General features: G+C 50.7%; 55 protein-coding genes and 1 tRNA gene (2 of these 56 cut by a window edge). 25 read left to right on the plus strand and 31 right to left on the minus strand.

The annotated features are described in order from the left end of the window. From nrfB to envY, 4 genes are all read left to right on the plus strand, one after another. On the plus strand, positions 1-306 hold the end of the coding sequence (gene nrfB, locus ACK8NJ_RS17030) for a cyclic di-3',5'-guanylate-activated glycosyltransferase NrfB (RefSeq protein ID WP_000383927.1). Its footprint begins 1932 nt before the window's first position; the window shows 306 of its 2238 coding nt (coding positions 1933-2238); the start codon falls outside the window, past its left edge; the stop codon is at positions 304-306. Further along, a complete protein-coding gene (gene nfrA / locus ACK8NJ_RS17035) occupies positions 293-3265 on the plus strand; it encodes a bacteriophage adsorption protein NfrA (protein WP_411961816.1) in 2973 nt (990 codons plus the stop codon). Before nrfB ends, nfrA begins: the two co-directional genes overlap by 14 nt. Continuing rightward, complete coding sequence (locus ACK8NJ_RS17040) at positions 3266-4156, plus strand: DUF4434 family protein (protein WP_001224574.1); 891 nt, start codon at positions 3266-3268, stop codon at positions 4154-4156. 182 nt (positions 4157-4338) lie between these two features. Then, entirely contained in the window at positions 4339-5100 is a 762-nt protein-coding gene (gene envY, locus ACK8NJ_RS17045) for a DNA-binding transcriptional regulator EnvY (RefSeq protein WP_411961817.1), read from the plus strand. A 45-nt stretch (positions 5101-5145) separates the two neighbouring features. Here envY and ACK8NJ_RS17050 read toward each other — a convergent pair. Beyond that, positions 5146-5222: transfer RNA gene (locus ACK8NJ_RS17050), tRNA-Arg, on the minus strand. A 242-nt stretch (positions 5223-5464) separates the two neighbouring features. On the opposite strand from ACK8NJ_RS17050, the gene fimZ reads away from it, so the two are divergent. Next, complete coding sequence (fimZ, locus tag ACK8NJ_RS17055) at positions 5465-6097, plus strand: fimbria biosynthesis transcriptional regulator FimZ (protein ID WP_000805422.1); 633 nt, start codon at positions 5465-5467, stop codon at positions 6095-6097. A 2-nt stretch (positions 6098-6099) separates the two neighbouring features. On the opposite strand, the gene sfmF is transcribed toward fimZ, so the two are convergent. From sfmF to fimA, 5 genes are all read right to left on the minus strand, one after another. Further along, a complete protein-coding gene (gene sfmF / locus ACK8NJ_RS17060) occupies positions 6100-6615 on the minus strand; it encodes a fimbria assembly protein (RefSeq protein ID WP_220418203.1) in 516 nt (171 codons plus the stop codon). A 10-nt stretch (positions 6616-6625) separates the two neighbouring features. Further along, the gene (gene fimH, locus ACK8NJ_RS17065) at positions 6626-7633 is read right to left on the minus strand and encodes a type 1 fimbria D-mannose specific adhesin FimH (protein ID WP_000691065.1); all 1008 of its coding nucleotides are present in this window, start codon (positions 7631-7633) and stop codon (positions 6626-6628) included. A gap of 12 nt (positions 7634-7645) precedes the next feature. Then, complete coding sequence (locus ACK8NJ_RS17070; RefSeq protein ID WP_411961818.1) at positions 7646-10255, minus strand: fimbrial biogenesis usher protein; 2610 nt, start codon at positions 10253-10255, stop codon at positions 7646-7648. 30 nt (positions 10256-10285) lie between these two features. Next, positions 10286-10978, minus strand: coding sequence for a type 1 fimbria chaperone FimC (gene fimC / locus ACK8NJ_RS17075; RefSeq protein WP_000988364.1), 693 nt, complete (start codon positions 10976-10978; stop codon positions 10286-10288). Between the two features lie 219 nt (positions 10979-11197). After that, entirely contained in the window at positions 11198-11740 is a 543-nt protein-coding gene (gene fimA / locus ACK8NJ_RS17080; protein WP_000776555.1) for a type 1 fimbrial major subunit FimA, read from the minus strand. Positions 11741-12219: 479 nt separating this feature from the next. Between fimA and folD the strand changes: the two genes are divergently transcribed. From folD to ACK8NJ_RS17095, 3 genes are all read left to right on the plus strand, one after another. Next, positions 12220-13086, plus strand: a complete 867-nt coding sequence (folD, locus tag ACK8NJ_RS17085; protein WP_000729155.1) for a bifunctional methylenetetrahydrofolate dehydrogenase/methenyltetrahydrofolate cyclohydrolase FolD — start codon at positions 12220-12222, stop codon at positions 13084-13086. A gap of 1 nt (position 13087) precedes the next feature. Further along, on the plus strand, positions 13088-13300 hold the full coding sequence (gene ybcJ / locus ACK8NJ_RS17090; protein ID WP_000190288.1) for a ribosome-associated protein YbcJ: 213 nt from the start codon (positions 13088-13090) through the stop codon (positions 13298-13300). A gap of 107 nt (positions 13301-13407) precedes the next feature. Further along, positions 13408-13929: a metal-dependent hydrolase gene (locus ACK8NJ_RS17095; RefSeq protein ID WP_001143546.1), complete on the plus strand. Its 522-nt coding sequence runs from the start codon at positions 13408-13410 to the stop codon at positions 13927-13929. Positions 13930-13964: 35 nt separating this feature from the next. Here the strand turns inward: ACK8NJ_RS17095 and cysS are convergent, their stop codons facing one another. Further along, the gene (gene cysS / locus ACK8NJ_RS17100) at positions 13965-15350 is read right to left on the minus strand and encodes a cysteine--tRNA ligase (protein ID WP_187796842.1); all 1386 of its coding nucleotides are present in this window, start codon (positions 15348-15350) and stop codon (positions 13965-13967) included. A 173-nt stretch (positions 15351-15523) separates the two neighbouring features. Between cysS and ppiB the strand changes: the two genes are divergently transcribed. The 4 genes from ppiB to purK all read left to right on the plus strand — a co-directional run bounded on the left by ppiB (position 15524) and on the right by purK (position 18434). Then, positions 15524-16018 (plus strand): peptidylprolyl isomerase B, encoded by a 495-nt coding sequence (ppiB, locus tag ACK8NJ_RS17105; RefSeq protein ID WP_000256006.1) that lies wholly within the window; start codon positions 15524-15526, stop codon positions 16016-16018. Between the two features lie 2 nt (positions 16019-16020). Next, a complete protein-coding gene (gene lpxH, locus ACK8NJ_RS17110; protein WP_000212236.1) occupies positions 16021-16743 on the plus strand; it encodes a UDP-2,3-diacylglucosamine diphosphatase in 723 nt (240 codons plus the stop codon). 117 nt (positions 16744-16860) lie between these two features. Continuing rightward, positions 16861-17370: a 5-(carboxyamino)imidazole ribonucleotide mutase gene (gene purE / locus ACK8NJ_RS17115; protein WP_001295318.1), complete on the plus strand. Its 510-nt coding sequence runs from the start codon at positions 16861-16863 to the stop codon at positions 17368-17370. Beyond that, positions 17367-18434: a 5-(carboxyamino)imidazole ribonucleotide synthase gene (purK, locus tag ACK8NJ_RS17120; RefSeq protein ID WP_024216231.1), complete on the plus strand. Its 1068-nt coding sequence runs from the start codon at positions 17367-17369 to the stop codon at positions 18432-18434. Before purE ends, purK begins: the two co-directional genes overlap by 4 nt. 136 nt (positions 18435-18570) lie before the next feature. Here the strand turns inward: purK and ACK8NJ_RS17125 are convergent, their stop codons facing one another. The 4 genes from ACK8NJ_RS17125 to ACK8NJ_RS17140 are packed head-to-tail and all read right to left on the minus strand — an operon-like array spanning position 18571 to position 23223. Further along, positions 18571-19464, minus strand: coding sequence for a carbamate kinase (locus ACK8NJ_RS17125; protein WP_411961819.1), 894 nt, complete (start codon positions 19462-19464; stop codon positions 18571-18573). After that, entirely contained in the window at positions 19461-20276 is an 816-nt protein-coding gene (locus tag ACK8NJ_RS17130; RefSeq protein ID WP_411961820.1) for a DUF2877 domain-containing protein, read from the minus strand. Before ACK8NJ_RS17130 ends, ACK8NJ_RS17125 begins: the two co-directional genes overlap by 4 nt. 10 nt (positions 20277-20286) lie before the next feature. Further along, entirely contained in the window at positions 20287-21546 is a 1260-nt protein-coding gene (locus ACK8NJ_RS17135; protein WP_411961821.1) for a DUF1116 domain-containing protein, read from the minus strand. 9 nt (positions 21547-21555) lie between these two features. Beyond that, positions 21556-23223 carry an acyl-CoA synthetase FdrA gene (locus tag ACK8NJ_RS17140; protein ID WP_411961822.1) on the minus strand — a complete coding sequence of 556 codons (1668 nt, stop codon included), beginning with the start codon at positions 23221-23223 and terminating at the stop codon, positions 21556-21558. Between the two features lie 316 nt (positions 23224-23539). On the opposite strand from ACK8NJ_RS17140, the gene allD reads away from it, so the two are divergent. The 3 genes from allD to allE are packed head-to-tail and all read left to right on the plus strand — an operon-like array spanning position 23540 to position 26642. Then, the gene (gene allD / locus ACK8NJ_RS17145) at positions 23540-24589 is read left to right on the plus strand and encodes an ureidoglycolate dehydrogenase (protein WP_000703918.1); all 1050 of its coding nucleotides are present in this window, start codon (positions 23540-23542) and stop codon (positions 24587-24589) included. A gap of 21 nt (positions 24590-24610) precedes the next feature. Further along, a complete protein-coding gene (allC, locus tag ACK8NJ_RS17150; protein ID WP_089560048.1) occupies positions 24611-25846 on the plus strand; it encodes an allantoate deiminase in 1236 nt (411 codons plus the stop codon). A 10-nt stretch (positions 25847-25856) separates the two neighbouring features. Next, entirely contained in the window at positions 25857-26642 is a 786-nt protein-coding gene (gene allE, locus ACK8NJ_RS17155; protein ID WP_411961823.1) for a (S)-ureidoglycine aminohydrolase, read from the plus strand. Positions 26643-26771: 129 nt separating this feature from the next. Here allE and glxK read toward each other — a convergent pair whose 3' ends face one another. The 9 genes from glxK to allA form a co-directional block, all read right to left on the minus strand. After that, complete coding sequence (gene glxK, locus ACK8NJ_RS17160; protein ID WP_411961824.1) at positions 26772-27917, minus strand: glycerate 3-kinase; 1146 nt, start codon at positions 27915-27917, stop codon at positions 26772-26774. 21 nt (positions 27918-27938) lie between these two features. Beyond that, on the minus strand, positions 27939-29240 hold the full coding sequence (locus ACK8NJ_RS17165; RefSeq protein WP_001302767.1) for a uracil/xanthine transporter: 1302 nt from the start codon (positions 29238-29240) through the stop codon (positions 27939-27941). Between the two features lie 56 nt (positions 29241-29296). Further along, positions 29297-30658 carry an allantoinase AllB gene (gene allB, locus ACK8NJ_RS17170; protein WP_000006897.1) on the minus strand — a complete coding sequence of 454 codons (1362 nt, stop codon included), beginning with the start codon at positions 30656-30658 and terminating at the stop codon, positions 29297-29299. 59 nt (positions 30659-30717) lie between these two features. Beyond that, the gene (locus ACK8NJ_RS17175) at positions 30718-32172 is read right to left on the minus strand and encodes an allantoin transporter (protein WP_001599505.1); all 1455 of its coding nucleotides are present in this window, start codon (positions 32170-32172) and stop codon (positions 30718-30720) included. Positions 32173-32341: 169 nt separating this feature from the next. Continuing rightward, entirely contained in the window at positions 32342-33220 is an 879-nt protein-coding gene (gene glxR, locus ACK8NJ_RS17180) for a 2-hydroxy-3-oxopropionate reductase (RefSeq protein ID WP_000765832.1), read from the minus strand. Between the two features lie 99 nt (positions 33221-33319). After that, on the minus strand, positions 33320-34096 hold the full coding sequence (gene hyi, locus ACK8NJ_RS17185) for a hydroxypyruvate isomerase (RefSeq protein ID WP_001599503.1): 777 nt from the start codon (positions 34094-34096) through the stop codon (positions 33320-33322). Positions 34097-34108: 12 nt separating this feature from the next. Then, a complete protein-coding gene (gene gcl, locus ACK8NJ_RS17190) occupies positions 34109-35890 on the minus strand; it encodes a glyoxylate carboligase (RefSeq protein WP_001305518.1) in 1782 nt (593 codons plus the stop codon). An 89-nt stretch (positions 35891-35979) separates the two neighbouring features. Continuing rightward, positions 35980-36795, minus strand: coding sequence for an HTH-type transcriptional repressor AllR (gene allR, locus ACK8NJ_RS17195; protein WP_000141275.1), 816 nt, complete (start codon positions 36793-36795; stop codon positions 35980-35982). Between the two features lie 77 nt (positions 36796-36872). Beyond that, positions 36873-37355 (minus strand): ureidoglycolate lyase, encoded by a 483-nt coding sequence (allA, locus tag ACK8NJ_RS17200; protein WP_000776388.1) that lies wholly within the window; start codon positions 37353-37355, stop codon positions 36873-36875. A gap of 229 nt (positions 37356-37584) precedes the next feature. Between allA and allS the strand changes: the two genes are divergently transcribed. Both allS and mnmH read left to right on the plus strand, forming a co-directional pair. Continuing rightward, positions 37585-38511, plus strand: a complete 927-nt coding sequence (gene allS / locus ACK8NJ_RS17205; RefSeq protein WP_000460135.1) for an HTH-type transcriptional activator AllS — start codon at positions 37585-37587, stop codon at positions 38509-38511. Between the two features lie 68 nt (positions 38512-38579). Then, positions 38580-39686: a tRNA 2-selenouridine(34) synthase MnmH gene (gene mnmH, locus ACK8NJ_RS17210; protein ID WP_220418201.1), complete on the plus strand. Its 1107-nt coding sequence runs from the start codon at positions 38580-38582 to the stop codon at positions 39684-39686. A 51-nt stretch (positions 39687-39737) separates the two neighbouring features. Here mnmH and ACK8NJ_RS17215 read toward each other — a convergent pair whose 3' ends face one another. The 5 genes from ACK8NJ_RS17215 to ybbA all read right to left on the minus strand — a co-directional run bounded on the left by ACK8NJ_RS17215 (position 39738) and on the right by ybbA (position 46331). After that, complete coding sequence (locus tag ACK8NJ_RS17215; protein ID WP_256270454.1) at positions 39738-40406, minus strand: DUF2931 family protein; 669 nt, start codon at positions 40404-40406, stop codon at positions 39738-39740. 6 nt (positions 40407-40412) lie between these two features. Continuing rightward, positions 40413-41075 carry a DUF2931 family protein gene (locus ACK8NJ_RS17220; protein WP_097439693.1) on the minus strand — a complete coding sequence of 221 codons (663 nt, stop codon included), beginning with the start codon at positions 41073-41075 and terminating at the stop codon, positions 40413-40415. Then, positions 41065-43065, minus strand: coding sequence for a type VI secretion system tube protein TssD (gene tssD, locus ACK8NJ_RS17225; protein WP_411961825.1), 2001 nt, complete (start codon positions 43063-43065; stop codon positions 41065-41067). The genes ACK8NJ_RS17220 and tssD overlap by 11 nt, the downstream gene beginning before the upstream one ends. Positions 43066-43233: 168 nt before the next feature. After that, the gene (gene ybbP / locus ACK8NJ_RS17230) at positions 43234-45648 is read right to left on the minus strand and encodes a putative ABC transporter permease subunit YbbP (RefSeq protein ID WP_411961826.1); all 2415 of its coding nucleotides are present in this window, start codon (positions 45646-45648) and stop codon (positions 43234-43236) included. Further along, positions 45645-46331: a putative ABC transporter ATP-binding protein YbbA gene (gene ybbA / locus ACK8NJ_RS17235; RefSeq protein ID WP_001110573.1), complete on the minus strand. Its 687-nt coding sequence runs from the start codon at positions 46329-46331 to the stop codon at positions 45645-45647. The genes ybbP and ybbA overlap by 4 nt, the downstream gene beginning before the upstream one ends. On the opposite strand from ybbA, the gene tesA reads away from it, so the two are divergent. Genes tesA through cnoX form a run of 3 tightly spaced genes read left to right on the plus strand, consistent with a single transcriptional unit; the run spans position 46302 to position 48639 of the window. Next, positions 46302-46925, plus strand: coding sequence for a multifunctional acyl-CoA thioesterase I/protease I/lysophospholipase L1 (tesA, locus tag ACK8NJ_RS17240; RefSeq protein WP_001295836.1), 624 nt, complete (start codon positions 46302-46304; stop codon positions 46923-46925). The genes ybbA and tesA overlap by 30 nt on opposite strands. Next, positions 46915-47724, plus strand: a complete 810-nt coding sequence (ybbO, locus tag ACK8NJ_RS17245; protein ID WP_000148932.1) for an NADP(+)-dependent aldehyde reductase — start codon at positions 46915-46917, stop codon at positions 47722-47724. Before tesA ends, ybbO begins: the two co-directional genes overlap by 11 nt. A gap of 60 nt (positions 47725-47784) precedes the next feature. Further along, the gene (gene cnoX, locus ACK8NJ_RS17250) at positions 47785-48639 is read left to right on the plus strand and encodes a chaperedoxin (RefSeq protein ID WP_021575931.1); all 855 of its coding nucleotides are present in this window, start codon (positions 47785-47787) and stop codon (positions 48637-48639) included. A gap of 62 nt (positions 48640-48701) precedes the next feature. On the opposite strand, the gene fetB is transcribed toward cnoX, so the two are convergent. Both fetB and fetA read right to left on the minus strand, forming a co-directional pair. After that, entirely contained in the window at positions 48702-49481 is a 780-nt protein-coding gene (gene fetB / locus ACK8NJ_RS17255; RefSeq protein ID WP_001295323.1) for an iron efflux ABC transporter permease subunit FetB, read from the minus strand. Then, on the minus strand, positions 49468-50145 hold the full coding sequence (fetA, locus tag ACK8NJ_RS17260) for an iron efflux ABC transporter ATP-binding subunit FetA (RefSeq protein ID WP_001157535.1): 678 nt from the start codon (positions 50143-50145) through the stop codon (positions 49468-49470). Before fetA ends, fetB begins: the two co-directional genes overlap by 14 nt. Positions 50146-50290: 145 nt before the next feature. Between fetA and ACK8NJ_RS17265 the strand changes: the two genes are divergently transcribed. Together ACK8NJ_RS17265 and ACK8NJ_RS17270 are read left to right on the plus strand one after the other, a co-directional pair. Then, positions 50291-51208, plus strand: coding sequence for an SPFH domain-containing protein (locus ACK8NJ_RS17265; RefSeq protein WP_000904502.1), 918 nt, complete (start codon positions 50291-50293; stop codon positions 51206-51208). Next, positions 51205-51663: an NfeD family protein gene (locus ACK8NJ_RS17270; RefSeq protein ID WP_000970327.1), complete on the plus strand. Its 459-nt coding sequence runs from the start codon at positions 51205-51207 to the stop codon at positions 51661-51663. Before ACK8NJ_RS17265 ends, ACK8NJ_RS17270 begins: the two co-directional genes overlap by 4 nt. A gap of 184 nt (positions 51664-51847) precedes the next feature. Here the strand turns inward: ACK8NJ_RS17270 and ACK8NJ_RS17275 are convergent, their stop codons facing one another. After that, positions 51848-52210: a hypothetical protein gene (locus tag ACK8NJ_RS17275; protein WP_001001643.1), complete on the minus strand. Its 363-nt coding sequence runs from the start codon at positions 52208-52210 to the stop codon at positions 51848-51850. A 1500-nt stretch (positions 52211-53710) separates the two neighbouring features. On the opposite strand from ACK8NJ_RS17275, the gene ACK8NJ_RS17280 reads away from it, so the two are divergent. The 3 genes from ACK8NJ_RS17280 (at position 53711) to ACK8NJ_RS17290 (ending at position 55438) form a co-directional block, all read left to right on the plus strand. Next, positions 53711-54730 (plus strand): YadA-like family protein, encoded by a 1020-nt coding sequence (locus ACK8NJ_RS17280; RefSeq protein WP_409024057.1) that lies wholly within the window; start codon positions 53711-53713, stop codon positions 54728-54730. 85 nt (positions 54731-54815) lie between these two features. Then, positions 54816-55238: a hypothetical protein gene (locus ACK8NJ_RS17285; protein WP_001305512.1), complete on the plus strand. Its 423-nt coding sequence runs from the start codon at positions 54816-54818 to the stop codon at positions 55236-55238. Then, on the plus strand, positions 55235-55438 hold the full coding sequence (locus ACK8NJ_RS17290) for a hypothetical protein (RefSeq protein WP_000664216.1): 204 nt from the start codon (positions 55235-55237) through the stop codon (positions 55436-55438). The genes ACK8NJ_RS17285 and ACK8NJ_RS17290 overlap by 4 nt, the downstream gene beginning before the upstream one ends. A gap of 3 nt (positions 55439-55441) precedes the next feature. Here the strand turns inward: ACK8NJ_RS17290 and cueR are convergent, their stop codons facing one another. The 3 genes in view from cueR to ACK8NJ_RS17305 are tightly spaced (each overlapping or abutting the next) and all read right to left on the minus strand, a layout consistent with a single transcriptional unit that may run on beyond the window. Beyond that, complete coding sequence (gene cueR / locus ACK8NJ_RS17295) at positions 55442-55849, minus strand: Cu(I)-responsive transcriptional regulator (protein ID WP_001026747.1); 408 nt, start codon at positions 55847-55849, stop codon at positions 55442-55444. Then, positions 55846-57021 carry an HlyD family type I secretion periplasmic adaptor subunit gene (locus ACK8NJ_RS17300; RefSeq protein WP_001014327.1) on the minus strand — a complete coding sequence of 392 codons (1176 nt, stop codon included), beginning with the start codon at positions 57019-57021 and terminating at the stop codon, positions 55846-55848. Before ACK8NJ_RS17300 ends, cueR begins: the two co-directional genes overlap by 4 nt. After that, positions 57018-57671, minus strand: partial view of a type I secretion system permease/ATPase gene (locus ACK8NJ_RS17305; protein WP_411961827.1) — the end only. Its footprint extends 1509 nt past the window's final position; only the last 654 of its 2163 coding nucleotides appear in the window; its start codon lies off the right edge, out of view; the stop codon is at positions 57018-57020. Before ACK8NJ_RS17305 ends, ACK8NJ_RS17300 begins: the two co-directional genes overlap by 4 nt.

Below are 57671 nucleotides of genomic sequence, written 5' to 3' on the forward strand. Positions count from 1 at the left end.
ACGGAACAGCAGGCCGGTGAAATCTGGCGGCAATATGTGCCGCATCAGTTCCTGTTCGCCGAAATACTGACCACGCTCGGTCATATTAATCGTTCAGCAATTAACGTGTTGTTATTGCGCCATGAACGCAGTTCTCTGCCGCTCGGCAAGTTTTTGGTCACCGAAGGCGTTATCAGCCAGGAAACGTTGGATCGCGTCCTGACAATTCAACGCGAATTACAAGTTTCGATGCAATCACTATTACTCAAAGCAGGTTTAAACACAGAACAGGTTGCGCAACTGGAGTCCGAAAATGAAGGAGAATAACCTTAATCGCGTCATCGGATGGTCTGGTTTACTGCTGACGTCTTTATTGAGTACCAGCGCACTCGCAGACAATATCGGCACCAGCGCAGAAGAGCTGGGGCTGAGCGATTATCGCCATTTTGTTATTTATCCCCGTCTCGATAAGGCGCTGAAGGCACAGAAAAATAACGACGAAGCAACCGCCATCCGCGAATTTGAATATATACACCAGCAGGTGCCGGATAATATTCCGCTGACTTTATACCTTGCGGAAGCCTATCGCCATTTTGGTCATGATGCCCGGGCGCGGCTGTTGCTTGAGGATCAACTGAAACGTCATCCAGGAGATGCCCGACTTGAGCGCAGTCTGGCGGCTATTCCAGTTGAAGTGAAAAGCGTTACGACTGTTGAAGAACTGCTTGCCCAGCAAAAATCGTGCGACGCTGCGCCGACCCTGCGTTGTCGCAGTGAAGTCGGGCAGAATGCCCTGCGGCTGGCACAATTACCTGTCGCCAGAGCGCAACTGAACGATGCGACCTTTGCTGCATCGCCGGAAGGAAAAACGCTGCGAACCGATCTGCTGCAACGGGCAATCTACCTGAAACAATGGTCCCAGGCAGATACGCTATACAATGAAGCACGCCAGCAGAACACATTAAGCGCGGCAGAACGCCGTCAGTGGTTTGACGTGCTTCTTGCCGGGCAGCTGGACGATCGGATCCTGGCGCTGCAATCACAGGGGATCTTCACCGATCCTCAGTCATATATTACTTACGCGACCGCGCTGGCTTATCGTGGCGAAAAAGCACGCCTCCAGCATTATCTCATTGAAAATACGCCGCTATTTACCACGGACGCACAAGAGAAAAGTTGGCTCTATCTGTTATCTAAATACAGCGGCAACCCCGTTCAGGCGTTGACGAATTATACGGTACAGTTTGCCGACAACTGCCAGTATGTTGTTGGCGCGACGCTACCGGTGCTGTTAAAAGAAGGTCAGTACGACGCAGCGCAAAAACTGCTCGCCACCCTCCCCGCCAATGAAATGCTTGAGGAGCGTTATACCGTTAGCGTGGCGACCCGTAACAAGGCTGAAGCTCTGCGTCTGGCACGATTGCTGTATCAGCAAGAACCGGCAAATCTTACCCGCCTGGATCAACTGACCTGGCAACTGATGCAGAACGAGCAGTCACGCGAAGCTGCCGATTTATTGCTGCAACGCTATCCTTTCCAGGGCGATGCGCGTGTCAGCCAGACTTTAATGGCGCGACTGGCGTCTCTGCTGGAAAGTCATCCTTACCTGGCAACTCCGGCGAAGGTGGCGATTTTATCGAAACCCTTACCGCTGGCGGAGCAACGTCAGTGGCAAAGTCAGTTGCCGGGTATTGCAGATAATTGCCCGGCAATAGTTCGCTTGCTGGGCGATATGTCGCCTTCCTACGATGCTGCCGCCTGGAACCGTCTGGCAAAGTGTTATCGGGACACGCTACCAGGTGTGGCGTTGTATGCATGGCTTCAGGCCGAACAACGACAACCGAACGCCTGGCAACATCGTGCGGTAGCCTATCAGGCGTATCAGGTTGAGGACTACGCCACCGCACTGGCGGCCTGGCAGAAAATCAGTCTTCACGACATGAGCAATGAGGATCTGCTTGCTGCTGCCAATACCGCCCAGGCGGCAGGAAATGGTGCGGCTCGCGATCGCTGGCTTCAGCAGGCAGAACAACGTGGGCTGGGAAACAATGCCCTCTACTGGTGGCTGCATGCGCAACGTTACATTCCTGGTCAGCCGGAACTCGCACTGAACGATCTCACGCGCTCAATCAATATTGCGCCTTCTGCCAACGCTTACGTTGCGCGGGCGACAATTTATCGCCAACGTCATAATGTCCCGGCGGCGGTGAGTGATTTGCGCGCCGCTCTGGAACTGGAACCGAATAATAGCAACACCCAGGCAGCGCTCGGTTACGCCTTGTGGGATAGCGGTGATATCGCACAGTCGCGGGAAATGCTCGAACAGGCGCATAAAGGGCTACCGGACGATCCGGCACTTATCCGACAACTGGCCTACGTGAACCAGCGTCTGGATGACATGCCTGCGACGCAGCACTACGCCCGGCTGGTGATTGATGACATTGATAATCAGGCGCTGATAACCCCACTGACCCCAGAGCAAAATCAGCAACGCTTCAATTTCCGCCGTCTGCATGAGGAGGTCGGTCGCCGCTGGACGTTCAGTTTCGATTCTTCCATCGGCTTGCGTTCCGGCGCGATGAGTACCGCTAACAATAATGTCGGCGGCGCAGCGCCAGGGAAAAGCTATCGTAGCTACGGGCAACTGGAAGCCGAGTACCGCATCGGACGCAATATGCTGCTGGAAGGCGACCTGCTCTCAGTTTATAGCCGCGTCTTTGCCGATACCGGAGAAAACGGGGTGATGATGCCGGTGAAAAATCCGATGTCCGGCACCGGTCTGCGCTGGAAGCCGCTGCGCGATCAGATCGTTTTCCTCGCCGTCGAACAGCAGTTGCCGCTGAACGGGCAAAATGGCGCATCCGATACCATGCTGCGCGCCAGCGCCTCATTCTTTAATGGCGGCAAATACAGCGACGAATGGCACCCGAACGGTTCAGGCTGGTTTGCCCAAAACCTGTACCTCGATGCGGCGCAATATGTCCGCCAGGATATTCAGGCGTGGACGGCAGATTATCGCGTAAGCTGGCATCAGAAGGTGGCGAACGGACAGACTATTGAGCCTTACGCTCACGTTCAGGACAACGGTTATCGTGATAAAGGCACTCAGGGCGCGCAGCTTGGCGGTGTCGGGGTCCGCTGGAATATCTGGACCGGCGAGACGCACTACGACGCCTGGCCGCACAAAGTCAGTCTCGGCGTCGAATATCAACATACCTTTAAGGCGATTAATCAACGTAACGGAGAGCGCAACAACGCGTTTCTCACCATTGGAGTGCACTGGTAAATGCGTAAGTTCATTTTCGTATTGCTGACACTGCTTTTGGTCAGCCCTTTTTCCTTTGCGATGAAAGGTATTATCTGGCAACCACAAAACCGTGATAGTCAGGTTACCGATACCCAGTGGCAGGGGCTGATGAGTCAGTTACGTTTGCAAGGCTTCGATACCCTGGTTTTGCAATGGACCCGTTACGGCGATGCATTCACCCAGCCAGAACAGCGCGCGTTATTGTTTAAGCGTGCCGCAGCTGCGCAACAGGCTGGCCTGAAGCTGATTGTCGGGCTGAATGCCGATCCGGAATTTTTTATGCACCAGAAACAGTCATCCGCGGCGCTGGAAAGCTATCTTAATCGCCTGCTGGCTGCCGATCTCCAGCAAGCCAGATTATGGAGCGCCGCGCCTGGCGTAACGCCGGATGGCTGGTACATCAGCGCGGAAATTGACGACCTGAACTGGCGCAGCGAAGCCGCCCGTCAACCTTTGCTGACATGGTTAAACAACGCGCAGCGGTTGATTAGCGATGTTTCAGCAAAACCGGTTTATATCAGTAGTTTTTTCGCCGGAAACATGTCGCCCGATGGCTATCGCCAACTGCTGGAACAAGTTAAAACAACCGGCGTTAATGTCTGGGTACAGGATGGCAGCGGCGTGAATAAACTTACCGCTGAACAGCGTGAACGTTATCTACAGGCCAGCGCCGATTGCCAAAGTTCCGCCCCTGCCAGCGGCATTGTTTATGAACTGTTTGTCGCCGGCAAAGGCAAAACCTTTACAGCGAAACCGAAACCGGATGCAGAGATCGCCTCGCTGTTAGCGAAACGTTCCTCTTGCGGTAAAGACACGCTCTATTTCTCTCTGCGCTATTTGCCCGTCGCGCACGGCATTCTCGAGTATTAAATCCCCTCCAGGTAAGTCGGGTACGACCTGACTTACTACTTTCGCTCTCGTCAGAATTCCATCAAGATTAATTGCTAAAAAGCGTGCTAAAGAAAGAAGATCGTTATCGGCGAACGGGCCGATCACTCATGCAGGAAGCATAGATCCTTTGAGCGGAGTTTCTGATATCTGAGGAGTGCGAAATGCAATTGAGCAGCAGTGAACCTTGCGTGGTGATCCTGACCGAAAAAGAGGTAGAGGTAAGCGTCAATAACCATACTACGTTTACCCTTCCGAAAAACTACCTGGCCGCCTTCGCGTGCAACAATAACGTCATTGAACTCTCAACGTTAAATCACGTATTAATCACCCACATCAACCGCAACATCATCAACGATTATCTGTTGTTTTTAAATAAGAACTTAACCTGCGTAAAGCCCTGGTCGCGGCTGGCAACCCCGGTTATCGCTTGTCATAGCCGTACACCGGAAGTGTTCCGGCTAGCCGCCAACCACAGCAAGCAGCAACCCAGCAAACCCTGCGAAGCGGAGTTGACGCGCGCATTGCTTTTTACCGTATTGTCTAACTTTCTTGAGCAATCGCGGTTTATTGCCCTACTGATGTATATCTTACGCAGTAGCGTCCGCGACAGCGTCTGCCGCATTATTCAAAGCGATATTCAGCATTACTGGAATCTGCGAATTGTCGCCAGTTCGCTATGTTTAAGCCCCAGCCTGCTCAAAAAGAAATTAAAAAACGAAAATACCAGCTATAGCCAGATTGTCACAGAGTGTCGTATGCGTTACGCCGTACAGATGTTATTGATGGATAACAAAAATATCACTCAGGTAGCGCAATTATGTGGCTATAGCAGCACGTCGTACTTTATCTCTGTTTTTAAGGCGTTTTACGGCCTGACACCGTTGAATTATCTCGCCAAACAGCGACAAAAAGTGATGTGGTGAAGGGCAAAGCGGAAACAGATAAGACGGGGATAAATGAAGAAGAAATGGCGCGCCCTGCAGGATTCGAACCTGCGGCCCACGACTTAGAAGGTCGTTGCTCTATCCAACTGAGCTAAGGGCGCGTTGATACCGCAATGCGGTGTAATCGCGTGAATTATACGGTCAACCCTTGCTGAGTCAATGGCTTTTGATCTGGTTGCTGAACAAGTGAACGACCGCGTCTGATTTTCTGATTTATTTCGCTATAGCGGCAAACAAACGTACACCGCTGCGCGTCTGAATCAAGAAAACCCGTATTTTCATGTATCAAAGTACAATTTCCCGCCCTAACGGAAAATTGTCCGATCCTATGAGACTGGTAACTATGAAACCAACGTCGGTGATCATTATGGATACTCATCCTATCATCAGAATGTCTATTGAAGTTCTGTTGCAAAAAAACAGTGAATTGCAAATTGTCCTGAAAACGGATGATTATCGCATAACCATCGATTATCTCCGAACCCGTCCTGTTGATTTAATCATTATGGATATAGACTTGCCCGGAACAGACGGTTTTACCTTCCTGAAAAGGATCAAACAAATCCAGAGCACAGTGAAAGTATTATTTTTATCATCGAAATCAGAATGCTTTTATGCTGGCAGAGCGATACAAGCTGGTGCTAACGGTTTTGTCAGTAAATGCAATGATCAGAATGATATTTTTCATGCCGTTCAGATGATCCTCTCCGGATACACTTTTTTTCCCAGCGAAACGCTCAACTATATAAAAAGCAATAAATGTAGCACGAATAGTTCAACGATCACTGTGCTATCTAATCGTGAAGTGACGATATTACGTTATCTGGTCAGCGGATTATCTAATAAAGAAATTGCCGATAAGTTATTACTTAGCAATAAAACAGTTAGTGCGCATAAATCTAATATTTATGGCAAGCTAGGATTGCATTCAATTGTAGAGCTTATCGACTACGCCAAATTATATGAATTAATATAATATTAATTATAATTGATCATAAATATCGCATCCGCTTTCGCCACACCTGGCTGAACACCGCTGGCTAACGCTCGATAATTGGCAAAAAAGTTTAGTGTGACATTGCCATTTGCATCTACTTCCTCAGTCGGGCTCGCCTCCCCCAGTGCGAGCCGGGAGCGATCGCTATTACGTAATTCGATGGCGACGGTTTGTGCCATTGCGGGATCATCCAGAGCCAGCAGGTTGGCATCAGATGCCGGCGTTCCCGTAAATAAAATCGCAACTGAACCCGGAGGACATCCCTCCAGCCGCAGGCTAAAAGGGACGAGTGCCGTGGTATCGCCAGCGCTCAGTAATTGTGTCGTAGGCCATCTGCCTAAATCTACCGTCTTATCAATATCCGCTGTGTTTACGGTACAGGAGAAATCAACAACGTTACCGTGCAAATTGATATTAATCGTTCCTAAAGGGTCAACTGCCCATCCACTGGAACTCCACAGTAGCCCGCAGAAACAGCTAAAGAGTACTCTTCTCATTCTCCGTACCTCATTGATAATCGACGCGTAAATACCCCAGCGCGCTAAACGGCCCTTCGGTCGGTTTTTGACCGGTAATACTGATAGGCCAGGCGCGAAGTGTGACATTGGCTGCCGCAGCTGCATCCAGACGGAAAGGAATAACGCTATTGAGATCGTTAGGCGTGATCGGCGTATCGTTCTGATCGGCCACAATAAAACCTAAATCCTGATTGTCCGACACCATCGCCTGACCAGAAACGGCACTGGCTTCCAGACGCATTGTTAAATAAGCCTGCGCAGCAACATTCGTACATTTGATCGCAATGCTCTTGGTTTGCGGCATGACACCAGCTGGTCGATTCCCCGGCCCTGCCGCACTAAATAACGATGCGCCGATATCACCAAAATCAAATTCAACAATTTGCCCGGCATTTAATTCGCAGTTTTGCGGTACTTCAACCCGGCCACCAAAACTAATGGTATAAACAGGTGTAACCAACGGATCGTTAGGCGTTGATGTCACATACACGGTAAACATCACCTGTCTGGGGATCTCCACCATGTTAATAAAGGGACGAATAACCTTTAAACGAAATATCAAACGAGAATCCATCACCCCGAACGGAAGGTTTTGCGAAACGTTAGGATCTGTTCCCATACGGATATAATTTTGCGGGGGAAACTGAATATCCATCACGCTATCAACCAGACTCATCGCACCTAATAGATAATCATTTAATTGCATATATTTATAATTATCGATAGTTTCCTGAACAATAAAGTTGGTGACATAACTACGGTATGTATAATTCACCAGCGTGCCGGGTGGGCAAATTGCTGACACACCTACCCAGCCGGATTTTTCCGGTAAAACAACAATCTGGCCTGGCTGGTTATTGGTGCTATTAAAGACATTTGAGAGATCATAGTGTTCATCTTCTGCTACGCCAGTACTATTTGCACAAACAGTAGCCCAGGATATGTTTGCTAGACACAAACATGCCATTGCCAATAATAATCTGCAGATTATCTTCATTGATAATTTCCTTTATGAGCCAGAATGTGTGCAAACTGCCGAAATAACAGTGACGGCTTGCTGTAAGCTTTGCTTCGGCAATACATAGTGCGCAATGCAGCGTGAGTTCGCGCCGTCTCCCCACTGAACCAGTAATTCACCAGACAATGGCGCACCACTTAAATAAACTTGCCCGTCATCACCCACCATACTGGTTATTCCGGTACTGTTTTCCCGTACCAGTGATCCAAACGGCACCGGTTTTCCGCCCTGGGTAACGGTAATGAGCGCCCGCACGCCTATGCGGGTATCAAAATTGGCACGAACCAACGCGCCTTGCGTCGGCACAACGCTGCTAATATTTTTTTCAACATCGATGGAATTCCCCATCGTATTGGTATCAAGCGCGATACGGTTATACCGATAAACCGTGGCATACGGCATCACCGCATAGCCGCGCCAGTCGGTTAAAATTCCAGTTTGATTTTCAATGCGTACACCGCCTGCGCCTGGCGCTTTAATCAAAACATTGGTATCCCCTAAAGGCTGGCTCAGCGTTATACCATTTTCATGCCCGACCACACCGCCAGACAGCTGCCAGTTAACGTCATGTTGATCGCGGTCGTAGTTATACCCGACCCCCAGCGTACCGTAAGCGGCCTGCCAGTTTGCCGTGGCGCTGCCCGTATACCCATTATTCGAGGTATCGCCCTGGCTTACGTGATAACTCAGGTTGTGGCCTTCCAGTAAGGTCCCACCAACGCCTGCCAGCCAGCTATTTTGCCCGTTGCTGTTACGGTTGGCGTTAAAGGAGGCATAAGCGCGGTCGAGCGCATTTTCCCGGGTGTAGCGACGTTTGGTCAGAACATTGAAAGGCACTGAAACATTAAGTCCGACAATACGTTCGTTATCGGGGATCCCTACAGATTCATTCCACGAAAATGAGAGTGAATAACTGATGCCAACCCAGCTGCTGGTATACCCCACCTGATACCACGTATCTGAATCCGAAGTATTCCAGTATTTTTGATGGGTACCAGAAATATAAAGCGAGCCAAAGTCATTAAGTGATTGTGAAATATTTAACTGCAAACGGTCTTTACGGCTAAAGCGTAAATTGTGGTAATTCACGATTATCGGTTCATCGCGATGCTCACCGTCATAATCGTAATCATATTCGTACCCCTCCATACGACGATACGCAACATCATCAAGGGTATAAAAACCTTGTGTCGAATAGCGGTAACCCATTAACTGAAAATTGGTGCCGAAAGTGTTCATTGATTTCGCATAGAGGAAGCGAATGGAATCCCCCTCATGACGACTGTCGTCGGCTAACTGACTGCGCGCATGCGTTACATCCAGCGACACTGCGCCCCAGCTCCCGAGATTGCGCCCCAGCCCTAATAAAAAGGCGGTGTAATTGGCAGATAATTGCGTCCCGCCGTAGGCAGTAAATTCCTGTGGTAAACCACCGAGTGCCGTGCCCTGAAAAAAGAAAGGCGACGATTGCTGACTATTACCGCTACGAAAATCGCCCGCCGTCAGGTCAAATTTGAAACGCCCTTCGCGTTGTAAAATCGGCACTGTTGAATACGGAATTGTATAATTCTGCTGATTGCCATCGCGCTCGTCGATGGTGACATCCAGATCGCCATTTGAAGATGTCGGGTGCAAATCTGTAATTTCAAAAGCGCCGGGGGAAACATAGCTTTGATAGATAATAAAACCATTTTGCCGAATCGTTAGCTGGGCCGCCGTACGGGCAATCCCACGTACCGTTGGGGCAAACCCTTGCTGGCTATCAGGATACATATTATCGGAAGAATAAAGCCGTACACCACGAAATCCAACGCCATCGAAAATATCACTTCCTGTATTGCCGTCTCCCATTACCAGTTCACTTTTCAGCGGAATAATGGCGCGCTGTACCCAGGTGCCAATATTATTCCACTGTTCTGAATGATATCCATTTCCGCGAAAATAGTTCCAGGAACCATTGTTGCGTAAACGCCACGGGCCAATATTAATCCCGCTGAGCTCACTAAAAAAATAGCTATCGTTACCATTACCTCTGTTACCGGTGAAATTATAATTCAGGAGTAAAGCAGGAATACCTTCATCCCACTCTTCAGGCGGAATGTAACCGTGAGCGCTACTCAACAACGCTATCTGAGGAATAGTGATGTTCAGGCGCATCGCTGCAAAATCAAAGTTAATTGTGGCATCAGGTACAGCTTTCAGTAAATTAATGCATTTATTATTTTGCTGCTGGGCTAACTCGGGGAATGCACTGCTATTAAGGCCAATTCGTTCAAGGAGTGCCTGATTAAAACAAGGCATTAACCCACCTGATTTATCACCTGTATTTACTGTCGTCGATTCAAATACGATATCCTGTGAACCAATGAACTCATCATTACGCCAGAGATCCACCCGATACACGCCCGCAGGTTGATGATTACCTCTCTCAAAGCGCGATAAATCAGCAACGGATGTGCCATTCTCTAATAAAAATGCCGGGTTGAAATAACTTTCCGCATAGCTTAAAAAGGAGGGTAAAATGGCAAGAGATGAATAACAAATTCCGGCCAGACACCAGGTATACCTCTGCGGAATATCCGTAGTAGTGGGTATTTTCATAATTAGCTCTGATATTGTCAGATGATTCGGTTAGTTTAAGTTCACTTCTCTGACCGGGGTTACTGAACCATAATCATTAACGGTCTGAAATTTCAGCTTTCCCTGCACTCCTGAGGGTAAGGGAATTTGTGAATTAACTCTGGGTGCAGCCATAGCATTCCCCAGTTTTTGGCTGCCCACTTGCAGGTTAACCAGGGTGACATAAAAAGGTGATGGATTATGAACATTGATATAGTTACCGGATCGCGAAAACTTGAGTGTGTCCGGCGCTTCTGCGGGTAATTCTTGTAATTGAATTGGACGGAGAAATAATTTCATGCGCGATAAAATCGCCAGTTGCAAAACATTCCTGCCGTTCAATGCATTTTTATCTACCGAAGGGATCGTCTTAACATTCATCCAGAACAAAGACTCACGATCTGCCGCCAGCGGTGGACCGGTGTAAATAATACGCAAAGTATTTTCGCTTTTGGGTTCACTAACAAACAGTGGCGGTGTAATGATGAATGACTTTTCTTTTACACCGCTGCTGTTTTCAATCCACGAATTGACCAGAAAGCGCTCATTGGTATGGCTATTTCTAATCCATACCGCAGTCTGTTTAGCATCAGCGGGATAAATAATACGCGTGGCACCTAATGCGATCCCTCCGGCAGCATGGGCGCTGGCCGAAATGATTAAATAAAATATAATGAGCATCAATAACTTTATTTTAGTCATCATAGTTAATACGCCTTGTGTATTCCTGACGGCAAAAATAAGAAATATAAAGAAATGATTGCTTTGGTTTCTTACAACACATCATTCCCTTTTCATTTAATAAAGCGGCATGATACAAAGTGAACATGATTTCGATTTACATTGCCACCATACCGCTTCAGACAACCGGTACATTACTTTGTTATAAGACGTGATATATAATTCAAAACAACGTGGTTTTGATTATTCGTATCTCATAATAAAAGTCGCGTCAGCATTTGCTTGCCCTGCTGATGCACTTGTACCGGTGCCTTTATAACGTGCAGAAAAATGAAGAACGTTGGTCCCGGGGATCAAGTTCTGGTTGGTTGAGAAGCTATTCCCATCAGGTTTGAGAATTGCGGATGTATTATCAAGTATTTCAATACCGACACCCGTTGCTGTTGTTGTATTAGTACTGGATGCAATGGCCAATAAATTATCATTGATTGCATCCGCCTGACCAGAAAATGCAACGGCAGCATTAGCGGCAACGACAGGATCGCAGTCGTTCAACTGTATAGTGAATGGAATTAATGCAGAGGTATTACCAACAGCATTGAAAATATCGGTACGATATTGACCGAGTGTGACAACCTGGTCTGCCGAGTCAGTATTCACTGAACAGGCAGCATTCACCAGTTCGCCTTCAAAGTGAATTGTACCGCCATCTACAACGGCAGCATAACTACCCGTAGCGGCGAATAGTGCGGCGGCCAGCGCAGACGAAATAAATCTTAATTTCATATATATTCCTTCAATCTCATTTATCGACTCCACATCCGTATATAACCGATTACTTTATTTAAGACACTTATAGTAGTAAATTCCTTTTTATCCTCTAAGAATGTCTTAATTGAAAATATGCACTCTATTCTAAAAAATAGAGAGCCCCGTTAGATGAATACTTCCGCGCAAAATATATTCAACACAAATATAGACCTGAAGCGGTAAATTACCAGGCTGAAAATTCTTTTTATATTGTCAGGTATTTCTTAAATTATCTTAATCCTTTGACAAGGAAATAAGTCAGTTCCAGATTTACAACGCCATCATGGACGAAAAATGAAGCTTTCAATCTCAGCGACCTCAGCGACGGTGCGCCTAACCTTCGCAAGAGGTCGCTTCACGCGATAAATCTGAAACGAAACCTGACAGCGCGCCCCGCTTCTGACAAAATAGGCGCATCCCCTTCGACCTACGTAACAGATGGAATCCTCTCTCTGATGGCAGCAAAGATTATTGACGGTAAAACGATTGCGCAGCAGGTGCGCTCTGAAGTTGCTCAAAAAGTTCAGGCGCGTATTGCAGCCGGACTGCGGGCACCAGGACTGGCCGTTGTGCTGGTGGGTAGTAACCCTGCATCGCAAATTTATGTCGCAAGCAAACGCAAGGCTTGTGAAGAAGTCGGGTTCGTCTCCCGCTCTTATGACCTCCCGGAAACCACCAGCGAAGCGGAGCTGCTGGAGCTTATCGATGCGCTGAATGCCGACAACACCATTGATGGCATTCTGGTTCAACTGCCGTTACCGGCGGGTATTGATAACGTCAAAGTACTGGAACGTATTCACCCGGACAAAGACGTAGACGGTTTCCATCCTTATAACGTCGGTCGCCTGTGCCAGCGCGCGCCGCGTCTGCGTCCCTGCACCCCGCGTGGTATCGTCACGCTGCTTGAGCGTTACAACATTGATACCTTTGGCCTCAACGCCGTGGTGATTGGCGCATCGAATATCGTCGGTCGCCCAATGAGCATGGAACTGTTGCTCGCAGGTTGCACCACCACCGTGACTCACCGCTTCACTAAAAATCTGCGTCATCACGTAGAAAATGCCGATCTGTTGATCGTTGCCGTCGGTAAGCCAGGCTTTATTCCCGGTGACTGGATCAAAGAAGGCGCAATTGTGATTGATGTCGGCATCAACCGTCTGGAAAATGGCAAGGTTGTAGGCGACGTGGTGTTTGAAGACGCGGCTAAACGCGCCTCATACATTACGCCCGTACCCGGCGGCGTTGGCCCGATGACGGTTGCCACGCTGATTGAAAACACGCTACAGGCGTGCGTTGAATATCATGATCCACAGGGTGAGTAACATGGCGACATTTTCTTTAGGTAAACATCCGCACGTTGAGCTGTGCGACTTGCTGAAACTGGAAGGCTGGAGCGAAAGCGGCGCGCAGGCGAAAATCGCGATTGCCGAAGGCCAGGTGAAAGTCGACGGCGCGGTTGAAACGCGCAAACGCTGCAAAATCGTCGCCGGTCAGACAGTGAGTTTTGCAGGTCACAGCGTACAGGTTGTTGCCTGATCCCTTTCCCGGCCTGTATCAACAGGCCGGTTCTCTTTTCAGACTTTTGCCCTCTACGCCCCGTTCATCCATGCTGATAGCATCGACATTTTGCCGAAGCGATCATCATGCCAACCGTTATTACGCACGCCGCCGTTCCCCTTTGCATTGGTTTAGGGTTGGGTTCGAAAGTCATCCCTCCGCGTCTGTTATTTGCCGGAATCATCCTGGCGATGCTGCCCGATGCCGACGTCTTGTCGTTTAAATTTGGCGTTGCTTACGGCAATGTTTTTGGTCATCGCGGGTTTACCCATTCGCTGGTGTTTGCGTTTGTTGTCCCGCTGTTATGTGTGCTGATTGGACGCCGATGGTTCAGGGCTGGGCTGATTCGCTGCTGGCTGTTTTTAACCGTCTCGTTGCTATCGCACAGCTTGCTGGATTCGGTAACCACTGGCGGTAAAGGCGTTGGCTGGCTGTGGCCGTGGTCAGATGAACGCTTTTTCGCTCCCTGGCAGGTGATTAAAGTCGCGCCGTTTGCATTGTCTCGTTACAGCACGCCGTACGGGCACCAGGTGATTATTTCTGAATTGATGTGGGTGTGGTTGCCGGGGATGCTACTGATGGGAATGTTGTGGTGGCGCAGGCGATAACCGGATGCGAAAACTCGCATCCGGCAATAGCGCAATTACTTACGACGCCAGGTGGTCCCTTGCGGGCCATCTTCCAGCACGATCCCCATCTCGTTAAGACGGTCACGCGCCGCATCTGCCGCCGCCCAGTCTTTCGCTTTACGGGCATCCAGACGCTGTTGAATTAACGCTTCAATCTCAGCCACTTCGCTGTCGTCTGCCTGCGCGCCGCTTTGCAGGAACGCTTCCGGTTCTTGCTCCAGCAGGCCCAATACGGCGGAAAGTTTACGCAGATGAGACGCCATCGCGTTCGCCGCTGCCATATCTTCTGCTTTCAGACGGTTCACTTCACGGGCCATATCAAACAGCACGGAATAGGCTTCCGGGGTGTTGAAATCGTCATCCATCGCTTCAATAAAGCGCGCTTCAAACGCTTCGCCACCCGCAGGCGCAACGGTTTTATCTGTGCCGCGCAGCGCAGTGTAGAGACGCTCCAGCGCCGCGCGTGCCTGCTTCAGGTTCTCTTCGCTGTAGTTCAGCTGGCTGCGATAGTGGCCTGACATCAGGAAGTAACGCACGGTTTCCGCGTCGTAGTATTTCAGCACATCGCGCACGGTAAAGAAGTTACCCAGCGATTTGGACATCTTCTCGCGGTCAACCATCACCATCCCGGAGTGCATCCAGTAGTTTACATACTGACCATCATGGGCACAGGTGGACTGCGCGATTTCATTCTCGTGGTGCGGGAACATCAGGTCAGAACCGCCGCCGTGGATATCAAAGTGGTTACCCAGCTGCTTGCAGTTCATTGCCGAACATTCAATGTGCCAGCCTGGACGGCCCGCGCCCCACGGAGACGGCCAGCTCGGTTCGCCCTCTTTCGACATCTTCCACAGAACGAAGTCCATCGGGTTGCGTTTGTCGTCGACCACGTCAACGCGCGCGCCTGCCTGCAGCTGGTCGAGATCCTGACGCGACAGCACGCCATATGTCGGATCGGTCGGTACGTCAAACATCACGTCGCCGTTGTCCGCCACATAAGCGTGACCTTTGGCGATCAGTTGTTCAGTGAGTTCAATAATTTCTGCGATATGGTGCGTCGCGCGCGGCTCCAGATCCGGGCGCAGAATGTTCAAAGCATCAAAATCTTTGTGCATTTCGGCGATCATGCGATCCACCAGCGCCACAAAGCTTTCGCCATTTTCATTGGCGCGTTTGATGATTTTGTCGTCGATATCAGTAATGTTGCGCACATACTTCAGCTTATAGCCGAGGAAACGCAGATAGCGCGCAACCACGTCAAAGGCAACAAAGGTACGCCCGTGACCGATATGACAGAGATCGTAAACGGTGATTCCACACACGTACATGCCGACTTCCCCGGCGTGAATAGGCTTAAATTCCTCTTTTTGGCGTGTCAGAGTATTGAAGATTTTTAGCATCGAAGATTCCGTTTAGACATGTGTGGGTAATTGAGTTGCGTATAATACCCATATTTCCCGCGCGAATCAGCATACATTGCGTGATGATCCGATCGTGCGGTTATGCTATAACACCACCCTATATATGACCCGAACCGGGTTGAAGCACCAATCAAACGGAACAGGATGCAAAAATGGTTACTTTCCACACCAATCACGGCGATATTGTCATCAAAACTTTTGACGATAAAGCACCTGAAACAGTTAAAAACTTCCTGGACTACTGCCGCGAAGGTTTTTACAACAACACCATTTTCCACCGTGTAATCAACGGCTTTATGATTCAGGGCGGCGGTTTTGAGCCGGGCATGAAGCAAAAAACCACCAAAGACCCGATCAAAAACGAAGCCAACAACGGTCTGAAAAATACCCGTGGTACGCTGGCAATGGCCCGTACTCAGGCACCGCACTCTGCAACTGCACAGTTCTTCATCAACGTGGTTGATAACGACTTCCTGAACTTCTCTGGCGAAAGCCTGCAAGGTTGGGGTTACTGCGTGTTTGCTGAAGTGGTTGAAGGCATGGACGTGGTAGACAAAATCAAAGGTGTTGCAACCGGTCGTAGCGGTATGCACCAGGACGTGCCAAAAGAAGACGTTATCATTGAAAGCGTGACCGTTAGCGAGTAATCGTGGCGACACTCTTTATTGCAGATCTTCATCTCTGCGCGGAAGAACCGGCGATCACCGCCGGTTTTCTGCGTTTTTTAGCGGGGGAAGCCCGCAAGGCCGACGCGCTGTATATTCTTGGCGATCTGTTTGAAGCGTGGATTGGCGACGACGATCCCAACCCACTCCATCGCCAGATGGCGGCAGCGATCAAAGCGGTGTCCGATTCCGGTGTTCCCTGTTATTTCATTCATGGCAACCGTGATTTTCTGCTCGGCAAACGCTTTGCCCGTGAAAGTGGCATGACGTTATTGCCGGAAGAAAAGGTGCTCGAACTGTATGGTCGCCGGGTGTTGATTATGCATGGCGACACGCTGTGCACCGATGACGCGGGTTATCAGGCTTTTCGCGCCAAAGTCCACAAGCCGTGGCTGCAGACGCTATTCCTCGCCCTGCCGTTGTTTGTGCGCAAACGCATTGCCGCGCGAATGCGAGCGAACAGCAAAGAAGCCAACAGCAGTAAATCGCTGGCGATCATGGACGTTAACCAAAACGCGGTGGTCAGTGCGATGGAAAAACATCAGGTGCAATGGCTGATCCACGGGCATACCCATCGCCCGGCGATCCATGAACTTATCGCCAATCAGCAACCTGCTTTCCGCTTCGTGCTGGGTGCCTGGCATACGGAAGGTTCAATGGTGAAAGTCACGGCGGATGACGTTGAGCTAATTCATTTCCCGTTTTAAAAAACCCGCAACTTTGCTGATTTCACAGCCACGCAACCGTTTTCCTTGCTCTCTTTCCGTGCTATTCTCTGTGCCCTCTAAAGCCGAGAGTTGTGCACCACAGGAGTTTTAAGACGCATGTCTTCCCGCAATAATCCGGCGCGTGTCGCCATCGTGATGGGGTCCAAAAGCGACTGGGCTACCATGCAGTTCGCCGCCGAAATCTTCGAAATCCTGAATGTCCCGCACCACGTTGAAGTGGTTTCTGCTCACCGCACCCCCGATAAACTGTTCAGCTTCGCCGAAAGCGCCGAAGAGAACGGTTATCAGGTGATTATTGCGGGCGCAGGCGGCGCAGCGCACCTGCCAGGCATGATTGCCGCCAAAACGCTGGTGCCAGTGCTGGGCGTGCCAGTACAGAGCGCCGCACTGAGCGGTGTCGATAGCCTCTACTCCATCGTACAAATGCCGCGCGGCATTCCGGTGGGTACGCTGGCGATTGGTAAAGCTGGCGCGGCAAACGCGGCGTTACTGGCAGCACAAATTCTTGCAACTCATGATAAAGAGCTACACCAGCGTCTGAATGACTGGCGCAAAGCCCAGACTGACGAAGTGCTGGAAAACCCGGACCCGCGAGGTGCGGCATGAAACAGGTTTGCGTCCTCGGTAACGGGCAGTTAGGCCGTATGCTGCGTCAGGCAGGCGAACCGTTAGGCATTGCTGTCTGGCCAGTCGGGCTGGACGCTGAACCGGCGGCGGTGCCTTTTCAACAAAGCGTGATTACCGCTGAGATCGAACGCTGGCCGGAAACCGCATTAACCCGCGAGCTGGCGCGCCATCCGGCCTTTGTGAACCGCGATGTATTCCCGATTATTGCTGACCGTCTGACTCAGAAGCAGCTTTTCGACAAGCTTCACCTGCCGACCGCACCATGGCAGTTACTTGCCGATCGCAGCGAGTGGCCTGCGGTGTTTGATCGTTTAGGTGAGCTGGCGATTGTTAAGCGCCGCACTGGTGGCTATGACGGACGCGGTCAATGGCGTTTACGCGCCGATGAAACCGAACAGTTACCGGCTGAATGCTACGGCGAATGTATTGTCGAGCAGGGCATAAACTTCTCTGGTGAAGTGTCGCTGGTTGGCGCGCGCGGTTTTGATGGCAGCACCGTGTTTTATCCGCTGACGCATAACCTGCATCAGGAAGGCATTTTGCGAACCAGCGTCGCTTTTCCGCAGGCCAACGCACAGCAACAAACACAAGCCGAAGAGATGTTGTCGGCGATTATGCAGGAGTTAGGCTATGTAGGCGTGATGGCAATGGAGTGTTTTGTCACCCCGCAAGGTCTGTTGATCAACGAACTGGCTCCTCGTGTGCATAACAGCGGTCACTGGACACAAAACGGTGCCAGCATCAGCCAGTTTGAGCTGCATCTGCGGGCGATTACCGATCTGCCGTTACCGCAACCGGTAGTGAATAGTCCGTCGGTGATGATCAATCTGATTGGTAGCGATGTGAATTATGACTGGCTGAAACTGCCGCTGGTGCATCTGCACTGGTACGACAAAGAAGTCCGTCCGGGCCGTAAAGTGGGGCATTTGAATTTGACCGACAGCGACACATCGCGTCTGACCGCGACGCTGGAAGCCTTAATCCCGCTGCTGCCGCCGGAGTATGCCAGCGGCGTGATTTGGGCGCAGAGTAAGTTCAGTTAACTTAGTGCTCATATTCTTGCCGGATGCGGCGTGAACGCCTTATCCGGCTTACCGCTCCGGTACCCATTGTAGGCCTGATAAGACGCGTCAAGCGTCGCATCAGGCATGGTGCACCGATTGCCGGATGCTCTCATCACTACAGCGAAATACAGGTCCCCGCTTCGCCCGCCAGCGTCTCTTCAATTCGCGATAACGCCCCAATCCACGCGGGTTTACCACGGCTTCTGACATAACCACTCACCGCCGTTACCTTCGGCCCCATCGAACCATCGGCTTTGGCAAATGGCGCTAACTCATCCGGTGTGGCATGGCGAATGGCACGTTGCTGCGGCGTTCCCCAGTTTTCATATACCGCATCAGCATCAGTGAGGATCACCAGCCCATCGGCATTAATCTGCTCAGCGAGCAAGGCAGCGGCGAGATCTTTATCAATCACCGCTTCACTCCCTGCCCCATCTTCCGTCACAGGCACACCGCCGCCGCCACTGCAAATCACCACATGCCCCTCTTTGAGCAACAACTCGATGGCTTCGCTGTCGAGAATTTTACGCGGTTGCGGAGACGCCACCACACGGCGTAAATATTTACCATCACGTTTCATCTGCCAGCCGTAAGCTGCTTCCAGTGCCTCTTGTTCTTCTGGCTGATAGACCGGACCGATAAACTTCTCTGGCTGCAAAAACGCCGGATCATCAGGCGAAACTTCAATGCGCGTCAGCACCGTCGTGACAGGCGTCATCTGCGGCTGTGCGCTCAAACTCTGCGCCAGCATATAGCCAATCATCCCCTGGCTTTCCGCCACCAGCACATCCAGCGGATACGGTTCTACCTCTTTCCACGCCAGATTCTGTAACGCCAGCAGCCCCACCTGCGGCCCGTTGCCGTGAACAATCGCCAGCCGATAAGAACGGGCCAGTCGTGCCAGCGCGGGTACAGCACTGGCGATATTGCGATATTGATTTTCCGCCGTCAGCGCCTCACCGCGCTGGAGTAAGGCGTTGCCCCCAAGAGCTACAACCAGTGTTTTCATGGTTTTCCTTGTAATAATTGTTGACCAAGCCAGAACCCCAGCAGCGTATCTGCCCCTGACGTATGCCCCAGCGCCAGCAGCGAATCAATCGCAACAGCGGTACGTTTCGGGCAACTCAGAGCATGAACAAAGTGCAGGAGTGGCGAGGCGAAATATCCTTGCGCGGCATAACGTAAATAACTGACGCTCACCGCTGTGGTAACGAGTTGAAGATTGTCGGAACAGGCAAAAAACGGGCGACCAGAGCGCGCATCTAAAGCACCATAATACCAGGCCGCCAGCAGCATTCCGCTCAGCGTGTCATCATGACTTGGCGTTAATCCGGGGCCTTTGCCCAGCCAGTGCCGCCAGTCGGTCTTAACGCCATTGAGCGCGGCCTGAAAACAGTGACGAAACTGGCGTAACTCAGCAGGCAGCGGATCGCTTGCCGCCAACGCCAGTGGCCCGAAAAGCCCGGTTTCCTCCGCGCGTTGCATCCATGCAGCTGCAAGTGGTTGAGGATGCGCAGGCGGCGTAATACGCAGCAAACAATAACGCTGTGGCTGTTTAACCGTGAAACGCCCGAGGCGAATCCCTTGAGCCACAACCTGTGGTCGTTCATTGCCGCATAATCCACCGCATAACGCATCGAATTGCGCACGGCGAAGCACCCATCCTCCGGGGCCGAAACCACTACCCTGACGATGCAGCGTTAACAGTTCGCCGCTTTCCGTCATCAGGTTAATCGCCCGTCGCCACACTCCCGCTAACCGCCAGGACTGGCGATAATTCGGTGCGCTACGGCTGGCAAGCTGAGGATGGATGATCGTCATTGCGCGTTCCTCAACCAATACCCATGCTTTCAGCCAGTGCTTCCAGCGCCTGTTCAAAGCACGCCAGCGGTGCCCGCACGGTGCCTGCGCCAATCTGCCCGATCCCCGCCTCTTTATGGGCGATACCGGTATTGATGAGTGGCGTAATGCCGGTTTCTACCACGCGACGAATGTCCAGTCCCAGGCACGCGCCCTGAAAATCCCAGCTTGGGATCTGCAACTGCATATTGCGTTCAAGGTAAATTTCCGCCATCTCTTCAGATACCGCCCTAGCCGCTTCCATGCCACCCGCACCGACAAAGCGCGTTACGCCAGGCGCTGCGATCATTGCCGCACCTCCGATACCAAAAGTTTCGGTAATCGCGCTATCGCCCATATCCGGGTTCGCCTGCTCCTGTGAGAAGCCGGTGAAAAACAGACCTTGCGGAGTGTTTACAGGCGCAGTAAACCAGCGTTCGCCCAGCCCGCTTACCCGAATCCCGAACATATTGCCGTTGCGGGTCATAGCCGTGACGATGCTGCCTGCGCGGATCATCGCGCCAGCATCCATCGCCGCCTTGCAGTAAGCCATCGCGAGGTTGAGGAAGAACTGATCGGTCACGCTGAGGAAATCCATCACTTCCGCGATGTGCTGTTTATCATGATCGAGGCGAGCAATTTGTGGGGCCAGCGTACGCATTAACAGTGCTGAGGAAGCAATATTGCGTTGATGGAACTCATCGCCCATGGTAATGCCCTGCGCCATCATTGCCGTGAGATCGATACCGTGCTCCATGCGCCCCAGCGCCGCGCTTAATACTGGCATTAACACATCGCGCATCCAGCGATGGCGAGTCAGGACATCTTCGCCGTAAGCGCCAAAACGCATCACTTTGCCGATACCTTCGTTGAGGTTGCAGTACGCCCGGTTGCCGTCGGTCACGTTCTCGACCACCAGCATCGGCATACTGGCAGAAGTAATGCCGCCCATTGGCCCGACGGCATTCACATGGTGACAAGGAATGAAGTTCACTTCCCCCTGCTCCAGCATCGCCAGTGCCTGCGCTTCATCTTTCGCCCAGCCTTCGAACAGACATGCGCCCACGCACGCCCCTTTCATGGGTCCGGTCATCTCCTGCCAGCGCATTGGCGGCCCGGCGTGAAGCAGTGTTTTGCCCGGGTTTAGTTCGCTGATAAGTGAAGAAGCCGGTTGCACATCCAGCCAGTGTGGACGAGCGCGACGAATTTGTTCGATAACCGCAGCATTGGCTTGCGCCACTGATGTAAACATGGGAACCCCTTATTGCAAACGTTCTAATAAACGAGCCAGTTTTTTATTGCCGCCGGCGACTGGCGACCATTGGTAATGCACAACCGGTTTGCTGGCGCTTTGTAGCTCCAGCGCAAAGCTGCGTAATCCGATGTTAATCACGGCGACGTTTTCCAGTAATGACGGTGTGTGTTGCTGAGTGGCAGGCGAAAGCGGACGAATCAGTGCCGCCGCCAGCAAGGTGGCTTCCGGCAGCGAACTCACTACCGCGATCCCCGCATCTTCCAGCGTGGCGATTTGCTGCGAGCGGCATTGCGGGTCACGTTCAGTGCCTGTCACCGTGGCAATGGCATACAGTGGTTGATTGTCTGAACGCGCGGCACAGGCTTTTTGCCAGGCGCTTACCAGCGAGGCGGCAGGATCGGCGGTCGCACCGAAGCCAATCACCACATCAAGCAGCAATACGCGCACTTGCGGTTTAGCGCCGAGATCGGCAATTAACTGGTTGCGTAAGGCTGGGTCGATCATCGGATGGGGACGCCCGACGGTGTAGAAATCATCGCCAAAGTCAATGATCTGGTGACCATCGGCATCGAGCATCATGCCGTGATGATGGGCATCGTCGGCTACCACGCCAAGGTGCCCGGCAAGTAATCCCGCCGCTTCGGCGGCCAGCGTACCGCCGGTATACAAACCGCAAATAAGTCCGCTGCTGACAGGCGCTATTGCGTTACGTCGCGCCGTGACGCGTGAAAGCAGGCAAGCCAGGCGTGCGGCCTCATCCAGCGAGGAGGCAAACCAGACATTTTCGTCGCGGGCCACCGCCGGGGTATAACCTAAAAACAGCGCCACCGTCGGTTTGCCGGTTGCTTTCATGGCATTAACAATTTTCAGACGCACAGCTTCGGCAGGTGGTTTTGAAACAAATGCCAGCACTTCGCTTTTTGCGTCGGCGCTTAACATTTCCAGCGCCGTTAGCGCACTGATGCCGCCCACTTCACGGCTGAGGTCGCGCCCGCCAAGACCAATCGCGTGGGTAATTCCCTCACCTGCCAGCGCAATCTGCGAACACAGTTCCTGAATCCCGGTACCGGAAGCGCCAATGACGCCAATGTTGCCTTCCGGCATCACGTTAGCAAAAGCCAGCGGCGTGGCGGCAATCATCGACGTACCGCAGTCCGGCCCCATCACCAGCAAGCCTTTATCGCGTGCGCGGGTTTTGAGTTGGATTTCATCTTCCAGCGTGACGTTATCGGAGAACATCATCACGTTGAGGTTGCGATCCAGCGCCTGATTCGCCAGTTCCGCCGCATACTCGCCAGCCACTGAAATCAGCGCCAGACTGGCATCGGGTAATTTCTGACAGGCACTGTCCCAGCGACGCACCTGCGTCAACGCCTGGCTGCTGCCTGAACCCTGCGCCAGTTGTTTTAGCGCCTCTTCAAGCTGTTGCATAATCGCCTGCGCGATCCCCGCATCCGCCGCTTCGCTACGAATTGCCACGCAAATATCGTTCGGCGTGGCGTTATTAAAATCGTCATGCCAGAAACCTGTAGTCTCTAATAACGCTTTATTGGCGGGCGTACCCATCATTACGGAAACATCATCAACATTTTCTGATTCGCTGAGTTTTCGTGAAATAATCATTAAACTGACCGAATCCTGAAAACACCCTTTTTTAATAAAGGCGTGGATCATAACAACTCCTTAAAAATTGCACCCATGGCAATTGCACGAGCAGTGTTAATGTGGCGATTACGGTATCGATGACAACGAGTAAATAAGGTGATGAATATCACACAGGGATTATTAACAAAAGAATTCAAATAACCGCCAGGCGATTACGTGTTATTTTTTAATAAGCGTGGTTGTTTTAAAAACCAGGTTAAAAGCGAGCGGATTGTCAAATAAATTCTAACTATATTTTTTTGCCTGTCTGGATCACATAATCCAGATATTTTCCCTGTATGTTAATTGCAGTCATGCTTCACACCGTCGTTAAAAAGGAAGACAGATGAAAATCAGTCGGGAAACACTCCACCAGCTAATCGAGAATAAACTCTGCCAGGCTGGGTTAAAACGTGAGCACGCTGCAACCGTGGCTGAAGTATTGGTTTACGCCGATGCCAGAGGGATCCACTCTCATGGCGCGGTGCGCGTGGAATACTACGCGGAACGCATTTCAAAAGGCGGCACCAACCGTGAACCGGAATTTCGTCTTGAAGAAACCGGGCCGTGTTCGGCAATTTTACATGCCGACAATGCTGCCGGACAGGTCGCGGCGAAAATGGGTATGGAACATGCCATCAAAACCGCCCAGCAAAATGGCGTTGCGGTGGTCGGTATCAGCCGGATGGGTCACAGCGGCGCAATCTCTTATTTTGTGCAGCAGGCAGCCCGCGCAGGGTTAATTGGCATTTCGATGTGCCAGTCCGATCCAATGGTGGTGCCGTTTGGCGGCGCGGAAATTTACTACGGAACTAACCCACTGGCCTTTGCCGCGCCGGGAGAAGGCGACGAGATCCTTACCTTTGATATGGCGACTACCGTACAGGCATGGGGAAAAGTGCTCGACGCCCGCTCGCGTAATATGTCTATCCCGGATACCTGGGCGGTCGATAAAAACGGAGCACCAACAACCGATCCATTTGCAGTTAACGCCCTGCTCCCTGCCGCCGGACCGAAAGGGTATGGCCTGATGATGATGATTGACGTCCTCTCAGGCGTCTTACTCGGCTTACCGTTCGGGCGACAGGTTAGTTCGATGTATGACGATTTACACGCCGGGCGTAATTTGGGGCAATTACATATCGTTATTAACCCGAACTTTTTCTCCTCCAGCGAACTATTCCGTCAACATCTTAGCCAGACCATGCGCGAATTAAATGCCATAACCCCCGCGCCCGGTTTTAACCAGGTTTATTATCCCGGACAGGATCAGGATATTAAACAACGCAAAGCCGCCGTCGAAGGCATCGAAATTGTTGATGATATTTACCAGTATTTAATTTCCGACGCGCTTTATAACACGTCATACGAAACGAAAAATCCCTTTGCGCAATAATTATTGAGACAGGACTTTCTTATGATTACACATTTTCGTCAAGCCATAGAAGAAACGCTGCCCTGGCTTTCCTCTTTTGGCGCTGACCCAACGGGTGGTATGACCCGTTTACTTTATTCGCCGGAATGGCTGGAAACTCAGCAGCAATTTAAAAAAAGAATGGCAGCAAGCGGGCTGGAAACACGTTTCGATGAAGTGGGGAATTTATATGGTCGCCTGAGTGGCACCGAATATCCACAGGAAGTGGTTCTGAGCGGTTCGCATATCGATACCGTGGTTAACGGCGGTAACCTCGACGGGCAATTCGGCGCGCTGGCGGCGTGGCTGGCAATTGACTGGCTGAAAACGCAATACGGCGCGCCGTTACGTACGGTCGAAGTGGTGGCGATGGCAGAAGAAGAAGGCAGCCGCTTCCCGTATGTCTTCTGGGGCAGTAAAAATATCTTTGGGCTGGCGAATCCTGACGACGTGCGGAATATCTGTGATGCCAAAGGAAATAGTTTTGTCGATGCGATGAAGGCTTGCGGATTTACTCTGCCGAACGCCCCACTAACTCCGCGTCAGGATATTAAAGCCTTTGTCGAACTGCATATCGAACAGGGCTGTGTGCTGGAAAGTAATGGGCAGTCAATTGGCGTGGTGAATGCAATTGTCGGGCAGCGTCGTTATACGGTGACGCTGAACGGCGAATCAAACCATGCAGGCACCACGCCGATGGGTTATCGTCGTGATACGGTTTACGCTTTCAGTCGCATTTGCCATCAGTCGATCGAAAAAGCGAAAAAGATGGGCGACCCGCTGGTGCTGACCTTTGGCAAGGTGGAGCCGCGCCCGAATACGGTGAATGTGGTGCCGGGTAAAACCACGTTCACCATTGATTGTCGTCATACCGACGCCGCCGTGCTGCGTGATTTCACCCAACAGTTAGAAAACGACATGCGGGCGATTTGCGATGAAATGGACATTGGTATTGATATCGATTTATGGATGGACGAAGAACCCGTGCCGATGAATAAGGACCTGGTCGCCACCCTGACAGAATTGTGTGAAAGTGAAAAACTGAATTACCGGGTGATGCACAGTGGTGCCGGGCACGACGCGCAAATTTTCGCGCCTCGCGTGCCGACCTGCATGATTTTCATTCCCAGCATCAACGGGATCAGCCATAACCCGGCGGAACGCACCAATATTACCGACCTTGCCGAAGGGGTCAAAACGTTGGCACTCATGCTTTATCAACTTGCCTGGCAGAAATAAGGAGTCATAAATGGGATATTTAAATAACGTCACCGGTTACCGCGATGATTTACTGGCTAACCGTGCGATTGTGAAACACGGTAATTTCGCACTGTTAACACCAGACGGTCTGGTAAAAAATATTATTCCGGGCTTTGAAAATTGTGACGCGACAATCCTCTCCACGCCAAAGCTGGGTGCCTCTTTTGTTGATTATCTGGTCACACTGCATCAAAACGGTGGCAACCAACAGGGCTTCGGTGGCGAAGGCATTGAAACGTTCCTGTATGTGATCTCTGGAAATATCACTGCCAAAGCCGAAGGCAAAACATTTTCCTTAAGCGAAGGTGGCTATCTTTATTGCCCGCCAGGCTCCTTAATGACGTTTGTTAACGCCCAGGCCGAAGACAGCCAAATCTTTTTATATAAGCGTCGCTATGTTCCGGTAGAAGGTCATGCGCCGTGGCTGGTTTCTGGCAATGCCAGCGAACTGGAACGCATTCATTATGAAGGCATGGACGATGTTATTCTGCTGGATTTTCTGCCCAAAGAGTTAGGTTTTGATATGAACATGCATATCCTCTCTTTTGCACCAGGTGCCAGCCACGGTTATATCGAAACACACGTCCAGGAACACGGTGCCTATGTTCTTTCCGGTCAGGGGGTTTATAACCTCGACAATAACTGGATCCCGGTGAAAAAAGGCGATTACATCTTTATGGGCGCTTATTCCTTACAGGCCGGTTATGGCGTAGGGCGTGGTGAAGCGTTTAGTTATATTTACTCGAAAGATTGCAACCGCGACGTAGAGATTTAAGTCATACCACTCGCCTGATTATTTTTAGCTATGTTGGATTTTGCCACGGTTTATACCGTGGTTTTTTTTGTAGTAAATTCAGGTAAAAAACGGATGCGGGATAAAATGCATCCGCTCTAATGGCAAGAGTCAGTTTTTAATTCCCTGACCTATTTTAATGGCGCAGGCAATATTTCGTGCGCTGTTGAAGAGATTGGTTTCACCGCTGGCGAGCACTTCGGCTAAAGGTGCCAGACGTGGCAAAATGCTGAACACCGCGTCAATGCCGTACTGGTGCACCACTTCCACTCCGTCACCCAATACGCCAGCAATCCCAATCACCGGGACATTAAACTGCTTCGCCACCGACGCCACGCCCAGCGGTGCTTTACCGCCTGCCGTTTGCGAGTCGATGCGCCCTTCCCCGGTGATCACCAGCGCTGCGCCCTGCACCGCCTGCTCCAGGTTGACTGCCCGCAGTACAATCTCAATACCCGGTTTAATATCCGCATTGAGGAATACCGCCGCCGCAATACCCATCCCGCCCGCCGCGCCGCCGCCCGTCATCTGGCAGACGTTGATTTCAGTTTGCTGTTGTAAAACACGGGCGTAATTTTGCAGCCCCTGCTCCAGCTCTTCGACCATTTCCGGCGTTGCCCCTTTTTGCGGGCCGAACACCGCCGCCGCGCCGCGTGCCCCTACCAGCGGATTATCAACATCACATGCGACTTCAATATGGCAGTTCGCCAGACGCGGATCGCATTCATTCATCTCAATACTTGCCACGCGTGCTAAATTGCCGCCGTTAGCCGCCAGCACCTGACCGTCGGCATCAAGGAAACGCACTCCGAGCGCCTGCGCCATGCCCATACCGCCGTCGACCGTCGCGCTACCACCAATGCCGAGAATAATATGGCGAATGCCGTTATCCAGCGCATGGCGAATTAACTCCCCCGTACCAAAACTGGAGGCCAGCAACGGATTACGCTTTTCAGGCGCGACCAGCATCAGGCCACTTGCTGCCGCCATCTCAATCACCGCTGTTTTCCCGTCGCCGGTAAGGCCATAAAAAGCATTCACTTTTTCGCCCATCGGCCCGCAGACTTCAAGCGTCACGATGTTACCACCCGTCGCGGCGACCATCGCATCCACCGTCCCTTCGCCGCCATCCGCTATCGGCAAACAGATATAGTTCGCATCGGGAAAGAGGGTCGAAAACCCGGCTTTAATTGCCTGACAACATTTTTCTGCACTTAAGCTCTCTTTAAAAGAGTCTGGCGCAATGACAATCTTCATTATCAATCCTTTTTCAACAAATTATTCGATGCGTTCCCACGGAATAAGGTTATCCATAAGAACAGCCAGTAAGATCCCGACCAATAAGCCGTTACTGAGCAGAGGACGCAGCGTTAATGGAAGGTCTTGCAGATACACAGGCGGTAATGCCATTAAAAATATGCCGACAAATAACGGCAATGCGAGTCGATAAATATTGCGAGCGGTAAAGGTTATTTGCTGGCTAAACACCAGCGCCGAAAAGAGTAAAGGCAGATAAGAAACCAGCATGACCGCGCTACTCACGGGTAAAGGGATACTGCAAAACAGTCGTGTGAGTGCCGGAACCAGCGCCACCAGCAGGCAAATAACGCTGCCATAAATAAACGAACGCCGCGTGTAATCGCCAGTCTGGGTTAATAAACCAATGGATGAAACAAACGGTGAAAATGGAATTACCGCCAGCGGTACAGTTATCAGTGTCATAAATCCGGTCGCCACAAAGCTGCGACGATAACGCGTATTCCCCGCGCCCTGCTGCGGATAAAAAACATCCGTGCCCCGAATCGCACCGTAGGTATTGCTGATATTCACCAGACCTGTAATCACCGCCGTCAGAATAATCCCCGGAGACAAAGCACCGCCACTGCCGAGCGGGAACCACTGCCAGTGCAACTCACCGGAGAGCGAATGCGAAGAAGGAAAGCAAAAGTACCACAACAACCAGCCGGTTATGGTGCCGACCAGCAGGCCATAACGGGCAAAACGTTGCGGCAGGAAAATAATCATCGCCAGTACCAGGCACATCACCGCCACCGAGAGCGCGAACGGCGGTAACTGAATTTTAAAATTCGGGTCGGCTATGCCAAACGGCAGCCCGAGCATACCTTTGAAAAAGATAGTGGTCAGCTGCGCGCCCAGCATCAACATAAACAAGACCATCACCGACGGCGTAAATAACCGTGCCAGGCGATGGCCTAATCCGCTAAAACCAATCAACATCGTCAGCACGCCAGAGAGAGCAATCCCCACCGCCAGGCTGGTAGCGATATCGTTGATCGGTGTCCCGCGCGATGCTTCACCAAGGGTGATAGTAAGGATGGTTCCCCACCACAGGCCACCCGGCCCTTCCATAATAGCGCGACGATGACCGCAGAACGCCTGAGCGAAGCAGGCCAGTGCGGTAGCAAGAAAAGCATATTGCGTGAGCGTAAGCAGGCTACTTTGCGGCAACTGAAAAGCAGAAAGTAGCGTAGGAGGAACCACAACCGTGTTGCAAAAAATAAAGAAAAACCACTGAAATCCTGATAACAGGCTTTCGCGGCTCACTGCAAAATTGAACATAAACACACCTTAACCGGAGAATGCCCGCCGCAAGGACGGGCATTGCAGGGGCCAGATTACTGCTGATGTTTAAGGATAAATTGACCTTTCGGCGCAACAGGGAAGCCCTGTTCGATGTCGTAAATCACATCACCACGTAAGATGGTTTTCGTGATACGCGCGCCAATGGTACGGCCAACATACGGGCTGACTTTGTGGCGATATTCCAGATCGTCATTGGTAAGAACATAGCTGCTATTCGGCTGAATGAAGACGAAGTCGGCATCTTTTCCTGGGGCGATACGGCCTTTTTGCTGCAGACCGAAAATATCTGCTGCGTTAGTCGCCATTAATTTGCCGAACATTGGCAGAGACATTCCGCGTTTCTGTACCGCTTCATCGAACATCACGTCCATGCAGCTTTGCAGACCGGCGATACCACCCCATGCTTTCATGATGTTGCCAGCTTTCATTTCCGGCGGGCATGGTGAGTGGTCGGAAACCAGGCAGTCGATTTCACCGTTAAACAGTTTTTCCCACATGCCTTTCTGGTTTTCCAGATCGCGGATCGGCGGTGAACACTTCGCCAGAGTACCGATTTCTTCGAACTGATCGGTATCCAGTACGAAGTAATGCGGGCAGGATTCACAAGTAACGTCCTGACCTTCCTGACGTGCACGAGTCACTTCTTCAACGCCTTCCGGGCTGCTGATATGGCAAACGTGCAGACGGCAACCGGCAACTTTCGCCAGGTACAGCACGCGGCGAATCGCTTCCACTTCGGTAAATACCGGACGCGAAGCCACATAGTCATGAGCGGTTACGCGACCTTCACGTTTCGCTTCTTCGCCCAGTTCGTCACAAATCAGCGCGTTTTCGCAGTGCACCAGCACCGGCTGACCCAGTTCGCCCAGCTTCTGCGCACCTTTGAAGAACTGCCAGTCGTTTACATCACGGAAGTCGTTGTCGATACCGCGATCGCCACAGGTCGCAACGAAACATTTGAAGCCGACAACGCCCACTTCATCCAGCTCATGCAGACGGTCGATGTTGTAAGACACCAGGCCACCGAGTTGTGCCGCATCGATAGTCAGCTTGCCTTTAGCGGCATCGAACTTCAGTTCAATTGAAGCGCGGTCAACCGTTGCAGGCAGCTGGTTGAGCGGCATTTCGATCATGGTGGTGATACCACCTTTTGCCGCTGCGCGAGTACCGGTTTCATAACCTTCCCAGTGGCTACGACCCGGTTCAGAAATATGGGTGTGCGCATCAACCATGCCCGGCGAAACCACCAGACCAGACGCATCCATAACTTCTTTTGCATCACCCAGATCCTGACCGATAGCAGCAATTTTTCCGCCTTTAACGGCGATATCTACAACGCGAGCTTCGTTTTCTAAAATAACGGTGCCGTTTTTAATGATTAAATCAAAAGACATAACAAACTCCTTGTAAAATACAGATTGGTTTTTAACTCAATGTTCAATATCGGGATTAATTAACCTGTGACTTTTTGTTCTCCTGTTTTTTCTGCTGCTGTACGTTTTTTTAATAACGCGTAGGCAGCGAATGCGACAATAACGCCGACAAACCATGAAACGCGTGATAAAGGCTCCATGAACGGAATAAATTTACCACCGAGAGATAAAATAACGGCCACCAGAGTTACTGAAAACGCGGTGAGGTTAAAGCCGTTATCGTAATATTTGAAATCACCTGCTGCGGTATACAGTTCGTCAAGATTAATTTGTCCACGCATCACCACAAAATAATGCGCCATCATGACACCAATTACCGGACCCAGCATCCCACCGATGATATCGAGGAACAGATAAATACTGTCCTGATTTTCCATTAATTTCCACGGGCAGATCAGCAAACTGATAATACTGGCAATCAGTACGCCGTTTTTATAGGTCAGTTTTGTCGGTGCAATGGCGGCAATCTGATAACCAGCCGGAATAATATTACCGGTGGCGTTAGTGGAAATGGTCGTCATCAGAATAACCAGTACCGCAAAGAACGAGGCAAACAGGCTGTCCCAACGCTGAACAATATCCAGCACGTTCCAGGTATCAGCGCCGTAGTGAATACTGGCTCCGGCAATAATACATACCCCGGCGACCGCAAACAGAATATAAGCTACGACCAAACCCAGCGTTTGCCCAAGTGCCTGCTCACGAAACGAGTGAGCATTTTGCGTAAAGTCGGATGCGCTAACCGCCGGTGCTGCCCAGACCGCAACCACTGCGTTAATCACCACCAGGAACAGGAAGCCACCGTTTTCTGCTTTCTGAATACCGCTCGGGATGTAGTCAAAGATTGGACCGATCCCGACCAGCGAAATCGCCCAAATCGCCATACCGCCGAAAACGATATAGATGCACGGGTTAAGAATGGCAGTGAATTTATTTAAAACTTTGCCGCCGCCAAAACCAATACCAACGTTAACCAGCCAGAAGAGTAAGAAAGTAATTAAGCCCGGTAGAGAAAGCCCTAACAGGGTAAAATCACCACCGAGAGTTAAAAATCCCGGCCAGATTTTGCCAATCAGAATCAAGCAGGCCAGTGACCCCGCGTAACATTGCAGGCCAAACCACATAATGGCAGCAATACCGCCTCTTAATAATCCGGGAAACAGTGCGCCACGTACGCCGTAAGAAGCACGCAGGATCATGGCAAACGGTACGCCGTATTTACTGCCCGCAGCGCCGTTTAATACCATTACCGCGGCAATGAAAAAGGCGCTGAGGATAATTGCCAGCATAATACTAAAGGTAGACAAGCCGAGAATAAAAAAGCCGCCGACCATCACATAATTGGGAACGTTATGAACCGAACCCATCCATAAGGTAAAATAGTTAAATGTTTTCCAGGTCCGCTGGCTTTGCGTTTTCGGCAATAGATCTTCGCTATAGCCGCGTTGCTGGAATAGTTTTCTCTGATGTTCCATAAATCCCTCTTAATTTCACGTATCGAATAACGTTGTTTTAATCTAGCTATGAGGAACAAATAAAATAAAAATATTATTTTTAATACTGAAGCAACATCTTTGGCTGCTTTCTTTTTTTAATATTGCTGGCCGATTCATTTTCTGATATCGGCCATTTTTATTGCGGGTATCAGGCCAGTTTATGGTTAGCCATTAATTCCAGCGCCTGCACTAACGCAGAGTGATCCAACTGGCTGCCACCGTTTGCCGCACAGGTATTAAATAACTCCTGGCAGGTCGCAGTGTTTGGCAGGTTCAGCGCCAGTGCTTTCGCACTTTGCAGTGCCAGGTTGAGATCTTTCTGGTGCAGCGCAATTTTGAAACCTGGATTAAAGGTGCGTTTAATCATACGCTCGCCATGAACTTCCAGAATACGTGAGGAAGCAAAGCCGCCCATCAGCGCCTGGCGCACACGTACCGGGTCCGCACCGGCTTTTGAAGCAAATAGCAGGGCTTCAGAAACCGCTTCAATATTGAGCGCCACAATAATCTGATTTGCCACTTTGCAGGTTTGACCGTCGCCGTTACCGCCGACGAGGGTGATATTTTTACCGAGCAGTTCAAACAGCGGTTTAACACGTTCAAATACCGCTTCATCACCGCCAACCATAATCGACAACGTCCCTTCACGCGCACCGATTTCACCGCCGGAGACTGGCGCATCGAGATAATCGCCGCCCAGTTCATTCACCTGACGAGCGAAACGCTTAGTTTCAATCGGGGAAATGGAGCTCATATCAACAATGGTTTTGCCCTTCAGCGAGGCTTTGGTACAACCATTTTCACCAAACAGAACTTCTTCAACCTGTGGTGTGTCCGGCACCATAATAAAAATGATGTCCGCTGCTTCCGTTACCTGGCGCGCAGTTTCAACACTGACGGCACCCAGTGACAGTAATTCATCAGCAACCGGACCAATGGTTGTGACATGCAGTTGATGACCGGCTCGCGCCAGATTAATGGCCATCGGTGTACCCATAATGCCTAAGCCAATAAATCCCAGTTTCATAATTAACCTCTTTTAAATTTCGCTTTTCCTGAATTCAGACAACACGATCCCCTGCCAACTTAGCGGCCTAAAAAAGCATTGTCTGAATAGCGTTACGTTTTAACGGTACGGATCCATCCAGCGTAAACCGGCTTCCGTGGTGGTTTGGGGTTTATATTCACACCCAACCCAACCGTTGTAGTCAGAATTTTCGATTACCGTAAAGAGATAATCATAATTAATTTCTCCGGTTCCCGGTTCGCCGCGATGCGGATTATCAGCAATTTGCAGGTGACCAATTTTATCGGCCCACTGAGTCATGGTATTAGTTAATTCACCTTCCATCCGCTGCATGTGATAAATGTCATACTGAATTTTCAAATTGCAGCAACCAACATCGTCAATCAGTTTCAGTGCCTGGCGAGTTCCGGTGAGATGGAAACCAGGAATATCAAAATGGTTGATAGGTTCAATCAGTAATAAAATATCTTCTTTCATCAGCATATTCGCGGCATAACGCAGGTTTTCTACAAGCGTTGTGTGAATCTGTTCACTGCTGAAACCAGCCGGCGTTTTACCGACCAGACAGTTAATTTTTTTATTACCCAGCGCACGAGCATAACGAATCGCTGCTGCTACGCCATCCCGAAACTCTTCTTCACGACCAGGAATACAAGCAATACCCCGCTCGCCCGCCGCCCAGTCACCTGCCGGTAAATTGTGCAACGTATGTTCGAGTTTATTACTCGCCAGCACCTGTTTTAATTCTTCAATGTCATAGTCATAAGGGAACATAAATTCAACGCCGCGAAAACCACACTGCGCAGCTTTCTCAAAACGGGCGAGAAAATCATATTCACCAAATAACATCGATAAATTAGCAGAGAAACGTAACATTATTTATCTCCCTTATTCATAGTGCATGAAGCAGGTTTCAGTCGGTGCGTCCACTGCGTTATCGGCGATATCTTCAAATTCCATGACGTTATCCAGTTCGCTGCCCATCGAAATATTGGTCACACGCTCGAGAATAACTTCCACGACTACCGGTACCCGATATTGCGCCATTAAGGCTTTCGCCTGTTCAAAGGCTGGTGCAATATCTTCCGGTTTGAAGACCCGAATCGCTTTACAACCTAAACCTTCCGCTACTTTTACGTGGTCGACGCCGTACCCGTTCACTTCACTGGAGTTAATATTTTCGAACGCGAGCTGTACGCAGTAATCCATATCAAACGCGCGCTGCGACTGGCGAATCAGACCCAGATAGGCGTTATTGACCAGTACATGGATGTACGGAATGTTGAACTGTGCGCCAACGGCTAATTCTTCAATCAGAAACTGGAAGTCGAAGTCACCGGAAATCGCCACCACTTTGCGCTCTGGATCAGCGGCACAAACCCCCAGCGCCGCCGGAATGGTCCAGCCCAGCGGGCCTGCCTGCCCACAGTTGATCCAGTGGCGGTCTTTAAAGACATGCAGCATTTGTGCCGCAGCGATTTGTGACAGGCCAATGGTGGTGACATAACAAACATCGCGACCAAAGGCTTTGTTCATCTCTTCATACACGCGCTGCGGTTTCACCGGCACGTTGTCGAAGTGGGTTTTGCGCAGCAAAGTGCGTTTGCGCTGCTGGCAGTCGGCGACCCATTCTTTACGACACGGCAGACGACCCGCTTTTTGCATCTCCTGCGCCACTTCAACCAGCAGCGTCAGCGCCGCTTTAGCATCAGAGACAATGCCGAGATCCGGACACAGCACGCGGCCAATTTGCGTCGGCTCAATATCGATATGAACGATTTTGCGCCCTTCGGTGTATTTCTCTACCGAACCGGTATGACGGTTCGCAAAACGGTTACCGATACCAAACACCATGTCGGACGCCAGTAGCGTTGCGTTACCGTAACGATGCGCGGTTTGCAGACCCACCATCCCGGCCATCAGTTCATGATCGTCGGGAATACAGCCCCAGCCCATCAGCGTTGGGATCACCGGAACGCTGGTCAGTTCAGCAAACTGTTGTAACAGTGCAGCAGCGTCAGCATTGATTACCCCGCCCCCGGCAACAATCACCGGACGTTCGGCCTGAATTAACATTTCTACCGCTTTTTCGATCTGCATACGGCTGGCAGCAGGTTTGTAGACCGGCAGCGGTTCGTACATGTCAGGATCAAACTCGATTTCCGCAACCTGAACGTCGAACGGTAAATCCACCAGTACCGGACCCGGGCGACCAGAACGCATCAGGTGAAACGCCTGTTGCAGCACACGAGGCACCAGCGCCGCTTCACGAACTGTAACCGCCATTTTGCTGACCGGTTTAGCAATTGCTTCAATATCAACGGCCTGGAAATCTTCTTTATGCAGACGGGCGCGCGGAGCCTGGCCGGTAATACACAGAATAGGAATGGAATCAGCAGAAGCGGAATAGAGCGCGGTGATCATGTCCGTGCCCGCAGGACCGGAAGTCCCCAGACATACTCCGATATTCCCTGCCGTTGCGCGGGTATAACCTTCCGCCATGTGCGAAGCACCTTCCACATGACGCGCCAGAATGTGACGAATACCGCCGTGCTTACGCATCGCTGAATAGAACGGATTGATTGCTGCTCCCGGAACGCCGAAGGCGGTGGTGATACCTTCTTTCTCCAGCACATACATTGCCGCGTCAACGGCTCTCATTTTTGCCATTTTATTCCTACCTCTATAAATTGGAAAAATTTTCCAACTTTCAAATTTTGTCAAAAAAACCCGCTCCGCAGAGCGGGATGCGACAGACACTATGGATGTGCTTTCAGTCCCAACGCCGTGCTGATATCGCGGGCGGTGTCTCTGACCAGCTCACCCTGACTGACAAAACGATCTTCTGTCAGTCTTGATGAAGGCCCGGAGATGGAGATAGCGGCAACAACACTACCTACATCATCGTAAATTGCTGAAGCTATGCAATTCAGGCCGACAACATGCTCTTCTTTATCTACGGTATAGCCCAGTTCACGCGCTTGTTCCAGGTCCTTCAGCAAGGTGGGCATATCCACAAGCGTCGTTGGCGTAAACTGCTGCAAACCGGTTTGCAGAATGATGCTCATCAACTCTTCTTCCGCCAGCGGATAAAGCAGCGCCTTGCCCGCACCGGAAGCATGCAGCGGCAGACGACTGCCCAGCGGCGCACACATCCTGACCATCGATTTACACTCTAACTGACCAATTAATACTGCTTCATTGCCGTTACGAATAGCGACATTGACCGTTTCGCCGGAAAGTAACATCAGGCGGCGCATAAACGGCCCGGCGACGGAGAGGACATCGCGGTTATGGATGTACGCCGCACCGACGTTAAAGACACCTAATCCTATATGCCACCAGCCTAACTGACTGTCCTGATAGACAAAATCCGCTGCCTGTAAAACCTTCAGCAAGCGAAAGGTCGTGGAGAGCGGCAAATCCAGATTGAGAGAAATATCGCTAACCGACGAACTTCCCCCACTTTTTTCCAGATATTGCAGAATCGCAATTCCCCGCTCTAACGCCTGTGCGCCCTTCTGTGCCACAGGCTCCGCCTGTCCTGGCCTGCCGCGCCGTCTAACTTCCGTCATACCTACGTTAACTCCGACCTACAAGTGAGCATAAACAATGAACAATTAGTTTATCTTATGCAAGTCGGTTGCAGGCGTCACGCAAAACAGAGTTCCTGTTCAGGAATACTTTCAACATCACAGTTGTCACTGCCGCCGCGATCGATGGTCAGAAAATCGGTGACGCGCTGCCAGGCGAAAAGTGGGTGATGCCAGACGTTACGATGGTAATTCACCCCCTGTTCACCGTTGGTGATAAACGCCCGCAGCGTTGACAGGTCTGGTTTGTCGTCACCTAACGCCACGACCACCACAAACACTTCACCTTTCATCGGGATAAAGGCCTGAGTGCCCAGCGGATGACGTTCGAGTTCGTGAATGGTCAGCGGCAGATTCGCCGGTTGCGCGCGGTTAATGCTGATGAGCGTACGGTCTTGCTCAAGAATCTCAACCAGCGCCAAATCGTGGTAACGCTCTACCAGGCCATTGTTAATATGGAAAAAATCCCGTTGCTGCGTTTCGATTACATCGCCATAAGCACTAAAGGCTTCCTGACTTAACGGTAATACCTGAAGTTTCATCTTTTTGTCCTTGTAACATAATTCCGTTCAACCAGCGCCGACCGGTCAGCTTGGTTTCAATAACAGGCAATCTAAAACCTTAAGGGAACAACATCAACACAAAAGTTGGAATATTTTTCCAAAACTAGATTTAGTCCACAAATTGAACAGGGTTATCATGTAAAAATACTGATAAATCAGAGGATAAGAAAATCACGCAACTTGCGGATTTAAAAGGGGATACCTGAAGATGTTCGATCCAGAAACCTTGCGGACTTTCATTGCGGTTGCTGAAACAGGAAGTTTTTCAAAAGCGGCAGAACGATTGTGTAAAACCACGGCGACGATCAGTTATCGCATTAAACTTCTGGAAGAGAATACCGGAGTGGCGCTGTTTTTCCGCACGACTCGCAGCGTGACGTTGACAGCGGCTGGCGAGCATCTACTTTCCCAGGCCAGAGACTGGCTGAGCTGGCTGGAAAGTATGCCCAGCGAGCTGCAACAGGTGAATGATGGCGTGGAACGCCAGGTGAATATTGTCATCAACAACCTGCTCTACAACCCCCAGGCCGTCGCCCAACTGCTGGCGTGGCTGAATGAACGTTACCCCTTTACCCAGTTTCACATCTCCCGACAAATCTATATGGGCGTCTGGGACTCGCTATTGTACGAAGGTTTTTCACTGGCTATCGGCGTCACGGGAACCGAGGCGCTGGCAAATACCTTTAGTCTTGATCCCTTAGGATCGGTGCAATGGCGCTTTGTCATGGCGGCGGATCATCCGCTGGCGAAAGTTGAAGAGCCGCTAACAGAAGCGCAGTTGCGGCGCTTTCCGGCGGTTAATATTGAAGACAGCGCCCGCACACTAACCAAACGCGTCGCCTGGCGATTGCCGGGGCAAAAAGAGATTATTGTTCCCGATATGGAAACGAAAATCGCCGCCCATCTGGCGGGCGTTGGCATTGGTTTTTTGCCAAAATCACTTTGCCAGTCAATGATCGATAATCAACAACTGGTCAGCCGGGTAATCCCAACGATGCGCCCTCCTTCACCATTGAGTCTGGCATGGCGCAAATTTGGCAGCGGCAAAGCGGTAGAAGATATTGTGACCTTGTTTACCCAACGCAGGCCGGAAATCAGCGGATTTTTAGAAATTTTCGGCAACCCACGCAGTTAAAAATCAAGTTTCCTTGCGCGTTGGCGCGTAAAATAGCGCGCAAGCTGATTTGAGGTTCACTTTTAACTATGCAAGAGAGACACACGGAACAGGACTATCGTGCCCTGCTGATTGCTGATACGCCCATTATTGATGTTCGCGCCCCTATCGAGTTTGAGCAAGGCGCAATGCCTGCCGCTATCAACCTGCCGTTAATGAATAACGATGAACGCGCCGCCGTTGGCACCTGCTATAAACAGCAAGGGTCAGACGCGGCGCTGGCGCTGGGTCATAAACTGGTGGCGGGTGAAATTCGTCAGCAGCGCATGGACGCCTGGCGGGCAGCGTGCCTGCAAAATCCGCAAGGTATTCTCTGCTGCGCCCGAGGCGGTCAACGTTCACATATTGTGCAACGCTGGCTGCATGAAGCGGGGATTGATTATCCGCTGGTGGAAGGCGGTTATAAGGCACTGCGCCAGACCGCGATTCAGGCGACTATTGAACTGGCACAAAAACCGATAGTGCTGATTGGCGGTTGTACCGGCAGCGGTAAAACGCTGTTAGTGCAACAACAGCCGAACGGTGTTGATCTGGAAGGGCTGGCGCGTCATCGCGGTTCGGCGTTTGGTCGCACGTTACAACCACAACTTAGCCAGGCGAGTTTTGAAAATCTGCTGGCTGCCGAAATGCTAAAAACCGACGCCCGTCAGGATTTGCACCTGTGGGTGCTGGAAGATGAAAGCCGGATGATTGGTTCTAATCACCTACCGGAATGTCTGCGCGAGCGAATGACTCAGGCGGCGATTGCGGTGGTAGAAGATCCATTTGAGATCCGTCTTGAACGCCTGAACGAAGAGTATTTCTTGCGTATGCATCATGATTTTACCCACGCGTACGGCGACGAACAGGGCTGGCAGGAGTATTGCGAATACCTGCATCACGGACTTTCGGCGATTAAGCGTCGGCTGGGGCTACAGCGCTATAACGAACTGGCTGCACGTCTGGATGCGGCGCTGGCAACGCAACTCACCACTGGCAGTACCGACGGTCATCTGGCCTGGCTGGTGCCGTTACTTGAAGAATATTACGACCCGATGTATCGCTATCAGCTTGAGAAAAAAGCGGAAAAAGTTGTCTTTCGCGGTGAGTGGGCGGAAGTGGCGGAATGGGTTAAGACTTATGCCTGTGGTTATTAACCCACAAAAATGCTTTTCCATGCCTCTTTGAGAAATTGTGCAACTGGTTAACTACCAGTTGCCATAGGGATATTTTTTATCTTTGATAAACTCAAGAACATATTCATCGTCTCCAAGAGAAAAATCATGCCGGGAAATTCCTTTACACATTTCCATTTTTTCACCTGAAACCGTTTCTATCAGAATCTGCTTATCCGTCAGGCGAATATTGGGCTTGTCAGGTTTCTCCAGCCATACCCGTACTTTTCCTTCCGGAGCCAGACCGATTAACAGATACCGCAGATAATACTTTTCACTGCCACCGCCTGGTGGTGAATAAGGTGTTAGCATCAATTTCCAGACTTCTCCCGCCAGCGTGATCCAGGTCTCATACACTTTTTTATCAATCACTGAATCCCAGCAAAAATGGATAGACATAGGGGGATTTTTGGCTTTATTGAATGATAACACCCCAACCCGAAGATTATCTCTCCACTGACCAATAGTAGTGGAACTCGGAGCGGTAGCATCCAGCGTTCTGAACTGATAATAGATACCATCAGTGTCCAATAGTTCTACATAGGTAACTTGTGCTGGTAGCGCATTAGGGTAGAAAAAAAGGAAATACCATTCATCATAGGGTGCAAGCAACGATATTTTTTCTTTCGCTGCTGTCTGGACTGATCCGGCTATCATTAACGCAATGGTTAATCTATAAATTATTTTAGCTATTATTTTCATTGTTACTTACCAGTTACCATAAGGATATTTTTTATCTTTGATAAAGTTTTTTGTACTTTCCGGGTAGGAATACCCATGTTTATAGGCACTTCGGCCGTTACACATTTCCATATTTTCACCTGAAACCGTTTCTATCAGAATCTGCTTATCCGTCAGGCGAATATTGGGTTTATCAGGTTTCTCCAACCACACTCCTATTTTCCCTTCCGGAGCCAGCCCGATTAACAGATGCCGCAGATAATACTTTTCACTGCCATCGCCAGGTGCTGAATAAGGTGTGAGCATCAATTTCCAGACGTCTCCCGCCAGCGTTATCCAGGTTTCATACACTTTTTTATCAATCACTGAATCCCAGCAGAAATGGATAGACATAGGGGGATTTTTAGCTTTATTGAATGATAACACCCCAACCCGAAGATTATCTCTCCATTGATCAATAGTTGTGGAACTCGGAGCGGTAGCATCCAGCGTTCTGAACTGATAATAGATACCATCAGTGTCCAATAGTTCTACATAGGTAACTCGTGCCGGTAGCGCATTAGGGTAGAAAAAAAGGAAATACCACTCATCATAGGGTGCAAGCAACGATATTTTTTCTTTCGCTGCTACGTTAAAATTAAGAATCATACACATAATAAAAACAAACGTTAACTTTATATTAAATTCCATTTTGTTTACTCCCTTGCATATCGTATATAGTTCTGCTCCAATTTTCATCCGGCCGATTAACAAAACTAAATGTTTTAAACGCTGATACTTCAGTAGAAACCTTATTTTTCAATCGATAATCGACGGCATTCCAGTTAGAAGAGCAGTGTAAATATTTTCCAACAATGAGTAGTTCTTCTGAAGAAAAAGGTTGTGGCGTAGATTTTTTAAATACGTCTTTAGCTTGTGATATTGATTTATCACATATTTCACTTAACTCCTCTGGATATTTATAATAATCATCATCTGGTATTTCATCAAATACTACCCCTGCCTCTTTAGCGACTTCATACATTACTCTTAACGCAATCTTTGACCAGTCATTGGTGATAGTTCTGCGAAATGTCACCGCTGCAGCGACCCGTTTTCTCACATTACCTAAGTGGTCAGGTGACGCTATTTCATCAATATTGGATTCAATTTTCAGGACACCAGAAGGCAGAATCGGAGCCAGCGTTGAATAGCGCCACAATAACTCTGCCTGCTGTGCTGCTTTTTGGTAAGTGCTTGTCGCTTCCACCGGCACATTTTCCAGTACCGTTTCAATCACCGGGCGACTTAAAAACAGGTACTCATCTTCCAGTGGGTCATAACCGCCACCAATATCAGCATGTGATCCAGGGAAACTTAATTCTGGCCAGCTTTCCTTTATGCTATTGAGACAAAAGTTATAGCGGCATTCGTGCATTGCTGTAAGCTGGAATACATGTTTGGCCACACCTGGCGGTAACTTCACTTTTACCGGAAAGTTATTACCATCATGAGGGTCAAAACCATCCATCAGCCCTCCGATGGCTGCAACTGTGTCAAAAATACCTAAAAATTGCACTTCCCCGGAAGGTTTACCTAAATATTCAACTGACTGAAATGCCGTCGTAATGGTTTTAATCAGTACGGGATCACGCTCAAATACGCGATTAGTAAAGTGCCGTGCGGCTGCTGCCCCACGACTAAAGCCAAATACGTCAAACTGTAGACGTTTAATTACTAGTTTAGCATCCTTAAAATCAACAATAATCTCTGCCAGTGCCTCACGAAGCAGTGATATCGCACGGTCAGTTTTGGCAATTACCCCAGTATCATTATTTCCTAGTCCCATTCCTACCAGAGAGTCTGCTTTATTATTTTCAGTGCCAATGCCTTCAATATATATTTTTTCCTGAATGTTAAATACATCATCATCTAAAACTAATTGCCGATGATACAACTCATTCAACCAATGAATATTTGTATAGTAATTCAAATAGCTCTGTACACCGGATCCCGTTTTACCCTGCTTGCTCAAACATTGTTTATTAAATGAGGCCAAATCCTGTATATCCAGACCATAGGTTTCTGGTTGGCAAAAACTCATACGTAAATTCGTATTGGTTAAATTGTTTCCTGTGCCATCAAAGAATACGCCAATGGTGAGGATAATTTCTCGTTCAGGCGGTATTTCTGGTTTTTCCTCGACAGGTAAGAGCGTCGGTGGGAAAAGGCGATTATAATTTTCAGGTGTGAGTAAATAACTAAATTCTGTATTGGCTGTAAGATGCTTACAGTAGATATATTCGTAGTGTATTGTTATATATTGATAGTCGAGTTCATTTTCTTTTATTATAATCTGATTCTGAGTTAACGTTGCACCGCGGACTTCAATATAATAATAACTTTCCCATTTCCCATATTTATTAATACGATAAAAATCAAACTCAAAACGGCATCGTTCGTTATTATTAATGCAATTCATCAGCAGCGGTGAGCTTTTATCGAGAATTTTACAAAATTGTATCGCTTGATGATTAATGCCAAATCCTGTATTACTCACTCCTCCCTGAAAACTAAAAACAAATATTTCATCTTCATGTCCCTGTTGATACCGATTCCCGACAGAGGCTTGCGTCCCGCATCCTGCAGAAATATTACCTTGTTGCTCCCCTGTAATGCGTAAATATATAATGTCACCCATATGATTACACCCATTCCATAGATTTTAATTATATAATATAAACTTAATAAACATCTCATTTGGCAATGTATATTAATTATATGTTTGGGCATAACAATTTTTTAATTACGTGATGCACTAATAATAAAGCCGTTTATCTACCAGGTAGAAATAAACGGCTTTGTCACATCACCCCGCAAACTGCCTGAACAGCGCCTTACCCTTAACCAGTCGCGCGCCCAGCCAGCCGCCGAAAAGCGACAGCAGCAGTGCACCGCTGCACGGCAGCACAATCCACAATCGCCAGTCTGGCTCCCACGGAAAATCAAACACTTTCGCCTGCAACACTGCCAGCGCCGTTTCCGCACCAATTGCGGCTACCAGGCCAGAAACAAACCCAAGCATGGCGAACTCACACCACAATGTCGTGCGCAGCAGCTTTTTCCCCGCACCGAGTGTGCGCCACACCACCAGCTCCTGATGACGCTGACGCATTCCCACCTGCACCTGTGCCAGCAACAGCAACATACCGCAGGCGGTGACCAGCACCACCATCACCTCCAGCGCCCGACTTACCTGCTCCAGCACCTGACCGACCTGTTTTAAAATCGCGCCAATGTCTAACAGGCTAATGGTAGGGAACTGGCGGTTGAGTTGCGTCAACATGCCGTTGCCATTCTCCCAGCGGAAACTGGTAAGCCAGCTCTGCGGTTGCCCGTCTAATGCCCCTTCAGGGAAAATAAAATAGAAATTAGGCCGCAGACTTTCCCAGTCCACTTTGCGCAGGCTGGTCACTTTAGCGCGGAACTCCTGGGTATCGCCCATAAAAGTCACGGTATTACCGAGGGCAACGTTTAAGCGTTTCGCCAGCCCCTCTTCCATCGACACTTCATCGGCTTTTGGCGGCCAGTTACCGGCGACAATCGGATTATGATCGGGCCGCGTATTTTGCCAGGTAAGATTGAGTTCGCGGTTAAGCGCCTCATCTTCATTGCCTTCTGACGGCTTGTCGTTAATCGCCGTCAGTCGCGCCCGCACCACCGGATAAAATGATTCCGGGACTATCTGATGTTCCGCGAGGAACGTTTTTAGCGGCGTAACCTGTTCTGTGGCGATGTTGATTAAAAAGTAGTTCGGGCTTTCTGGCGGTAGCTGCTGTTGCCAGCGGTCGAGCAGATCGCCACGCAATACCAGCAACAGCGCCAGCAGCATAAAGGAGAGCGAAAATGCCGAAAGCTGGCTTAACGTTGACCACGGCTGACGTAACAGGCGGCTAACCGCCAGGCGCAGAGGTAGCGATTTCAGCGTCATGCGGCGAAGTACATTCAGCAGCATCCAGCCCAGCACGCCGCACAGCAAAGCCAGCACGACCGCGCCCGCCAGCACCGCCCAGAGCAGCATACTGCCGCCCATTAATCCGACGAGCAGCACCACAACCACCACACTGACAATCGGCAGATAAAACTTGAGCGGCCAGACGTTCGCGACCACATCATTACGCAATACGCGTAAAGGCTGCGTTGCCAGCAACAAGCGGTACGGTCGTAGCCCCACCAGCAGCGAGATGACCGTCATGGAGCCCAGCGCCCACAACCACGGCCAGAGGCTGGCTGGCGGTAGTGCAGCAGGCAGAACGGGCTTGAGCAGCACCATCAACACGTTTTCGAACAACAGGCCTATCGCCCCACCGGTAACGGCTGAAAGCGCCAGCACCATCAACCACTGACCGACGATTAGCTTACGCAGTTGCGCTCGCCCTGCCCCCAGCGTTTTGAGGATCGCCACAAGATCGTAGCGACTGCGACAGTAATGATTCATCGCCACTGCCACCGCTGCCACTGCCAGCAGCAAGGTCAGAAGCGCCGAAAGCAGCAGGAACTGTTGCGAGCGTTCCATCGAGCGCCCCAGCGCGCCTTCGTCCTGTTCCAGACCGTACCAGCGTTGTTCGGGTTTAAGCTGGGGTAACAACCATTTCTCATAGCCGTCGAGCTGGTTCTCGTTGCCGCCGAATTTATAGCGCCAGGTGATCCGACTCCCCGGCTGCACGGCTCCGGTTTTATCAACATCCGCCAGATTCATCATCAGGCGTGGGGCTATCTGGAAAGGATTAAAACCGGAATCCGGTTCCTGAATCACTTCTCCGGCAATCCGCAAGGTGGCATCGCCCACGTCAATGGTATCGCCCGTTTTCAGGTTAAGCAGTGCCATCAGGCGTGGGGCCAGCAATACGCTGCCCGCCTGCGGTTTCAGGCCTGGGGGATTAGTTTGCAGATCGCCATACATCGGGTAGATATCATCCACCGCTTTGACGTTCGCCAGCTGCGGTGTGTCGCCTGCAAAGGTCATGGTGGCGAAAGTCAGCTGCTTGCCGACTTTCAGGCCGCGCTTTTGCGCTTCCTCCAGCCACGCTTGCGGCACTTCGCGCGAACTGCGCAACGCCCGATCGCCCGCCATAAACTCCCGGCTTTGCTGGCTTAAGCCCTTCTCCATGCGATCGCTGATATTGCCCAGCGCCAGCACGCAGGCCACCGCCAGGCTTAGCGCCAGCCAGACAATTAATAGCGACGGCGAGCGCCATTCGCGCCAGAACCAACGTGCAATCATGCTTCCTCCTGCAACTGCCCGTTCACCAGCCGTAAGCAGCGGTCGCAGCGTGCCGCCAGTTGCAGGTCGTGGGTCACCATAATCAACGTGGTGCCATGCTCACGGTTGAGGGAAAACAGCAGGTCGGCAATTTTATCGCCGGTCTGGCGGTCAAGGTTGCCGGTGGGTTCGTCGGCAAACAGCACATCAGGTCGACCGTTAAAGGCTCGTGCCAGCGCCACTCGTTGCTGTTCACCGCCGGAAAGCTGTGCCGGAAGATGATCCAGACGTTTACCCAGTCCTAACTGTTCGAGCAACGCTTTCGCCCCGTTACGACTTTCTGCGCTACTCTCACCGCGCAGCAGCGCCGGAAGCTCGACGTTTTCCAGCGCGTTAAGGGTAGGAATTAACATAAATGACTGAAAAACAAAGCCTACGTGCTTCGCGCGCAACTTTGCCCGCGCTTCTTCGTCCATATTATGTAGAGGTTGTCCCACCAGACTCACTTCGCCACTGCTGCCGTCATCCAGCCCGGCGAGGATCGCCAGTAAGGTTGACTTACCCGATCCCGACTCACCCACCAGTGCGATGGTCTCGCCACGTTTGACAACCAGCTCAACTCCGGTGAGGATGGAGAGTTCATGCTCCCCCTGACCGACGGACTTCTTAAGATGATGAACTTCAACAATGTTTTCCGCTGGCATTTGCCCTTCCTGTTCCTGGTCCTGTTAACCTTCCGTGCCGCCGCAGCGGACACGTTATTGATTCTGGGTGATAGCCTGAGCGCCGGGTATCGAATGTCTGCCAGCGCGGCCTGGCCTGCCTTGTTGAATGATAAGTGGCAGAGTAAAACGTCGGTAGTCAATGCCAGCATCAGCGGCGACACCTCGCAACAAGGGCTGGCGCGCCTTCCGGCTCTGCTGAAACAGCATCAGCCGCGCTGGGTGCTGGTAGAACTGGGCGGCAATGACGGTTTGCGTGGTTTTCAGCCACAGCAAACCGAGCAAACGCTGCGCCAGATTTTGCAGGATGTCAAAGCCGCCAACGCTGAACCATTGTTAATGCAAATACGTCTGCCTGCAAACTATGGTCGCCGTTATAATGAAGCCTTTAGTGCCATTTACCCCAAACTCGCCAAAGAGTTTGATGTTCCGCTGCTGCCCTTTTTTATGGAAGAGGTCTACCTCAAGCCACAATGGATGCAGGATGACGGTATTCATCCCAACCGCGACGCCCAGCCGTTTATTGCCGACTGGATGGCGAAGCAGTTGCAGCCTTTAGTAAATCATGACTCATAAAGCAACGGAGATCCTGACAGGTAAAGTTATGCAAAAATCGGTCTTAATTACCGGATGTTCCAGTGGAATTGGCCTGGAAAGTGCGCTCGAATTAAAACGCCAGGGTTTTCATGTGCTGGCAGGTTGCCGGAAAGCGGATGATGTTGAGCGCATGAACAGCATGGGATTTACCGGCGTGTTGATCGATCTGGATTCGCCAGAAAGTGTTGATCGCGCAGCCGACGAAGTGATCGCCCTGACCGATAATTGTCTGTATGGGATCTTTAACAATGCCGGATTCGGCATGTATGGCCCCCTTTCCACCATCAGCCGTGCGCAGATGGAACAGCAGTTTTCCGCCAACTTTTTCGGCGCACACCAGCTCACCATGCGCCTGTTACCCGCGATGTTACCGCACGGTGAAGGGCGTATTGTGATGACCTCATCGGTGATGGGATTAATCTCCACGCCGGGTCGAGGCGCTTACGCAGCCAGTAAATATGCGCTGGAGGCGTGGTCAGACGCGCTGCGCATGGAGCTGCGCCACAGCGGAGTTAAAGTTAGCCTGATCGAACCCGGTCCCATTCGTACTCGCTTCACCGACAACGTCAACCAGACGCAAAGTGATAAACCAGTCGAAAATCCTGGCATCGCCGCCCGCTTTACGTTGGGACCGGAAGCGGTGGTCGACAAAGTGCGCCATGCTTTTATTAGCGAGAAACCGAAGATGCGCTATCCGGTAACGCTGGTGACCTGGGCGGTAATGGTGCTCAAGCGCCTGCTGCCGGGGCGCGTGATGGACAAAATATTGCAGGGGTGAGTTGAAGCGCGCGCTTAAGCCCCCATGTCAAAGAAAATATCGACAACAGAGAGCGACTCCATGTCCGTAGAAAATATTGTCAACATTAACGAATCTAACCTGCAACAGGTTCTTGAACAGTCGATGACCACTCCGGTGCTGTTCTATTTTTGGTCTGAACGTAGCCAGCACTGTTTGCAGTTAACCCCAATTCTGGAAAGCCTCGCGGCGCAGTACAACGGGCAATTTATTCTGGCGAAGCTGGACTGCGACGCGGAGCAGATGATTGCCGCCCAGTTTGGTCTGCGCGCGATTCCGACCGTGTATCTGTTCCAGAACGGGCAACCGGTAGACGGCTTCCAGGGGCCGCAACCGGAAGAGGCGATCCGCGCCCTGCTGGATAAAGTGCTGCCGCGCGAAGAAGAGCTGAAAGCGCAGCAGGCGATGCAGCTGATGCAGGAAGGCAATTACACCGACGCCCTGCCATTGCTGAAAGACGCCTGGCAGTTGTCGAATCAGAACGGGGAGATCGGCCTGCTGCTGGCAGAAACGCTGATTGCGCTGAACCGTTCTGAAGATGCAGAAGCCGTGCTGAAAACCATTCCGTTACAGGATCAGGACACCCGCTACCACGGGCTGGTAGCGCAAATCGAACTGCTGAAGCAGGCGGCTGATACGCCGGAAATTCAACAGTTGCAACAGCAGGTGGCGGAAAATCCAGAAGATGCCGCACTGGCGACGCAACTGGCGCTGCAACTGCACCAGGTCGGGCGCAATGAAGAGGCGCTGGAGTTACTGTTTGGGCATCTGCGTAAAGATCTCACTGCCGCAGACGGTCAGACGCGTAAAACGTTCCAGGAGATCCTCGCTGCGCTGGGTACAGGTGATGCACTGGCGTCGAAGTATCGCCGCCAGCTGTATGCGTTGTTGTATTGAGTTTCCGTTGATCGGCACATGAACCACAACGCCGGATGCGATGCTGCGCATCCGGCATTGCATCATTTCTTCTTCAATTGCGTCACCACCAACTGGTGGCGCGAATTATAAAATTTACGATAGGTTAAATAGCAGGCAATAATGGTAGACAGGCTGGCAGTTGAGAGCAGCATAAAGGTCACCATAATCTGATATTTAATCGCCTTCACCGGATCAATCCCGGCAAATATCAGCCCGGACATCATTCCTGGTAAACTCACTAAGCCAACCGTTTTTGCTGAATCGACCGTCGGAATTAAAGCCGCGCGAATACTGTCGCGAATCAATATCGCTGAAGCCTGTTTCGGCGTCGCGCCAAGACTCAGTTTCTCCTGAATCTGTTGCTGTTCGCTAATGACCCGTTGCCCTAAATTGTTGTAACACAACCCCACCGCTACCATGGCGTTACCGGCTATCATCCCGGCGATAGGGATCACCTGCATCGGGATAAATTCAATCGACCCAGAGAGGATCAGTACCGCCAGGGTAATTCCCGCTCCGACCGTAATGGCAATAAACGATGAGATAAAAGCTTTAGCAATATATTTACTGCGTTTTTGCGCGTTCCACGCCGCATTAAAGCAGATAAATAACACCATCAATAATGTCAGGCTGGCATCATCCACGCTGAAAATATACTTCAGCACATAGCCGACAATAATCAGCTGAATTATCGCGCGCCCGACGCTCCAGAGAATATCTTTCTCCAGCGCCAATTTTTCTTTATGGCTAATTAAGATTGCCACCACCACCAGCATTAATGCCAGTGCCAATGATTCGTTAGTAATATTATGCGAGTTCATAGCGTGCTTCCTGCATTTCTCCGGCATGCGGTTGCAGTGTAATCACCTTATCCGCATGATTAATTTCGTCTTTATCGTGTGTCACCCACAGCACGGCAATATTTTGCTCGCGCACATAACGATGGATCATCTCATTAACGTTATGTTTATTACTTTCATCCAGCGCACTGGTGATTTCATCCAGCAATAAAACCTTCGGCATAAATTGCAGGTTACGAATCAATGAGATGCGTTGTTTTTCACCACCAGATAGCTCGGCGATATTCTTCGTCAAAATGCTGTCCGGCAAAGCGAAGCGTTCAAGAAAATCGAGAAAAATGGCCGGGTCAGGCTGCTGGTTACGGATCTGCCAGGGAAAGATCAGATTATCGTATACCGTATCGCCAAACAGCGTCGGTGTCTGGGCGCAGTAAGAGACTTGCTGGCGGTAGATTTCTGGCTTTAGTGTGCTGACATCCTCACCTTCAAACAGTAACGTTCCGCTGGTTGGGCTGATCAATGAAGCAACTATTTTTAGCAGCGTACTTTTGCCACAACCAGAAGGACCGGTAATTAACTTAAATTCGCCAGCACGCAGCGAAAAATTGATGTTATTAAGAATCTTCGCATCACCCGCCAGATATCCTACGTTTTGTAGCTGAAGCAATGGACTATTTTCCTGCATCACTGTTCCCTTTTTCTGATTTTTACTAAAAACAGTTTATCCTTCGCAGGAATAAGGGGGAACTCTCTTTCAGTAATCAGGTATAATTTGTTTAATCAAGCAGCAATTTTGCTGATTATGGACGGTACAACAGGAGGTTTTTCCGATGCTTATCTTTATCCCTATTCTCATTTTTGTCGCGCTGGTCATTGTCGGCGCGGGCGTCAAAATCGTGCCGCAGGGCTATCAATGGACGGTAGAACGTTTTGGTCGCTATACCAAAACGTTACAGCCGGGGCTCAGTCTGGTGGTGCCGTTTATGGATCGCATTGGTCGCAAGATCAATATGATGGAGCAAGTGCTCGATATCCCTTCCCAGGAAGTTATCTCGAAAGATAACGCCAACGTTACCATCGACGCCGTGTGCTTTATTCAGGTGATTGACGCGCCGCGCGCGGCTTATGAAGTCAGCAATCTGGAGCTGGCGATCATCAACCTGACCATGACTAACATCCGTACCGTGCTGGGTTCAATGGAACTTGACGAAATGCTCTCTCAGCGCGACAGCATCAACTCACGCCTGCTGCGTATTGTCGATGAAGCCACTAACCCGTGGGGGATTAAAGTCACCCGTATTGAAATTCGCGACGTGCGCCCACCGGCAGAGCTTATCTCTTCAATGAACGCGCAGATGAAAGCGGAACGTACCAAACGCGCTTACATCCTTGAAGCGGAAGGGATCCGTCAGGCGGAAATCCTCAAAGCCGAAGGTGAAAAACAGTCGCAAATCCTGAAAGCGGAAGGTGAACGTCAGTCGGCATTCTTACAGGCTGAAGCGCGTGAACGTTCCGCTGAAGCAGAAGCCCGCGCCACCAAAATGGTGTCTGAAGCCATCGCCTCCGGTGATATTCAGGCGGTGAACTACTTCGTAGCGCAGAAATACACCGAAGCGTTACAGCAGATCGGTTCGTCCAGTAACAGCAAAGTAGTGATGATGCCATTAGAGGCCAGCAGCCTGATGGGGTCGATTGCCGGGATTGCCGAGCTGGTGAAAGACAGCGCCAACAAACGGACTCAGCCATGATGGAGTTAATGGTCGTTCATCCACATATTTTCTGGCTCAGTCTCGGCGGGTTGTTGCTGGCAGCCGAGATGCTGGGCGGAAATGGTTATTTGTTGTGGAGCGGCGTGGCCGCGGTGATTACCGGCCTGGTAGTCTGGCTGGTGCCGCTGGGTTGGGAGTGGCAAGGAGTAATGTTTGCCATCCTGACGCTGCTCGCCGCCTGGCTGTGGTGGAAATGGTTGTCGCGGCGGGTGCGCGAACAAAAGCACAGCGATAGTCATTTAAACCAGCGGGGGCAGCAGCTGATTGGTCGACGTTTTGTGCTGGAATCACCGCTGGTCAATGGGCGAGGTCATATGCGCGTCGGCGACAGTTCATGGCCTGTCAGCGCCAGCGAGGATCTCAGTGCAGGTACGCATGTTGAGGTGATTGCGATAGAAGGGATAACGCTGATTATCCGTGCGGTCATCGCCTGATGCGACGCTGATGCGTCTTTTCATGCCTACAAAATATGCCCGAATTGTAGGCCAGATAAGGCGTTTACGCCGCATCCGGCGGTTATGCGCTGATGCCTGATGCGGCGCGGGCGCGTCTTATCATGCCTGGAAGTCTGCGCCCGAATCGTAGGCCGCCTTCGCTATATTAACTGGCATTGGCAAATTACTCGTCACTACCTTTATTCATGTTTTTTTGGTCTTCATCCGGATAATGTTTTTTTAGATATTCCAGGACGTTTTTATTGACCTTGTGTTGCGTATACACCCACCCTTTCCAGTAATCAGGCTGGTCCAGGTAAACTTCTGGCGGAATGGTGAAATCAGAAAGCGTTAACCATTCGGCTAATAGATCGGGGTTTCGTTTCTGGATTAACTGCAACAGCATAATCAGTGACATAGCTGAGGCAGGAGCCGTACTATCGCCACTTAAATATTTCCACACTGTTGACCGGTTCGAACGAAAAAGGATCGGTAGCAATGCCCGGTCCAGATTCATTTCATTAAAAATCTTCTCAAATTCATTCATTTAAATTTTCCTGCCTGGCGTAAACCTCTTAAAAATTGAGATTTATCAAAGAAACGCATTTTAACACACATCAGGAACCGGTTCACGTTTAGTCCAGAAACAGAATTTATTTCGCTTATCAAAACAAGTCTTTACTCTTTTTTACATTGAAAGAGCACAAAATGATTTTCGATTTTATTTATATAAGAAACATTTTTTGTTTCTTATTGGTGGTGTTTACGCTTACACCAGACAAAAATGCGCTTTACATCACACAAATGGCGGCGTAGATTTCGATCAAATTGCAACGCAGATTAATTCTTATAACAACGCTTTACGTTGCTTATAGAAACAAATATGTGACTTACTTTGAAAGAGAAAAAATGCATGAAAACTGTAAAGCTGTCTTTACTGGCTGTCGTTGTTGCTACCGCGGTAAGTCCATCTGCGTTTGCGGGTGATACTGTTGAGGCGGCAACGACAGAATTAACGGCAATCCAGCCAGGAATGTCGCAATCGGAAATTGATCAGAAAATTGGTCGATTTTTAGAAAGGACAGGGAATAGTGCAGCCGCACAAAATTATCTGATTGCGCATGATTACCGGACAACGACACCTCAGGAAAATACAGCTGCCTCTCCCGTACAGCCCACCAATACGCTGAACCCGATAACCAATCAAGCGCAGATCGTCCGCGACAACGGGCAGGATACCGCCATTCAGGACGCGCAACATGCCGCCAACTGGGCTTCAATGAAAGCTGATGACGCGCAGCACGCCATTATGGTGGCGCAGACGGATATTGATGCCAATAAAGCCGCCATCGCCGACACCCGTAATGATGTCTCCGCAGTGCAGTCAGACGTCACCAACATAAAAGGCGATGTCGCACATGCCCAGTCAACGGCTGACCATGCCAACGCTAACGCCAACACCGCTCTGATGAACGGCGTCAAACTTTCCGGTGCTGTGACAGAAAACAAAAACAACATCGAACAGAACCGCAGCGATATTGCCGACCAGCAGAAACTGTTGGCATCAAACGAGCAAAAACAGATCGTCCGCGACAACGGGCAGGATACCGCCATTCAGGACGCACAACATGCCGCCAACTGGGCTTCAATGAAAGCTGATGACGCGCAGCACGCCATTATGGTGGCGCAGACGGATATTGATGCCAATAAAGCCGCCATCGCCGACACCCGTAATGATGTCTCCGCAGTGCAGTCAGACGTCACCAACATAAAAGGCGATGTCGCACATGCCCAGTCAACGGCTGACCATGCCAACGCTAACGCCAACACCGCTCTGATGAACGGCGTCAAACTTTCCGGTGCTGTGACAGAAAACAAAAACAACATCGAACAGAACCGCAGCGATATTGCCGACCAGCAGAAACTGTTGGCATCAAACGAGCAAAAACAGATCGTCCGCGACAACGGGCAGGATACCGCCATTCAGGACGCACAACATGCCGCCAACTGGGCTTCAATGAAAGCTGATGACGCGCAGCACGCCATTATGGTGGCGCAGACGGATATTGATGCCAATAAAGCCGCCATCGCCGACACCCGTAATGATGTCTCCGCAGTGCAGTCAGACGTCACCAACATAAAAGGCGATGTCGCACATGCCCAGTCAACGGCTGACCATGCCAACGCTAACGCCAACACCGCTCTGATGAACGGCGTCAAACTTTCCGGTGCTGTGACAGAAAACAAAAATAATATCGAACAGAACCGCAGCGATATTGCTGACCAACAGCAACAACTCGACGAAACCCGGAAAACCGTTGCCGCCACCGGTGATGTACAGACTGCCGCCCGATATCAGAGCATGATTGACGCCAGACAGACTGCTGCTGCCAATGCGCAACAGGAACAAGCGGACACCCAGCAGCAACAAATGGACGATCAGCAGAAACAAATCGACGCGACGCAAAAAACGGTTTCCGCACTTGGCGATGCCCAGACCAACGCACATTATCAAGAGATGGTTAACGCCGGACTGAGAGCACAAAATGATGCGAATGCGCGTACTGCAGCAGAACAAAAACAAAAAATAGATACTCTGGCGACTAACCAGGCAACGCAACAGCATATCGATAGTGTGCAGTACGGGGAACAAATTCAGCGTCTGGCGCAAGACTCAACACAAACGCATGAACAAATTGACAGCCTGACACAAGACGTAACCCAAACGCATCAGCAGTTAAGCAACACGCAAAAACGAGTAGCGGATAATAGCCAGCAGATTACTACGCTCAATAACCATTTCAGTTCGCTGAAAAACGAAGTTGAGGACAACCGTAAAGAAGCCAATGCGGGAACTGCATCAGCCATCGCTATCGCCTCACAACCACAGGTGAAAGCCGGTGACTTTATGATGATGTCAGCGGGAGCGGGAACCTTCAACGGTGAATCTGCGGTGTCTGTCGGAACATCTTTTAATGCCGGAACGCATACCGTGATTAAAGCCGGTGTCTCTGCGGATACGCAATCTGATTTCGGCGCGGGTGTCGGCGTGGGATATTCTTTCTAATATTCCAATCCTCAATATAAATAAGAGCAAGGAAGCTTGCCGGGTTTCACCTCTTCATTAATTTGTACATTATTTAAGGTTAACAATGATGAATAGTTCCATTAAATCGTTTTCCCTGCTGGCGGTTATATTACTGGCTGGCTGTAGTTCACCCACTTCCCGCATCGCAGATTGCCAGGCGCAGGGCGTCAGCCATGACACCTGTTATCTCGCAGAACAACAGCGTCAGACGGCTATTTTAAGTGCATCCGAGGCGCAGGCATTTAAAAATGCAGAAGCCGCACAACATGCCCAGGCCGCTAAAAAATCTATTTATAAAGGATTTGGCATGACCTTTAGAATGAGCAGTAAGAACTTTGCTTATCTCAATGATTCATTATGTGCAATTGATGAAGACAATAAAGATGCCACTGTTTATCAGTCAGGTCTTTATAACGTCATTGTTTATCACCACACGGGAAAAGTCGCCTTAATGAAGGAAGGTCAGTTTGTGGGTTATTTAAAATGAAGGAGCAAAGGAAAATCCCCCTGACGCATATTATGATTATCGGTGCGTTTATTTTTGCCTTCTTGCAAGTGGTGTTATTAGCCTCCCTGGTTCACGCTGTGAATGTTAACAACGAAATCCAGGAAGGCTTATTTCAATCGGGGCGCATAATGGTAGAAAGTTTGCAGCATATTCTTTCGGTGCAAACGGGGATTAACTGATTTTCACCCCGCCCGATGATGACAGCAGCCGGAGAGATTTTCGATAATCGGGCAGTCGGCGCTGTCATCACCAGGGCAGGCATTCGCCAGCGCCAGTAGCTGGTCGCGCATGGATTGCAGCTCCTCAATGTGCCGTTCGATCTCCGCTACCTTCTCCAGCGTGCGCCGTTTTACATCGGCGCTGTGACGCTGTGGGTCGTTAAACAGATTCACCAGTTCGCCGCTCTCTTCCAGGTTAAAGCCCACCTGGCGCGCCTGGCGCAGTAAGGTCAGTTCGTTGAGATGCTGCTGCGTGTAGGTTCGATAACCATTTTCGCTGCGCATCGGCGGCGTCACCAGCCCCTTCTCTTCATAGAAGCGAATGGCTTTGCTGGTCAGGCCGGTAATTTTTGCTACATCGCTAATGTTCATCGTTCGCGCAACGCCTCCTGTGCTTTATTAAAGGGTTTCAACAGATAATCCAGCACGCTTTTTTTGCCGGTGCGGATATCGACCGTCGCCACCATGCCGGGAAATATCGGAAACTGCTGTTTACTTTTGTTTTCCAGATGGTTGCTGAAAGTGCGAATGTACACCCGATAGTAATAAACATCGCGCCGCACTTCATCCTGCACGGTGTCCGGTGAAATCACCGCCACTTCCCCCGGCAGGCCGCCGTAGATGGAGTAATCGTAGGCGGTTATTTTCACCAGCGATTTTTGCCCCGGATGGATAAACGCCACATCGCGCGGGGAGATTTTTGCCTCAATCAGCAGTTGCTCATCCAGCGGCACGATGGTCATCAGTTTACCACCGGGGGCAATGACGCCGCCAACCGTGGTGACGTCAATGTCCTGAACAATGCCTCGCACCGGCGCGGTAAAGTTGAGCCGGGTGAGAGAATCTTCCCGCCCGCGGATCACCGAACGCTGGGTTTCCACTTCCGCATTGGCTTTCGCTAACTCTTCGCGCGCCTGAACGTAATATTGCGTGCGCACGTCGCTGAGTTTGTTTTCCAGTTCATTGGCCTGGCGTTGCAGGCGCAGCACTTCAACGCTGCTCGCCGCCCCCTGTTTTACCAGCGGCTGGGTCATCGCCAGTTCGCGGTTGACCAGGCTAATCCCCTGCGTCAGCCCGGTGGTGGCTTTGTTCAACCCGTCGCGGCGAGTGTTGTACAACGCCGTTTCCGACTCGATAAGTTCGGGGAATTTATTCAGTTCGTCAGGGAAGACCAGCGGTTTATTGCTCACTTCCGCCCGCAGCCGCGCCGAGGTTGCCAGCGCCGCATACAACCGCGACATCGCTTCCTGAACGTCGGATTCCGTTTTGGTGCGATTAAGCTGCGCCAGCGGCTGGCCCTGTTCAACAATATCGCCAACCTTGACGTCGAGATGATACAGAATTCCGCCTTCCAGCGACTGCACCACCTGTTCGCGCCCGGAGGGTTCTACCGTGCCGCTGCCGGTGGTGACTTCATCAAGCTGGAAGTACCACGCCCAGCCGAGAAAACAGAGCAGCATCACAGCGGTAACGCGTACCGCCAGCGCCGAACGCGGCAAGCGGGGTTCAGTCAGGCCACGGTTGTATTGCAGTTGTCCGTTCATGCGGCAGACCCCTTATTCTTCTCCTGCAACACCACCCGTCGCGCCGTGGGTTCGCTCTGTTCACGCAAAATAGTCTCTTTCGCGCCGTCCATCACAATCCGCCCCTGATCCATCACGATAATGCGGTCCACCAGTTGCAGCATCGCCGTGCGGTGAGTGGCGATGACCAGCGTACGATGGCCAATCCACTGTTTCAGTTGTTCGATTAAATATGCTTCCGCCATTTCATCCAGCGAGGCGCTGGGTTCATCGAGCAGGACGATATTCGGTTGAGAGATGAGTAGCCGCGCCAGCAGCAGCGTTTGCCGCTGACCACCAGAGAGGCCAAATCCCCCTTCCTGAATCATGTAGTTGAGGCCGTTTTTCTGCTTCTGCACAAACGGCAACGCCCCACTGAGGGTTAACGCGCGTTCGATATCTTCATCGCTGGCTTCCGGCATCCCCATGGTGAGGTTTTCCCGCAGCGAACCGAAGAACAGTCGTCCGGTCTGGCTGAGTAGCCCCATGTCGCGGCGCAGATCCGCCGGATCAAGCTGCCCGATACTGATGTTATCCAGCAACACCTGCCCCTGCTGGGCAATACGCATTCCGGCGAGCATTTGCAGTAGCGTCGATTTACCCGCGCCGTTGCGCCCGAGAATGGCGATTTT

Source organism: Escherichia sp. F1, from assembly GCF_046764225.1.
GTDB classification, from domain to species: Bacteria; Pseudomonadota; Gammaproteobacteria; order Enterobacterales; family Enterobacteriaceae; genus Escherichia; species Escherichia coli.

Bases quoted from the DNA above. Each gene is read 5' to 3' on its own strand.
- nfrA (WP_411961816.1), top strand. From the start codon at position 293: ATGAAGGAGAATAACCTTAATCGCGTCATCGGATGGTCTGGTTTACTG.
- ACK8NJ_RS17040 (WP_001224574.1), top strand. From the start codon at position 3,266: ATGCGTAAGTTCATTTTCGTATTGCTGACACTGCTTTTGGTCAGCCCT.
- envY (WP_411961817.1), top strand. From the start codon at position 4,339: ATGCAATTGAGCAGCAGTGAACCTTGCGTGGTGATCCTGACCGAAAAA.
- fimZ (WP_000805422.1), top strand. From the start codon at position 5,465: ATGAAACCAACGTCGGTGATCATTATGGATACTCATCCTATCATCAGA.
- sfmF (WP_220418203.1), bottom strand. From the start codon at position 6,615: ATGAGAAGAGTACTCTTTAGCTGTTTCTGCGGGCTACTGTGGAGTTCC.
- fimH (WP_000691065.1), bottom strand. From the start codon at position 7,633: ATGAAGATAATCTGCAGATTATTATTGGCAATGGCATGTTTGTGTCTA.
- ACK8NJ_RS17070 (WP_411961818.1), bottom strand. From the start codon at position 10,255: ATGAAAATACCCACTACTACGGATATTCCGCAGAGGTATACCTGGTGT.
- fimC (WP_000988364.1), bottom strand. From the start codon at position 10,978: ATGATGACTAAAATAAAGTTATTGATGCTCATTATATTTTATTTAATC.
- fimA (WP_000776555.1), bottom strand. From the start codon at position 11,740: ATGAAATTAAGATTTATTTCGTCTGCGCTGGCCGCCGCACTATTCGCC.
- folD (WP_000729155.1), top strand. From the start codon at position 12,220: ATGGCAGCAAAGATTATTGACGGTAAAACGATTGCGCAGCAGGTGCGC.
- ybcJ (WP_000190288.1), top strand. From the start codon at position 13,088: ATGGCGACATTTTCTTTAGGTAAACATCCGCACGTTGAGCTGTGCGAC.
- ACK8NJ_RS17095 (WP_001143546.1), top strand. From the start codon at position 13,408: ATGCCAACCGTTATTACGCACGCCGCCGTTCCCCTTTGCATTGGTTTA.
- cysS (WP_187796842.1), bottom strand. From the start codon at position 15,350: ATGCTAAAAATCTTCAATACTCTGACACGCCAAAAAGAGGAATTTAAG.
- ppiB (WP_000256006.1), top strand. From the start codon at position 15,524: ATGGTTACTTTCCACACCAATCACGGCGATATTGTCATCAAAACTTTT.
- purE (WP_001295318.1), top strand. From the start codon at position 16,861: ATGTCTTCCCGCAATAATCCGGCGCGTGTCGCCATCGTGATGGGGTCC.
- purK (WP_024216231.1), top strand. From the start codon at position 17,367: ATGAAACAGGTTTGCGTCCTCGGTAACGGGCAGTTAGGCCGTATGCTG.
- ACK8NJ_RS17125 (WP_411961819.1), bottom strand. From the start codon at position 19,464: ATGAAAACACTGGTTGTAGCTCTTGGGGGCAACGCCTTACTCCAGCGC.
- ACK8NJ_RS17130 (WP_411961820.1), bottom strand. From the start codon at position 20,276: ATGACGATCATCCATCCTCAGCTTGCCAGCCGTAGCGCACCGAATTAT.
- ACK8NJ_RS17135 (WP_411961821.1), bottom strand. From the start codon at position 21,546: ATGTTTACATCAGTGGCGCAAGCCAATGCTGCGGTTATCGAACAAATT.
- ACK8NJ_RS17140 (WP_411961822.1), bottom strand. From the start codon at position 23,223: ATGATCCACGCCTTTATTAAAAAAGGGTGTTTTCAGGATTCGGTCAGT.
- allD (WP_000703918.1), top strand. From the start codon at position 23,540: ATGAAAATCAGTCGGGAAACACTCCACCAGCTAATCGAGAATAAACTC.
- allC (WP_089560048.1), top strand. From the start codon at position 24,611: ATGATTACACATTTTCGTCAAGCCATAGAAGAAACGCTGCCCTGGCTT.
- allE (WP_411961823.1), top strand. From the start codon at position 25,857: ATGGGATATTTAAATAACGTCACCGGTTACCGCGATGATTTACTGGCT.
- glxK (WP_411961824.1), bottom strand. From the start codon at position 27,917: ATGAAGATTGTCATTGCGCCAGACTCTTTTAAAGAGAGCTTAAGTGCA.
- ACK8NJ_RS17165 (WP_001302767.1), bottom strand. From the start codon at position 29,240: ATGTTCAATTTTGCAGTGAGCCGCGAAAGCCTGTTATCAGGATTTCAG.
- allB (WP_000006897.1), bottom strand. From the start codon at position 30,658: ATGTCTTTTGATTTAATCATTAAAAACGGCACCGTTATTTTAGAAAAC.
- ACK8NJ_RS17175 (WP_001599505.1), bottom strand. From the start codon at position 32,172: ATGGAACATCAGAGAAAACTATTCCAGCAACGCGGCTATAGCGAAGAT.
- glxR (WP_000765832.1), bottom strand. From the start codon at position 33,220: ATGAAACTGGGATTTATTGGCTTAGGCATTATGGGTACACCGATGGCC.
- hyi (WP_001599503.1), bottom strand. From the start codon at position 34,096: ATGTTACGTTTCTCTGCTAATTTATCGATGTTATTTGGTGAATATGAT.
- gcl (WP_001305518.1), bottom strand. From the start codon at position 35,890: ATGGCAAAAATGAGAGCCGTTGACGCGGCAATGTATGTGCTGGAGAAA.
- allR (WP_000141275.1), bottom strand. From the start codon at position 36,795: ATGACGGAAGTTAGACGGCGCGGCAGGCCAGGACAGGCGGAGCCTGTG.
- allA (WP_000776388.1), bottom strand. From the start codon at position 37,355: ATGAAACTTCAGGTATTACCGTTAAGTCAGGAAGCCTTTAGTGCTTAT.
- allS (WP_000460135.1), top strand. From the start codon at position 37,585: ATGTTCGATCCAGAAACCTTGCGGACTTTCATTGCGGTTGCTGAAACA.
- mnmH (WP_220418201.1), top strand. From the start codon at position 38,580: ATGCAAGAGAGACACACGGAACAGGACTATCGTGCCCTGCTGATTGCT.
- ACK8NJ_RS17215 (WP_256270454.1), bottom strand. From the start codon at position 40,406: ATGAAAATAATAGCTAAAATAATTTATAGATTAACCATTGCGTTAATG.
- ACK8NJ_RS17220 (WP_097439693.1), bottom strand. From the start codon at position 41,075: ATGGAATTTAATATAAAGTTAACGTTTGTTTTTATTATGTGTATGATT.
- tssD (WP_411961825.1), bottom strand. From the start codon at position 43,065: ATGGGTGACATTATATATTTACGCATTACAGGGGAGCAACAAGGTAAT.
- ybbP (WP_411961826.1), bottom strand. From the start codon at position 45,648: ATGATTGCACGTTGGTTCTGGCGCGAATGGCGCTCGCCGTCGCTATTA.
- tesA (WP_001295836.1), top strand. From the start codon at position 46,302: ATGAACTTCAACAATGTTTTCCGCTGGCATTTGCCCTTCCTGTTCCTG.
- ybbA (WP_001110573.1), bottom strand. From the start codon at position 46,331: ATGCCAGCGGAAAACATTGTTGAAGTTCATCATCTTAAGAAGTCCGTC.
- ybbO (WP_000148932.1), top strand. From the start codon at position 46,915: ATGACTCATAAAGCAACGGAGATCCTGACAGGTAAAGTTATGCAAAAA.
- cnoX (WP_021575931.1), top strand. From the start codon at position 47,785: ATGTCCGTAGAAAATATTGTCAACATTAACGAATCTAACCTGCAACAG.
- fetB (WP_001295323.1), bottom strand. From the start codon at position 49,481: ATGAACTCGCATAATATTACTAACGAATCATTGGCACTGGCATTAATG.
- fetA (WP_001157535.1), bottom strand. From the start codon at position 50,145: ATGCAGGAAAATAGTCCATTGCTTCAGCTACAAAACGTAGGATATCTG.
- ACK8NJ_RS17265 (WP_000904502.1), top strand. From the start codon at position 50,291: ATGCTTATCTTTATCCCTATTCTCATTTTTGTCGCGCTGGTCATTGTC.
- ACK8NJ_RS17270 (WP_000970327.1), top strand. From the start codon at position 51,205: ATGATGGAGTTAATGGTCGTTCATCCACATATTTTCTGGCTCAGTCTC.
- ACK8NJ_RS17275 (WP_001001643.1), bottom strand. From the start codon at position 52,210: ATGAATGAATTTGAGAAGATTTTTAATGAAATGAATCTGGACCGGGCA.
- ACK8NJ_RS17280 (WP_409024057.1), top strand. From the start codon at position 53,711: ATGGTGGCGCAGACGGATATTGATGCCAATAAAGCCGCCATCGCCGAC.
- ACK8NJ_RS17285 (WP_001305512.1), top strand. From the start codon at position 54,816: ATGATGAATAGTTCCATTAAATCGTTTTCCCTGCTGGCGGTTATATTA.
- ACK8NJ_RS17290 (WP_000664216.1), top strand. From the start codon at position 55,235: ATGAAGGAGCAAAGGAAAATCCCCCTGACGCATATTATGATTATCGGT.
- cueR (WP_001026747.1), bottom strand. From the start codon at position 55,849: ATGAACATTAGCGATGTAGCAAAAATTACCGGCCTGACCAGCAAAGCC.
- ACK8NJ_RS17300 (WP_001014327.1), bottom strand. From the start codon at position 57,021: ATGAACGGACAACTGCAATACAACCGTGGCCTGACTGAACCCCGCTTG.